The sequence below is a fragment of the Clostridium sp. MT-14 genome (assembly GCF_042436595.1).
GTDB classification, from domain to species: Bacteria; Bacillota; Clostridia; order Clostridiales; family Clostridiaceae; genus Clostridium_B; species Clostridium_B aromativorans.
The window spans coordinates 1-57671 of sequence record NZ_JBHMIY010000008.1 but is presented as its reverse complement, the minus strand read 5'-3'; the positions used below and the strand labels follow the sequence as shown (position 1 = coordinate 57671).

Sequence of the window (57671 nt, the reverse complement as noted above, 5' to 3'; positions counted from 1 at the left end):
AATTCAGCTTGCTAAAAAAATCAAAAAGATAACGGAACCTCAAAATGTACCTCTTATAATAAACGGCAATATGGAAGCTGCTCTAGAAGTAAATTCTGATGGATTTCACACAAATTATGCAGATTATATGAATGAACATTTTAAATTCAAGGGTATTTTAGGAGTATCTGTTCACAGCACTTTAGAGGCGGCAAATGTGCAAAAAAAGGGTGCAGATTACCTTCTGGCAGGACACATTTTCAAAACAAATTGTAAAAAGGGATTAGAACCCAGAGGAATTGCTTTTTTGGAAGATATGCTGAAAAATGTTTCAATTCCAATTATAGCAATAGGCGGTATAAATGAAAGCAACATAGATAAATTATTGAAAACTGATATTTATGGTGCTGCTGTAATGTCCCTTGTAATGTGTTCAGATGATCCATATCTTACGACACGAAATTTAAAAGAACATTTTTGAAAAATCAACAATTAAATTTTCCTCACCTACCATAATATGATGATTGGTTATCATAGAAACAGCTTAGCAATATTGAACTGCTAGGCCGTTTCTATACACAATATATGCATTATATTAAATGGATTATTTTTTAGTATAATCAGTTATGCCCAACCTATTTCCGAATGGATCTTCAAATTCTACAGCGCTGCTTTCCACAGTATTAGAATTTATACTGCTGAAAGAGATTCCAAATGCAGGCACTTTCATCGAAGGCAAATGATTATATATATAGGTCCCAACGTTCTTCTTTAATTAGATGGTCTGTCCACGTAGTATTATCAGCTGATTCAGTTAGCTTAAATCCATAATTTCCATAAAGATAACGGGCTGTTTTGAGTACATCAGCAGTCCATAAAAAAATATGCTTATAATTCTTCTCTCTACAAAAATTAATTGCCGTGTCTAAAAGCATGTGACCTAATCCATTATTTCTTTCACTTGGATCAATTAAAAACCATCTAAGCTGCGCTAAAGAAGAATCTGTTTTATCTGCAGCTATAGCTATTACGCCAACGGATTTATTACTTTCTTCTGCAATCCATATATTTTCTAAATCCGGATTATGTTTTTTATGAAATTCAATTAAATATTTCTCAACATAATCTCCAAATATATTACCAAACCCAAACTCCTTTTTATATAATTCTCTATGTTTTTCAATAATGTATTTTATATCACTTTCTCTATATGATCTAATATTGAAAGCTCTTTTACCATAAGACAGTAATTTCATAATACATTCCATTGAATTAACTAAACTTTCCTTTTCACTTTCATCTAAGTGATCTATTAGATTAGAAATTTGTTTATCAGATCTTTTTGAAAGATTTGATAGGACATTCCTACCGTTTTCTGTCAATTCAAGGAAATTCAAACGTCCATCCCCAGAACATTTTTCTTTAGTAATCAATTCATCCGATTTAAAGCGATTTAAGATCCTACTTAAGTATCCCTTATCAATATTTAGTTTATCAATCAAAATATTAGCGGTACATTCTTTAGTTTTATTAATCTCAAAAAGTATACGAGCTTCCGTTAATGAATATGCACTATCCAGTATACCTTGATTTAAAAGTCCCAAGACATTTGTATAAAATCGACTAAAAATTCTTACCTCTGATATTGTGTTTAAGTTTCTATTTTTCATAAAATCACTCCAAACTAGTTTATTTATTCTCATAAAAATAATTATAAGCAAACTAGTTGACTTAGTCAAATAGTTTTAACACTCTATCTGTATATTTTTAATATCAATTATTTATTTGCATTTCTTATCTATCATACAAACCTTTCTTAAAAGGAATTCCATTATAAAAACAGAAGTTTTTTAAGCTTATAAAGTTTTATCAATTTATCACAATAAATTCTCAACTGCTTGTACTCTTCGTAACCTGATTTATGTATTTATCTAGTTTTTGACTTGCCTCTAATATTTCACTATAATCCGCCTCTTCCTCAATTAATTTATGTAATCTCTCTCTCAAATCGTTTACTTTATCATTTATCACGTAAATTTCAACCTGCCTTTCTTATAAATAACAATTAAAGTTTAACATTTATACAAATTATTGCAAAACACTTTTAAATTATATCACAAAAATCGCTTGTTGTAGATTATAGTATGAAGACAATTTGTAACATTTTTTTTAAAATTAAATCCGAGAGGTGGTTTACATGACATTAGAAAATGCACTTGCTATAACTTTAAGAAACCGCAGAATAAAATGTGGATTATCTCAGGAGGATCTTGCACATGAATGTAATGTTGACAGAACCTATATCAGCATGATTGAACGCCAGAAGCGAAATCCAACTTTAAACATCATTTTTAGAATCTGCAAAAGTTTAGATATAAAAGCTAGTGACTTTATTTCAAGTATCGAAAAAGCAATGGAAAGCAATTAAAAAGCAATATTATTTTCGCGTTAACTTGATTCATATTTATAGATAATTTGAATAGAGTTAAAAGACCTCACCTTTTACAGATGAGGCCTTTGTCATAGAATACAGATAGGCTCTTTTGTAGGACTCTAGAACGTATCACAGCTTCTCTGTATAAATCATCCGCTCTACTTGAGTTGAAGCCAGTTTCCTACCAGTAGGTACAACATATTTCTCAGCCATTTCATCATAACCTATATCCTCAATCACCCGCCATCCATATTCTTTTAGAAAATTAGGCCATTCTACCGGCTCCATTCCAAAAATCCAGATCTTATTTATCACATATTTTTCATATATCTTGTCCCATCTATACTTAGATTGACCTTGAATAAAATCCTTACGAACATACGTGAAAACAAGACGACTTCCCGGTGCAGCTTTTGAAAGAAAGTCAAATGTTGATCTAATACCTTCTTCAGTTAAATATTGTGTAACACCCTCCCATATGAAAAATGTTCGTTTATCTGCCAAATACCCATGAGATTTCAATTTAGTGTTTATATCTTGATGGTCAAAGTCTATTGGAACAAGCTTTACATGTGATGGAATAGTTTCGAACACTTTGCCAAGTTGAATCTTCTTAGCTTCAATGTTTTTGGGTTGATCTAGCTCCCAAACGGGAATATCAGAAAGCTCTTTCAATCTATATGCACGAGTATCAAATCCAGCTCCTAAATTCACTACTGCTCCGATCTTATTGACTGAATCTATTAGCTCTTCATCTATATACCGTTTTCTGCACATCATACAGCTCCAGAGACCAGGAAAGTTTTTCTCAGTAATTCGCACCATCCAATTTCTAACTGAGTTAAGATGCATCATCCATAAAAAACCTCTTCCAGAGGGTAGTATTTGATCTGCCAAGTTATCGTCGATAATACGCTCTGTTTCAGGAAAATATTGTTCAATAGCTACAAGTGCTGTCGGATCTGTTCCTGTTTTAGTTGCTGCTTTTGTCATTATATATTTCTCCTTTTAGTTTACATTTTATTTTAATTTACATAATATTTATACTGTTTACTACAAAGCTTTTTGTTTTTTCTCTATCAATTGGCTGCTGTAAAGTGCACAGCATTTAAATTCCCTCTCTATATTATTGTAAAATAGTATACTTATGGAATTATATTTTTTATCGACTATCTTTCCTTCTCCGTATAATTTGTGAACTACAGCATCTCCTATTTTTAAATGCAACTTTTCAGCATAATCATATGTACTAAATATACCGCACTCCTTTATAAATCTGGACACCTGAACTGTTTTTCCCCTTATGGTACTGCTGCAGCACAAACTCAAATTATCTATGGCCCTTGTAATTCCCACATAAAATAAGCGCCTTTCTTCCTCGAGATTATTCTCAATGCTGTTCTCATGGGGCAAAAGTCCTTCACTGCAGTTTACTATATATACATTTTTAAATTCCATTCCCTTCACACCATGAATTGTACTTAATATGACCCTGTCTTTTTCTTTAGCACTCTGCTCTATAGTGTTTTTCACCTTAGTTACATGATCTAAAAACTCATCTATTGTGTCAAAATCCTCACAAGAAGCTTTGAATTCGCGTAAGATATGCTGAAATTCTTCCAAATCTCTGTTTGATTTACTACAGTAAACTTTTAAGTAATCCAGGTAATTCACCTTATTTAATATGAATTCCACAGCATCCTTTAATTTTATTTTGTTCAGTTTTTTCATCTTTTTCTGAAGATCATCCAGAACTTTAAGCTGAAAAATGGGAATATCATCTATTTTTCTTAAAATTTCAAAGCAGTTTTCACTTACTTTGTTTCTTCTCACCTTTTCTATGTTTACCCTTCCTATATATCTAAAAGGTTTATTTATAATAGACATAAAACTTTCTTTATCACACATATCTACAGAAAATTTAAAATACGCTATTAGATCCCTGCATATAAAATGATCAAAAAAATTATACTGTACATCCAACAATTTAAATTTTATATTGTATTTCAAAAAGGCATCTATTAGAATTCTTGATTCTATGTTGGTTCTATAAAGTACGGCAATATCTTTGTGTCCATATCTACCTTTATCTACAAGCTTCTCTATGGATTTTGCCACATAGTAAGCCTGTTCTTTTTCTCTTGGAAATATCTTAAAACCAATTTCCCCATTTTCCTGTCTACTACTGCAAATAGATTTCAAATTTCTATTTTTATTATTATATATAACACTTTTGGACATTTCAACTATATTCTTTGCACTTCTATAATTTATTTTTAAAAAAAGCTTTTCTCCATCTTGAAAGTATTTTTTAAAATCCACCATGCTGTCAGGCCTGGAACCTCTAAAGGAATATATACATTGATCTTCATCTCCCACTGCGAACAGATAATTATACCTGCCGATTAATTGTAAAATTTCTATCTGCACTTTGTCACAATCCTGAAATTCATCCACCAGTATATATTTGAATTTTTTTCTGTAATAGTCCAAAATGTTTTTATCTTTTCGAAAAATTTTTTTAACTTTCAATTGAAGATCGTCAAAATCCATTAAACCATTTACTGCCTTATATTCTTCATATTTATTAAAACATTCCACAAATACAGTCTTGTCTGATTTACTCTTGAAGTCTTTTATATTATATCCTGTATTTTTTAAAAGAGATATATCATTTAAAATTTCTTTTACTTTTTCATCACCTATGGAATTCAAATATGATACGAGTACATTTTTGACTAATTGACATGCTTTTGGCAATGATATCATTTCTATTTTACCTCTGTATTTTTTCAGTATATTATAGTACAGAGAATGAAAAGTTCCAAAGAAAGGTATATTTTCTGTATTTGAAATTGATAAATACCTGTTTCTCATGTCAAAAGCAGAGGATCTTGTAAAAGTTATCACCAATATGTCTTCTGGATCAACCTTTTTAGTGTTTATTAAATAATTCACCCTATTTATAATAACCGTCGTCTTGCCTGAACCCGGTGGCGCACAGATCATTACATTTTTTAGCTCACTATGTACCGCCCTTATTTGATTTATATCTAAATTATATTCCATTGCATCTACTCCTCACATTTGTAATCAACCTATTGAATCCCATAATCCTTGTAATATTTTATGTTAAGTATTACAATATGTATATACATAATTTTGTTCACAATTACCCAAATTAAAACATAAATAGAGGAGATTTTTATTATGAAAAGCTCGAAAAATTTTGACATTACAAATGGAAGGAATCTTACTATGCTGGTAGATTTCTATGAATTCACCATGGGTAATGGGTATTTTGAAAACAATATGGGAAATAAAATAGCTTATTTTGACATGTTCTTCAGGCGTATCCCGGACAATGGAGGATATTGCATTATGGCTGGAGTTCAGCAGATTATAGAATACTTATCAAATTTAAAATTTTCCCAGGAAGACATAGAATATCTAAAGACCAAAAAACAATTTTCAGAAGAATTTTTAAATTATCTTAAAAATTTTAAATTTTCCTGTGATGTGTGGGCTGTACCAGAAGGAAATCCAGTATTTCCCGGTGAACCTCTTGTAACTGTAAGAGGTCCTGCCATTCAAGCCCAGTTCCTTGAAACCATGATACTTTTGACTATAAACCACCAGACCTTGATTGCCACAAAGGCAAATAGAATTTGTAAAGCTGCAGGCAAAAGACCTGTAATGGAATTTGGCTCTAGAAGAGCCCAGGGTCCCGATGCAGCAATGTATGGTGCCAGAGCTGCAGTTATAGGCGGCTGTAGTTCCACAGCCTGTACTATAGCTGACCAAATGTTTGGAATACCAGCTGTTGGAACTATGGCCCACAGTTGGATACAACTATTTCCTTCTGAATACGAGTCTTTTAAAGCCTGGGCAAAAGTATATCCAAATAATTGTATACTTTTAATAGATACTTACAATGTACTGAAATCAGGTTTACCCAATGCAATAAAGGTTTTCAAAGAATTTTTGATCCCCAACGGTTACAAACCAAAGGGCATAAGAATTGACAGCGGCGACATAACCTATTTGACCAAAAAATGCAGAAAGATATTGGATGAAGCTGGTCTTTCAGAGGTAAAAATAGTTATTTCAAACTCTCTGGATGAATTCATCATAAGAGATGTACTTAGCCAGGGTGCCTGTATAGATTCTTTTGGCGTTGGTGAAAGGTTGATAACTGCAAAATCGGAGCCTGTATTTGGAGGAGTATATAAATTATCCGCTATAGAGGATGAAAATGAAAATATAATACCTAAAATAAAGATAAGTGAAAACGAAGAAAAGATAACCAATCCTGGATTTAAAAAAATATATAGAATTTACAATAAAGAGGAGAATAAAGCCATTGCAGATTTGGTGGCTTTACATGATGAAAAAATAGATACAGATAAGCCTCTGGAAATATTTGATCCTGTGTTTACCTGGAAAAGGAAAAAAATAAAAAATTATTATGTTAAAGAATTGATGGTAAAAATATTTGACAAGGGACACCTTATATATGAAAGTCCAGATGTAAGAGATATTAAAGCTCTAGTACAAGAGGAAACTTCTAAACTTTGGCCTGAAACACTGAGGTTTGAAAATCCCCATCATTATTATGTAGATCTATCCAAAAAGCTTTGGGATTTAAAACATCACTTACTTGGAAAATATTCTGATACCTACGATGAATAGGTTCAGCTCAATTTATTATTTGGAAGATTTTCGGCAAAAGTCGAAAATCTTCATTTTTCATATCCTCATAGTCCTTTAAAAATTGCTTTTTATCATATCTGCAAATTTTTTTACTATATAGGCTGTAAATCCCCAAATTACATATTCCCTATACTGGTAAAAGTATTCTGTTATTTTTCCACTTCTAAATTTATAGTTTTTCCCGTTTACCACAAGCTTGTATGGAAATTTCTTTCCAGGTTTTGAAACCACAGGCATTTCATAGACAAGAGGAGTATTTTCCATAAAGAATTCTAAAGGCACCTTGAAGATATGATCCACTTCACTTTTGCTTGGAATTATATTCTTCTTACTCACCTTGCATACAAAGGGATACATTATAAAATTATAGGGCGTTACAACATAATCCATTTCACCTATAACCTCTACATCTTCTCTTTTTAAATTTAATTCTTCCATGGTCTCCCTCACAGCCGTATCCTGAGGAGTTTCACCTTTTTCCATTTTTCCTCCCGGGAAACATATATCCCCCGGCTGATGCTTTAAATTTAAGGCCCTTACTTCAAAAATTATATCTAATCTTTTTTCTTCTTCACAAAGGGGAATTGCCACTGCGCTTTTACTAAAATCCCCCATAATTTTTCCTTTTCTACCTCTAAATATATGCTCAATTCTTTCTATCAAATCAATACCTCCTAGAATACAATAGTTCTCAATTGTAAAATACACTTCTTAATGATATACTTTAAAATGTCATAATTAATTATATAATATGTTTTAGATAAAATATACATATCAAGTGATTCTTAAGTTCAGATAGAGTTTGCTTATAAAGAATACTTACTCCATCTGAACTTTAGAAGAACTTATCCCGGCGCATAGCAGTGCTTATCGTGAGCTTTAAGAAGTTGAAGTATTAACACTGGTAGCGTTCGGATAAATTTTGGACAAGTGGAGTGATGCACTTTGAAGCATAGAATAAACATACTATTATATCTCTTCATATTTATATTTTCTTTAAATTACAAAGTATCTGCTGCTGACTTAACTAAAAATCCAAAACCCGACATTTACGGAAAAGCGGCTATAACAATAGACATGCAAACAAATGAAATAATATATGAAAAAAACCCTGATACAAGAGTGTATCCAGCCAGTACTACAAAACTTCTCACAGCTATTCTGCTTGAAAAAAACAAAAAGCCAAAGGATATGCTGGCTTATACTGAGGATGCCAAAAATCAACCCACTTCTTCTTTAAATAAAGACATCCATCCTATTAAGGTAGGAGATTCAATGACTGCAAAGGATGTAATGAGCGGGCTTTTGATGCACTCAGCCAACGATCTGGCCTATGTAATTGCAGAAAATATATCCAAAAATGCAAGTGATTTTTCCAAAAAAATGAATGAATATATAAAAAAACTTGATTTGAAAAACACCCATTTTGTTACTCCAAATGGCCTGCATAATCCAGATCATTATTCTACGCCCTATGACATGAGCATAATTGCAAGAGAGGCCTTTAAAAGCTCCTGGATAAAAAATACCATGGGAACTTACCAGACTACAGTAAAAACTTCCAGTGGACTTACTTTCCCCATTAAAAATACAAACAAGCTATTGGGAAAAGACGGCTGTATTGCAGGCAAGACTGGGTACACAGTACCTGCTGGGAGGTGTCTTGTGGCTATATACAGCCGAAACGGAAGACAGATATTAGGAGTAGTAATGAACTCAATATACGATCCTAAAGATACCTATGTATTCAATGATATGGAAAAAATAATAAACTGGAGTTATAATGAGCCAAGAAGTATTTTATATAAAAAGAATTCCATAATTGAAAAAGAGATTGTAAAATACAGACCTCTGTATTTTACAGGTCCCTATATAAATATAAAAGTTCCTATAAAAATTAAAGAAAATGTAACCTATTATGCTAATGACCTCAATAAAAAGGAGCTAAAGAGGAACATAAATCTTTCAAATACCACTTCAAAAGCTTTAAAGGGTGAGGTCCCATTAGGTGATTTGACTATAAAAGAAAGAAATTTCTCTAAAAGTTATAAAATCTATTCTGATTTATCAAAACAGGAACTTTTCAAGAAAAGTATTCCCATTTACTTGAAAGCTTTACTGTTATTTTTCATATGCTGTCTGGTAATAAAAATTATTCAAAAAAGAAATTCTATCACCAGATAGAATTCAGCAAACAAATTTTACGGCAAAGGGCAGCGGCTAAATATATATCCGCTGCTCTAAAACTGAATATTAAAAATCTACTTTTTTCCCATCATATATATATTGGAAAAGTTTTTTCATTTCATCTTCGGTTACCTTTGCAGGATTAGCCCCAGTACAGGCATCTTCCATTGCATTGTGAGATATAAAATCAAGATTTTCCTTGAAATCACTCTCACTAATTCCGTAATCCTTCAATGTGAGAGGAATATTCATATTCCTGTTCATATTTCGAATCATTGCCGTTAATGAATCTATCAGTTCATTGTCATTTTCTCCTTTAAGTTTAAGAACTCTAGCTATATCTGCATATCTCTCTGGACAAGCACCCTTATTAAAATCTATTACATAGGGTAAAAATATAGCATTGGCACACCCATGTGGTATATGAAAAACTGCACCGGTTTTATGCGCCATACTGTGTGTTATTCCCAGAAGTGCATTTGAAAATGCCATTCCTGCCAGACATTGAGCTATGTGCATATGCCCTCTTGCTTCCATATTTCCTTTATAGGATTTCAATAAGTATTTGTTAATCATCTCTATAGCATGAAGTGCAAGCGGATCTGAAAAATCAGAATGCAAGCTTGCTACATAAGCTTCTATTGCATGGGTCAATGCATCCATTCCAGTATATGCCGTAAGTTTTTTAGGCATGGTCTCCGCAAGTTCGGGATCAATTATTGCCACATCCGGGGTTAAATTGAAATCAGCCATAGGGTATTTTATTTTGGTCTTATAATCTGTTATAACTGAAAATGAAGTTACTTCAGTTGCTGTTCCGCTGGTAGATGGTATGGCTACAAATTTTGCTTTTTGCCTTAATTTAGGAATCCCGAAAGGAACCACTGCTTCTTCAAAGGTAAAATCAGGGTATTCATAAAATATCCACATGGCTTTAGCAGCATCAATAGGTGATCCTCCACCTACTGCTATTATGCAATCCGGTTTATATTCACTCATGATCCTGGCACCCTTCATGACAGTATCAACGGATGGATCCGGTTCTACTCCTTCAATAAGCTTAACCTGTATATTTGCTTCCTTTAAATAAGATTCTATCCTGCCTAAAAAACCAAATCTTTTCATAGATCCCCCGCCTACAACCACTACAGCTTTTTTAGCATCTAAATCCTTTAAATGCTCTAATGAATTTTTGCCAAAATAAATATCCCTTGGCAGCGTAAATCTTTCCATAATTTTAATTCCTCCAATTTATTAATACTATATGTTTTAAAAAACAATACATACAGTATATCATACAGCAATATATATGCCAAAAATTAACACCCGGTTTTTCTGTACATTCCTACCCCTTTAAATTTTGTGTTCATTTTTCTATCATATTACGTCTTAAACGGCGTCTTTTTTTTGAACAGTGTTCGATTTTATATCACTTTTACATCATTTTCCAATCTACTTCCCCTATAAATAGCCGTAAGTCCTGTACGTACAATTTCCTTAATTCCATATGACTTCATAATATCAATAAAAGCAGATATCTTTTTTTCATCACCAGTTGTTTCAATTGTAAGGCTTTTTTCATCCATATCCACTACGTTACTTCGAAAAGCATTTACAATTTCCATAACAATTAATTTACTGTTTGAATCCACAGATACCTTCACCAGACACAATTCCCTGTAAACAGCTTGGGTATCCGTCAGATCTATTACTTTTATAACTTCAATCAATTTGTTTAATTGCTTGCTTATCTGTTCAAATATATGATCATTCCCCAATGAGACAATAGTCATCCTTGATATTTTAGGGTCTCCTGTAACCCCTACAGTAAGGCTGTGTATGTTGTACCCTCTTCTGCTGAAGAGTCCAGCTATTTTACTCAAGACCCCAGAATGATTTTCCACTAATACTGACAGTACATATCTTTTTATGCTGCTCAACTCCCTTCTAAAATGTACTTTCACCTGGATCCACCATACATTCTATTAAAAAAGCCCTGTCTGAATGCAATGCTTCCTGAAAAGCTTCTTTAAATTCATCATCATTTCTTACTCTTTTCGCTGGCAATCCATAGGATTCCACCAGTTTAATAAAATCCGGGTTGTATTTAAAATTAACTTCAAACTCTTTAAGGCAGTTATTCCTTTGAATTTCCCTAACCAATCCAAGTCCTGAATTATTGAAAAGCACTATAATTATATTTATCTTTCTTTCCAAAATAGTACCAAGCTCAAACATACTCATCTGGAAACCACCATCACCAACAAAGGCTACCACTTCTTTATTAGGGCATCCTATTTTTGCCCCAATAGCCGACGGGATAGAGTAGCCCATGGTGCCAAGGCCTCCAGAAGTGAGAAATTTTCTTTTGCCTATAATTTTAAAATTACGTGCACACCAAATTTGATTCTGTCCTACATCTGCAGTTAAAATTGCATCCTTTTCCAATACTTGAGATACATTGTCAAGAACATATCTGGGATTTACCTTCTCCGTGCCCCTCCTTTGGGACTGCATACTTTTTTCCCATCCTCTTATTTTGCACATCCACTGTGTTGTATCTAAAGGGCATATTCTTTCAGATAATTTCTCTAAAATATTTTTTATATCTCCTACTACTGGAATGTTTACATTTAAATTTTTACCTATTTCAGCAGGATCAATATCTATATGAATTATATCTGCTTTTTTTGCAAATTGACTTATGCCGCAAGTCGTTCTATCTGAGGCTCTAGTTCCAATGAGTATTAAAACATCTGCATTATCTACGGCCCTATTGGCATAATCAAAACCATGGGTTCCTATCATACCTATATAGTAATCACTTTCCTCATTCATCGCGCCCTTTCCCATTAGTGTATGAACAACAGGTATATGGGATTTTTCTATAAATTCTCTCAATTGCCTTTCACCTTCAGAAAGAATAACACCTCCACCCACACATATGAGAGGGCTTTTACTGATTTTAATTCTACTCACTATTTTTTTTATCTGTCCAGGATGTCCTTCTATAGTTGGTTTGTACCCCCTTATATTCACGGTTTTTGGATATTGAAAATCATCAATATCTTCATCCATTATGTCTACAGGTATGTCTATAAGTACCGGACCATTTCTTCCGGTTTGAGCTATATAAAATGACTCTTTTATAATTTTAGGTATATACTCCGACTTTTTCACAAGAAAATTATATTTTGTAAAGGACTCAGTAGCCCCTGTAATATCCAATTCCTGAAAAACATCCCTCCCAATCAATGTAGATTTTACCTGTCCTGTAATAATAACCATTGGAATCGAATCCATGTAAGCAGCAGCAATGCCTGTAATAATATTTGAAGCACCTGGCCCTGACGTTACAATACAAACTCCGATTTTTCCGGTAGCCCTGGCATATCCACTGGCTGCATGACCTGCCGCCTGCTCCTGCCTTACAAGTACATGTTCAATATCTGATTTTCTCAAAGCCTCATACATGGGAATAACCGTAGCACCTGGATACCCAAATACCACCTTCACATTTTCTTTTTTTAAACATTGGATGATTGCTTCAGCAACTTTCATATCTATATCTCCTCGTATATTTTCTGTTTTCTTCCCTTTATAAGAAAGTTCAATATATTTTTTATGCACAATAAGTAAAAATATTTGCCTATTGTGCATAACCAAAATTGCAGAACCTATTTATCCACTTTTTTGAATTTACTGGCCCAGTAACTCGCCAGAGTGGGACCTGAAATATTGTGCCATACACTGAATATTGCCGCCGGTATGGCTGACACAGGAGAAAAAAAGTTCATGGCAAGTGAAACACCTAAAGCCGAATTCTGCATTCCAACCTCGAATGAAACTGCCTTTCTTTTTGCATAATCCATTTTCATTGCCTTGGCAGCCAGATATCCAAACAAGAAACCAAACAAGTTGTGAAGTACAACAGCTCCTATGGCAATTGCAGCAGTAGTAATAAGCTTTTTGGAATTTGCTCCTACAACTCCGCCAACTATTAAAACTATGGCTATCACCGAGACAATAGGTAATACATTTACCACTCTGGAAGCCGTTTTGCCTGCAACCTTATTGAAGACAACTCCAAGAACAATAGGCAGTATCACTATTTTGGAAATATCAACAAACAGTGCCGCAGCAGGTATGTCAACCCATTTTCCTGCCAATAACAATATAAGAGCCGGTGTAAAAATAGGAGCTAAAATTGTGGATATGGAACTTATACACACCGAAAGTGCCAAATCACCTTTTGCTATAAAACACATTACATTGGATGCAGTACCGCTTGGGCAGCACCCTACAAGTATTACACCAATTGCAATATCCTTTGGTAATTTTAAAAATACACACAATGCATAAGCTACAGCCGGCATTATAATGTAGTGTGCTATGATACCCACCAGTACATCCTTGGGTCTTGTGAAAACTTCTTTAAAATCTTCTTTCTTTAGAGTCATTCCCATTCCAAACATTATGATTCCAAGCAAGAGTGACACTCTGGGGACCACCCATAAAAATGTATTAGGCCTCATCAAAGCTATTATGGCAATTATTATAACTAAAAGTGCAAAATATTTATTGCAAATGGTACTTATTTTTTTAATCAACTAATTTTCTCCTTCCACGTCTATTTGAGTATCGCCCCGGTATTAGCAGAAGTTACTAACTTTGCATATCTGGACAAATATCCTGTTTTTATTTTGGGCTCAGGTTTTACATACTTCTTCTTTCTCTTCTCAATTTCTGCAGAATTCACTTTCAATTCTATCTTTTTGTTTGTGATATCTATAAATATGGTGTCCCCTTCTTCTACAAGACCTATCAGTCCGCCTTCCATGGCCTCTGGAGATATATGTCCGATAGATGCTCCTCTTGTGGCTCCTGAAAATCTTCCATCTGTGATAAGGGCCACATCCTTGTCAAGTCCCATGCCTGCTATTGCAGAAGTAGGTGAAAGCATTTCCCTCATTCCAGGCCCTCCTTTAGGTCCCTCATACCTTATTACAATTACATCCCCTCTGTTTATTTCATTTCCGAAAATGGCCTTTACCGCCTCCTCTTCTGAATTGTATACTCTTGCAGGTCCTTCATGTACCAGCATCTCCGGTGCTACTGCAGATTTTTTAACTACTGCCCCATCAGGTGCAAGATTTCCCCTTAATATTGCTATTCCACCTTCACTGCTGTAAGGCTCATTTATATGTTTTATGACCTCATAATCAAGTACCCTATAATTTCTTATATTTTCACCTACGGTTTTTCCCGTGATAGTCAATGCATCTTCATTTATCAGATCTTTTTTTGAAAGTTCATTCATAATGGCTTCTATTCCGCCTGCCATATGCAGATCCTCCATATGATGCTTCCCGCTTGGACTTAATTTTGTGAGACAGGGAGTTTTTTTACTTATTTCATGGAACAAATCCAAATCAAGTGTAATACCTGCTTCATGTGCAATTGCCGGAAGATGAAGAACCGTATTGGTTGAACCTGCCATAGCCATATCCACAGTTATGGCATTCTTAAATGCGCTTAAAGTCATTATGTCTCTTGGCTTTCTGTCATTCTTCACGCAATCCATAACGTACATACCTGCATATTTTGCCAGCTGATTTCTCTCCCCGGTCTGGGCAAGTGCAGTTCCATTCATAGGAAGCCCCATTCCAAGAACTTCGGTAAGACAATTCATGCTGTTTGCCGTAAATAGTCCGGAACAGCATCCGCACCCTGGACATGATCTTTTAACCTCTTCCTCCAGCTGCTCTTCTGTTATTTTACCGTCACTGCAGGCCCCTACCTGCTCTATACATGTACTGAAATCCAGTGTTCTGTCATTCAATCTGCCTGCTCTCATAGGTCCTCCGCTTACCACAACAGCCGGTATATTGAGTCTTGCAGCTGCCATCAGCATTCCAGGGACTATCTTGTCACAATTTGGTATTAAAACAAGTCCGTCAAATTCGTGAGCCAGTGCCATTGCTTCAATTGAATCCGCTATAAGTTCTCTTGACGGAAGTGAATACTTCATACCTATATGTCCCATGGCTATTCCATCGCAAACTGCAATTGCAGGAAATTCCATAGATGTTCCACCGGCCATGGCCACCCCCAGCTTAGCTGCTCTCGCTATTTCATCCAGGTGCATATGTCCTGCAACAACTTCGTTTTGTGAATTTACTATTCCAATTAAAGGCTTTTCAATTTCCTCCTTTGTAAATCCCATTCCATACATAAGTGCCCTAGCCGGTGCACCTTTGATTCCCTTTTTTGCTAAATCGCTTCTCATTTTGAAAATTCCTCCTCAAACTCATATTACCGAACTATCTCCTATATTAAAATCCACTATATTATATAAACAGTTTAGGCCTGCAGGTTCTCACCTCTGTCCCGCTCTCTGTAAAGCCTTATACTGCTTATTTCTTACCTCACGTACCTATATTATTTAAAAGCCCCTTTTTATTTATACGAAAGCTACCATTGCTAACAGCCTCCAGCTTTTTCAAATCTTGGAGTCAGTAAGCACTGCTACGCTCCTGTATTGGTTCTTCTATGGTTTGGTATGTAAAATCATTCTATATAAAAAACTTTACCAAACCTAAGAATCACCTTATACGAAAGCTGACATCTGTCAAAGCTCCCCAGCTTCTCCAAAATAGAGAATAGACAGTGACAGCCCCCAAATACCATATTTACATCAAATTATTCATTATCCGGATTTTCATTTATCCAAGGCATCATAGATCTGAGTTGTTTGCCAACTTTTTCGATGGTGGAATTTTGCTCCAGCCTTCTTCTTGCAGTAAACTTTGGTCTTCCTGTTTGATTTTCAAGCAGCCAGTCTCTCGCAAATGTTCCATCCTGGATTTCTCCAAGAACTTTTTTCATCTCAGCCCTTGTATTTTCATTTATTATTCTCTTTCCAATTTTATAATCTCCATATTCTGCAGTATCACTGATGGAATACCTCATTTTATTTATTCCACCTTCGTACATCAGATCAACTATCATCTTCATCTCATGCATGCATTCAAAATATGCATTTTCCGGAGCATATCCTGCCTCTGTAAGGGTATCAAAACCTGCCTTTATAAGTTCAACAATTCCTCCACAAAGTACTACTTGTTCTCCAAATAAGTCTGTCTCTGTCTCTACTCTAAATGTAGTGGTCATGACACCTGCCCTTGTTCCTCCAATTCCTTTGCCATAAGCCAGTGCAATATCTTTTCCTTTTCCTGTAAAATCCTGATATACTGCATAGAGACATGGAACTCCAGCACCCAGTGTATATTCTCTTCTAACTATATGTCCTGGTCCCTTAGGTGCAATCATAAGTACGTCCACATTCTTAGGTGGAACTATCTGGTTAAAGTGGATGTTGAATCCATGAGCAAAGAAAAGTGCATTTCCTTCCGACAAATTATCTTTTATGCTTTCCTCATAGACCTGTTTTTGTTTTTCATCCGGAATAAGGACTGCTACAATGTCAGCCTGTTTAACAGCTTCAGCTGTTTCATATACCTTGAATCCATAATTCTCAGCTTTTTTCCAGGATTTACTGCCCTTATACAATCCAACTATCACATTAAGACCGCTGTCCTTTAAATTTAAAGCCTGTGCATGTCCCTGACTTCCAAAACCTAAAACAGCTATCTTTTTTCCTTTTAAAAGATCAAGATTAGCATCCTCATCATAATAAACTTTTAATTTTTCCATAATATTTTTCCTCCCAGATAATTTTATTTTTGCCGTTTCCCCTTATTTAATTAAGCAAAAATTATGACTATTGCAAATTTTATGACTATTAATTTTGGCATACCTCTACTCTTTGCTTTAATTCAAACATATAGCTAAATCAAAAACAGAAACCCTAAAATTTTGTATAAAAAAATGACCAACATTCTCTCCTTGGGGCGAGAAGTTTGGTCACGCGGTACCACCCAAAATTTTTACTCAGAATAATAACGGTATTACCGGTAAAGCCTACTCAAAGTTCAGCTCACAACTTAAAGGCTACCTTCAATAGTTGTATTTATGAGTTCCCACCAAAATCTCACTCTCTAAAAAATATTCCCTATTTACTCTTCCTCATCATTGTCTTTATACTCTATATTATACAAAATACAAATCTTTTTAACAATTTACTTAATCAAAATTTAGTGTATGTGACGATAATAATCCTTCATTCTCAGAATGTCAAGAGTTTTTTTACAAAAATTTTATTTTTTTTCAGCATTATTTTTTCCTACATTATATACAAAAAATAAATTTTCTATTTTAGAACTAGCTGTTGACATGCCTATTTTTTTATAGTATAGTATATGCAATAAATATAAAAAACCTTGACGGAGAAGAGTAGGCAAAAATATGCTTTAAGAGAATGGGGATTTGGTGAGAACCCAGAAGCTAAAGTTGCTGAAAATCACTCCTGAGTTGCATGCTGAAATTTGTATAAAGTAAGCTATGCCGGCACAGCCGTTAGACGTATGAGTAATAATTTGGGTGGTACCGCGGTAGACTTTCGCTCCATAAGGAAGATTGTCTGCTTTTTTTATACCATATTTTTATACTAATCATCTATTTAATCAATTATTTTATTCAAAATTATCAGTGTATATAATTAAAACCAATTGAATATTTATATATTCCTGTATTTTTCATTTTACCTGCAGGCTATCATTGTCTATTCAATGTACAATTTGCAATTGGCAGTAAACAGATAATGGTGATTTTCGCTGACAGTTGAAAATTTGCTATATCTAAAATCATGCTATCTTTTAACATATACTTTTTTATTTAGTGTTGTATTATTTTTGTAAATTTACTAAAATAAGTTTTTTATTTATCACTTAAAAAGTCTGAGTTATCCAGAACTTTTTAAGTGATTTTTGTTGCATTTATTTTAATCTTTTAAATATACAATTATTAGATTTATATCCGTCATTATCCCCTTAAAGATGTCTCATTCATAAGGTAACGATCAACCTGCCGTGCTACCTTTCTTCCATCTTTTAAGGCCCAAACTACCAGTGACTGACCGCGTCTCATATCTCCGGCAGCAAATATTCCTTTTTTGCTGGTCATATAATTTTCATCTGTCTTCACGTTTCCTCTTGCATCAAATTCTACACCAATATCATCTAGCAATCCTTCATGTTGGGGATGGATAAAACCCATGGCCAGAAGAACCAAGTCAACTTTTTGATTAAACTGCGTACCGGATATACTTGTCATCTTCATCCTGCCATTTTCTTTCTTCCATTTAACTTTTATCCCCTGAAGAGATTTCACCCACCCATCTTTGCCTTCAAATCTCTCTGTGCTTATGCACCATTTTCTTATACAGCCTTCCTCGTGGGATGTTGTGACTTTGAGAGTTTTGGGAAAAGTAGGCCAGGGCATGGTTTCATCTCTTACCAATGGCTGCCTTGGCATCAGCTCATACTGGTAAACAGCTTTGGCACCCTGTCTTATGGAAGTGCCTATGCAGTCGGAACCTGTATCTCCTCCGCCTATGACAACTACAATTTTTCCCTTTGCATTTATCTCATCTTCAATTAATTTCTTGCCTGCAACTCTTTTATTCTGCTGTTTCAGAAAATCCACTGCAAAATGTATTCCCTTGAGTTCTCTTCCTTGAATTTTAAGATCCCTTGGAACAGTAGAGCCTCCCGTTAGAACTACTGCATCAAAATTCTCAATCAATTTATCAGCAGAATACTTTCCTCTGCCTGCATAAACACTTGTTCTAAAATCTATGCCCTCCTCTTTCATTATATTTATTCTTCTATCCAATATGTGTTTTTCAAGTTTAAAATCAGGAATTCCGTATCTTAAGAGCCCTCCTATCTCATCTTCTCTCTCAAATACAGTAACTGAGTGTCCCACTGAATTGAGTTCTGACGCTGCTGAAAGTCCTGAAGGGCCCGAGCCTATTATAGCCACCTTTTTTCCAGTTCTTACTTTTGGAAGATTGGGTTTTATCCACCCCTCTTCAAAAGCTTTCTCTATTATATTCAATTCTATTTCCTTTATGGACACCGGTTCCCTATTGACCCCAAGAGTGCAGGCACCCTCACAGATAGCTGGACATACCCTCCCTGTAAATTCAGGAAAGCTATTGGTAAGAATGAGCCTTTCAAAAGCTTTTTTCCAGTTATTTCTATACACGAAATCGTTCCAATCCGGGATTATATTTTCAGTAGGACAGCCCCAGTTACAAAAAGGAGTCCCACAGTTCATACACCTGGCCGCTTGAATCTTGAGCTTATCTTCAGACAATCTGTAGTATACTTCCGTATAATCTTTAATTCTTTCCTCTATAGCACGTTCTTCAGGATTTTCTCTCTTATATTCTTTAAAACCAGTTATTTTTCCCATAATGCTGCCCCCTCTACATATTAGAAGCAGCAACTGCTTCTGTTTTTGTCTGTTGCAATATGGACCTGTATGCTTCAGGTATTATTCTTTTGAATTTCTTTTTATAGGCATCCCATTCATTCAATATATTTTTTGCCTTCAAACTGTCTGTATATTCATAATGCTCCTGTACTAATTTATATATCGTATCCATATCCTGTTTATCTGAAATCTTTTCTACTTCAACCATCTGTAAATTACATCTGTCATAAAAGGAGTCATGCTCATCCAAAACATAAGCCACACCACCGCTCATGCCAGCCGCAAAATTCTTGCCAGTTTTACCTATGATAACTACTGTTCCGCCAGTCATATATTCACAGCAGTGATCTCCTACACCTTCAACTACTGCCGTAGCTCCACTGTTTCTCACTGCAAATCTTTCCCCTACGCTGCCATTTATAAAAGCTTTTCCAGAAGTAGCTCCATATAAAATAGTATTTCCGGCTATTATATTTTTCTCTGCTGCAAAAGTGCACTTTTTAGGTGTTTTAATGATTATTTTACCTCCTGATAACCCTTTGGCCACGTAATCATTGGCATCACCTTCAAGTATCAGAGTAAGTCCATTTACTCCAAAGGCACCAAAGCTCTGTCCTGCGGATCCTTTAAAATTGAGTACAATTGTATCTTCAGGCAGACCGCGGCTTCCATATTTTTTAGCAATTATACCACTCAGCATAGATCCCACAGCACGATTTACATTCTTTATTTCCATGGTTGCGGAAACTTTTATTTTATCATTTATGGCCCCTTCAGCCATCTGAATAATTTTATAATCCAATGCATCGTCCAATCCATGATCCTGAGGTATCACACAATAGGATTTAATTCTCTTCGGCATATATGGCTTATACAAGATAGCCGACAGATCCAGTCCCTTGGCTTTCCAGTGATTGACCGCTTCCTTTGTCTCCAGCATATCTACCCTTCCTATCATTTCGTTCATGGTTTTAAATCCAAGTTCAGCCATATATTCTCTTACTTCCCGTGCAATAAAAGTCAAAAAGTTTATTATATACTCAGGCTTACCCCTAAAGTGCTTTCTGAGCTCTGGATCCTGCGTGGCTATACCCATATCACAGGTATTTAAATGACATTTCCTGAGCATAGCACACCCCATGGTCACAAGAACTGTAGTTGCAAATCCAAATTCTTCAGCTCCAAGCAGTGCTGCAACTATTACATCCCTACCAGTTTTTAACTGTCCGTCAGTTTGAAGCCTAACTCTACTTCTCAAATTATTCAGCAAAAGTACCTGCTGAGTCTCAGATAGGCCAAGTTCCCAGGGAATTCCAACATGTTTTACAGATGAAAGCGGCGCTGCTCCCGTTCCACCATCATAACCGCTAATTAGTATTAAGTCGGCATGAGCTTTTGCAACTCCGGCCGCAATTGTTCCCACTCCAACTTCAGAAACCAATTTTACGCTTATATTCGCCTCAGGATTTACATTTTTCAAATCATATATGAGCTGTGATAGATCTTCTATAGAATAAATATCATGATGGGGCGGCGGTGAAATGAGATCTATTCCCGGAGTAGAATGTCTAGTTCGTGCAATATACTTATCAACTTTCTTTCCTGGAAGTTGACCGCCCTCACCAGGTTTCGCCCCTTGTGCTATCTTTATTTGGAGCTCGTCTGCATTTACCAGATATTCTGTAGTAACTCCAAAACGTGCTGAAGCCACTTGCTTTATAGCACTTCTTCTAGAATCTCCATTAGGATCCAGTTTATACCTTTGTGGATCCTCACCTCCCTCTCCAGTATTACTTCTCCCACCTATTCTGTTCATAGCTATAGCTATGGTCTCATGGGCCTCTTTACTTATGGATCCAAAGGACATTGCTCCTGTACAAAATCTTTTAAGTATTTCACTTACAGGCTCCACCTCTTCCAGGGGAATACTATTTCCTTTTTTAAATTTTAACAGTCCACGTATGGTACACAGATTTTTGTCCTGCTCATTTATAATTTTTGCATACTCTTTATATACATCATAACTGTTGGTCCTGGCTGCAACTTGAAGTTTATATATGGTTTCAGGATTGAAAAGATGAAATTCTCCCCCTTTTCTCCATGAATAATTTCCTCCTACATCAAGCTGCGAAATAGGTTTTCTTATCTTATTAAAAGCATTTTTATGTCTTGACAGTACCTCACTGGCTATTACATCAATTCCAACTCCGCCTATTCTTGAAGGTGTGCCTTCAAAATATTTGTCCACAAACTCCGAGTTCAAGCCTATGGCTTCAAATATCTGTGCTCCATGATAACTCTGAAGAGAGGATATTCCCATTTTTGAAAGTATCTTCAATATGCCCTGATTTACAGCTTGTATATAATTTTTTCTTGCCGTATTCATATCTATCCCAGTTACATCTCCATCTCTCACCATCTGATCTATAGTTTGATATGCAAGGTATGGATTTACTGCTGAAGCCCCGTAACTTACAAGAAGGGCAAAATGCATGGTTTCTCTTGCTTCTCCCGTTTCCACAATAATTGAAACTTTTGTACGGGTCTTTTCCCTGATCAGGTAATGCTGTACTGCAGAAACCGCTAAAAGACTAGGAATTGCCGCTTCATATGAATCTACATTTTTATCACTCAATACCAATATATTATATCCTTCCTTTATCCTCTTGGAGGCTCTTTCACATATTTTATCAAGAGCTGCTTTAAAACCCTCTATTCCCGTATCACACTTAAAAGTAATTGGAACTGTAGTGGTTTTAAAATCTTCATTTCTCAAGCTTTTTATCTTTGATATCTCCTCATCCGTCAGAACCGGACTTTTAATCTCTATAAATGGATCTTTTGCAATCTCGCCATTTAGTATGTTGGCTTGAGGGGATCCTATATAGTTCAGAAGAGACATTACCGGTCTCTCTCTTATAGGATCTATAGGAGGATTCGTCACCTGGGCAAAAAGCTGCTTAAAATAAGAGAAAAGAAGCTGGTTTTTATTTGAAAGCACAGCCAGAGGCGTGTCATTTCCCATAGAGCCTACCGGTTCCCTGCCTTCAACTGACATGGGCATAAGTATTCTCCTTAGATCCTCAAGAGTATATCCAAAAGCCTGTTGCTTCTCTTTTAATACTTCCGGGGTTATCTGTTCTTTTTCCACAACAGTATCAAACATATCCAGATTAAATCTCAATTTGTTCAATATTTTCTCATAAGGCTCTGCTTTACATATATTTTCCTTTAACTCTTCATCCTTTATAATTTTACCTTTGGCTGTATCCACCAAAAACATCTCACCAGGCTTTAATTTTCCCTTTTCCAGAATATCTTCATTTTTAAATTCCAGCACTCCAGCCTCTGAAGCAAGTACCACAAATCCCGTTTTGGTTATTACATATCTGGCAGGCCTCAACCCATTTCTATCAAGAGTAGCACCTACCTGAATACCATCGGAAAATGAAACAGCTGCAGGTCCATCCCAGGGTTCTATTAGAGAACCATGGTATTCATAAAAAGATCTTTTATACTGTTTACTGCTGCAATTTTGTTCCCAAGCTTCAGGTATTAGAAGCATAAGCGCATGTGGAAGAGATCTTCCATCCTGGTACAAAAGCTCCAGCACATTGTCAAGAGAAGCAGAATCACTTCCGCCTGCATCTATTATTGGAAAAAGATTTTTGATATTTTTACCAAAGGTCCTGGATCTAAGCACACCTTCTCTGGCTCTCATCCAGTTTCTATTTCCTCTTATGGTATTTATTTCTCCATTATGACCAAGATACCTAAAAGGCTGGGCCAAATCCCAGGTTGGAAAGGTATTTGTACTGTATCTCTGGTGCACCAGTGCAATGGCACTTTTAAAATTTATATCATTGAGATCAATATAAAATTTTTTTATCTGATCCGCCAAAAGCAGCCCTTTATATACTACCGTCCTACTGGAAAGACTGCATACATAAAAAACTCTTGCAGCTTCCTTTAATACCTCTTTTACTTTATTTTCTACCTCTTTTCTTATTACATACAGCTTTCTTTCAAACTCAATTTGATTTTCTGCATTTTTTCCTATGAATATCTGCCTTATGATGGGCTCGGTTCCCCTTGCAGTTTCGCCTATACTTCTATTGTCTGTAGGTACATCTCTCCATCCTAAAACCCTCTGGCCTTCTCTTTCTGCAACTCTTTCCATTATTCCCTCACACTGCAGTCTTAGAGCTGTCTCCTTAGGGAAAAATACCATTCCCACTGCATATTCTCCCGGCTGCGGTAGTTCAATACCTAAATTATCACAATTTATCCTAAAAAATTCATCTGGAATTTGGACAAGTATACCTGCTCCATCTCCAGTTTTTGTATCAGAACCAACTGCTCCTCTATGAGTCAAGTTAACTAAAATCTGAATACCACGTTTTACTATACTGTGAGTTTTTTCACCCTTTACATTTGCTATAAATCCAACTCCGCAAGAATCTTTCTCAAAATCAGGATCATACAAGCCCTGTTTTGAAGGAAATTCATTACTAGAATTCATGATGCCATGCCCCCTTTAAAATTGTTAATAAATACCATCAGCTAAGCCGATGGCTTCCTAATACGGCAAAAATACATTTTCTAAGTCCCCATAATATATCTTATGCCTTCTTCCATTTTTAACATTGTACTTTAAATTAAAATACAAGTTCTCAAAAGCATTACAATTTTTATTAATATTTAGTAAAAATATTATCACAATTTACTACAGTATGCAAGTTATATATAAATATATTTCATTTTAATGTATATTTTTTGTAATTGGTATTATGAATTTTCCAAAAAATACAAAAGCAATTCTCCCCGTTTATTTTGCACATTTTTTAAAACATCTGATGGCCAATTATAAAACCCTTTTCCACTTTTACATCCCAATTCTCCAATTTCAACTTTGTTTTTAAGCAAATGAGATGGTTCAGTTGAACTGCAGAGATCCTTAAGCAAATATGCAGATACGGAATTTATTACATCAAGCCCTGCTAGATCAGCAGTACGTATTGGACCTGTAATTGGCAATCTTCTCCCCAATCCATACTCAATAGCTTTATCAACTTCTTCAGGCCTAGCCCAACCCTGTTCCACTATAAATAAAGCTTCCCTCAATAAAGCATGTTGAAGTCTATTTCCGATAAATCCCAGACATTCTTTTTCCATAGGAATGGCCTTATTGCCTATGAACTCAACCCATTCAATAGTCCTAACAATTGTTTCCTTTGATGTTTTTTTACCAGGTACTACTTCCACAAGCGGAATCAATTGAGGGGGGTTCCAAAAATGCGCGACCACTATTCTTTCAGGATGTACTGTATATTTAGCTATATCTGTTGGTAAAAGTCCAGATGTACAAGTTGCTAAAATTACATTTGAGGGGCATATTTCATCTAAGACTTTAAAAAAATACTGTTTCAATTTTATATTTTCGGCTAAACACTCAATTATCAGATCAGCATTTTGAGCTGCTTTTTGAATTGTTTTAACTCCCCTTATGTCATTTATAATTTTTTCACACTGCATTTCTGATAATTTCCCTTCGTTTTTCCAAAAATTTAAACTTGATTCTATATTTTTGAATCCTCTGTATAAACTCATGTCAGATCTGCCATAAATGGTTACTTTAAGTCCAGCTGTGGCACAAAGCAATGCTATGCCAGGTCCCATGGTTCCAGTACCTAATACAGACACTTTTTTAATATTCATATTCATCATCATTCCTTTCAACATAGTTTTATTTGAACATGGAGAACCAAAAACATGCATATCAAAAACATTGAATTAAATATCACTTATTACCGTACCAGTGTTGCCGCATAATGCTTCCTTAAGTTTTTCAAGAGATGTTATTATAGCTCTTTTCCCCCTTTTTGACTCTGCAAACATGACAGCCGCCTTTACCTTAGGCAGCATTGAACCTGGTGCAAACTGTCCTTCTTTCATATATCTACAGGCATCTTGAACACTCATTGCCGATATATTTTTCTGGTTTTTTTTATTGAAATTTATCGCAACTTTCTCAACAGCAGTTAATATAAGCAGTATATCTGCATCAATTATTTCAGCTACCTTCTCTGATGCATAATCCTTATCAATCACTGCAGCAACCCCCTCAAGACTGGTGTCATCTTTCTCAATCACAGGAATCCCTCCACCACCTACAGTGATTACGATATGCCCTGCACTAACAAGCGTTTTAATTACTTCTTCCTCTACAATAGTTTTTGGAAGCGGAGAGGGTACAACCCTTCTCCATCCCCTTCCCGCATCCTCTTTCATCAAATAATTCATTTTGGGCATCATTATTTCAGCCTGTTTTTGTGTAAAAAATGAACCTATAGGTTTTGTCGGGTTCTTAAATGCTTCATCATCTTTATCTACAATCACCTGGGTAATTACTGTTGCTACCTGATTGCTCATTCCCCTTCTCTTTAATTCCTTTTTCAGTGCCTGCTGAAGATGGTAGCCAATATATCCCTGACTCATAGCTCCACATTCCTGAAAGGGCATTACACCTTTTGACCTATCAGCTAAAGCTGCAATTTCATAAGTTGCAATAATCTGACCTATCTGAGGACCATTTCCGTGAGTAACAACAATTTCATTGCCCTCTTCAACAAGATCTACAATGGATTTTGCCGTCTTATAACAGGCTTTAAGCTGAGATTCTGCTGAATTATCCTTAGGATCTGCCTGAAGTGCATTCCCTCCTAAAGCTACCACTATCCTTGACATACAAGATTCCTCCATTTTCATTATTTAATTCAATTCCCTAAACTTCAATATGAACATCAGAAGTCGTTATATCAGATTTTATTTCATATTTTTCATTCATTATTCCAAGCTTGCCCAATACATAGAAAATGATTGACAGTATAACTCCGACAACAGCTGCAAATGCCATTCCCTTTAACTGCACTGTTCCAATATTTACACTGGCTCCGCTTACACCAACTACAAAAGTAATTGCGCCTAAAACCATGTTGTAGTTTATGCTGAAATCAACCTTTGATTCTACAAACATTCTAATACCTTGAACTGCTATTATCCCATACAGCAGCATAGTGATTCCGCCCATAACAGGTTCTGGAATAGCCTGTATTGCAGCTGCTATTTTACCTATGCATGAAAATATTATTGCAAACATGGCAGCTCCCCTTATTACCCATACAGAATAAACCCGCGTAATTGCCATTACGCCTATATTTTCTCCATAAGTGGTATTTGGTGTTGAACCTGTAAACCCTGAAATAACATTACTAATACCATCTCCAAGAAGTGAACGGTAAAGTCCGGGATCCACCAGTAAATTTGAGCCAGTTATCTTGCCGGTGACTATCAGATGGCTTATGTGTTCTGCAAACACAACTATACAGGCGGGAGCGATTATAAAAATTGCACTCCAGTCAAATACGGGAGCCTGAAACTTAGGAAGTGAAAACCAATTTGCATCTGCAATGATCTTTGTATCCACCATTCCCATAATAAAGGCAAGAATATAGCCTGAAACTACAGCAATTAAAATCGGTATAACCTGTGCAAATCCTCTGAATATAACGGAGCCAAATATTCCTACCGCCAGAGTGAATAGAGCTACAAAAATGACTTTTGGATCAGCTACATAAGGTTGAACAACTTTTCCTACTGCCGTAGCAGCAGGAGCAAGACCTGATTGAATTGCTGCATTTGGAGCAAGCTCAAGCCCAATTACTGCAACAACTGCACCCATAACAGCAGGAGGCATGACAACGTCAATCCACTTTATTCCAAACTTTTTTACAATATAGGACATCAATATGAAAAACAGTCCAAAGAAAATGAATCCTGATTGTGCATGACTGAAACCACCAAAAGATGTGATAATTAAAATAGTAGGTGATATGAACGCAAAACTTGAGCCTAAATATGCTGGAATTCCACCTTTGGTTACGTAGGAGTAAATCAATGTACCAATACCATTCATCAAAAGACAGATTGCAGGGTTTACTCCAAGAATTAGCGGTACAAGAATGGTAGCACCAAACATAGCCGTCAGATGTTGAAAACTAAGTGGTATAGTTTCAACAATGGGTAGTTTCTCATGAATTCCTACAACACGTTTCATAAATTTTATTCTCCTCCTTAAATAATTTTATTTAACGCCTCGTATACTTTATCTGCTGAAAAAGGCGTTTCAAAAAGATCAACTCCTGTTGCATCCGCAATCGCATTTCCAATGGCAGAGGTTACTGAGATCATAGGGTGTTCTGCGCAACCTCTAGCACCATAAGGCCCATCAAGCTGCGGCGTCTCTATAAAATGTACTTTAACAAGTTCAGGCAGATCCTTCATTGTAGGTATTTTGTAATCTACAAAACTCCTGGTCAAAAGTCTGCCTTGAGAATCATATTTGAGGGTTTCGGATAAAGCTGTACCTATTCCCTGAACAATCCCGCCAACTACCTGCCCTTTTACCAGCATTTTATTTATAATGTGCCCAAGATCTATAGCGGTTATTACTTTTAAAATCTTTATATCCCCGGTATTAGAATCCACTTCTATTTCAAAGGCATGTGCACCATATGTCCAATCAAGAGCCGGCCTGCCCTGACCAGTATCTTTATCAAGAATTGTCAATCCCTGTGCTATATATTTACCCCTGCCTATAAGTGGACCACCTATGCCATTCCCATTTGGATAAGTATAGCCTACTGCTATTTCTTTATAAGACACTTTATTTTCTGGAAACTGCTTTACATACACACATTCATCACCAAGTGCAAGATCCCTTTTCGAAGCACGAAGAACAATCGCTCCTACATCAAAAATTTGCTCTTCAATATCATCACAAGCTTGAAGTACAGCATTTCCTCCCAATATGGTCATTCTGCTTGCCACAGTTTGCCAATCATAGGTTGCTGAGTCCGTATTTGTTTTAAACACTGCATGAACTTTTTCTATCGGCACATGCAATCTTTGGGCTATCATCTGACTCATAGCTGTATATGCACCCTGGCCCATATCTATTCCAGCCACATTAAACCTAACGGAACCATCTTCATTCATCTGAATCAAAGCGGAAGTAGCTGCATTACTTGGCATGGCAGGTGCCTTATGAAGTACTGCTATGCCTTTGCCCCTATATATACCAGTTTTCTTCTCAAATGCTTTTTCGGCTTCCGTCTTACTCCTTCCCCATTCTATATCCTCAGCAACAGTTTTTAAACATTTGATAACGTTTCCAGATTGTTCATAAATAGGTTCTCCTGTTATGGTTTTAGAGCCAGGTCTTAACAGATTTTTCAATCTAAATTCCAATGAGTCCATTTTCAATTTTTTTGCTACAAGCTCCATCTGACGTTCTATTGCCCAAAAAATTTCAGCATGCCCAAATCCCCTATAAGCTGTACCAAAAATATGATTTGTATAAACAGTATAAGAATCAAGTTTAACATTTTCTATTTCATAAGGACCTGCACCCGAATACCCAGTTGCCCTTGTTATATTTACTCCATAATCTGCATATGCTCCTGCATCCCATAAATATTCAATTTCTTCAGCTACAATTTTGCCATTTTTCTTAACACCTGTTCTGAGCTTTGCAGTAAGACCCTGCCTGCAGGGAAGAGTCGATATTTCTTCTTCTCTCGTTGCAACAAATTTCACCGGTTTCCCTTTAGCAGCCTTTGAAAGAAGTGCAACCAGTGGTTCCAGATGAATACCTGCTTTGCCTCCAAAACCTCCTCCTACATAAGGTACGGTAACATCGATATTTTGAATTGGAATTCCCAGTGCCACACTGAACAGATTGCGAAGCGTATATGGGGATTGAGCACTACTCCAAATCTTTATTTTATCTCCAGTTCCCCATCTTGCTATAACCGCATGTGTTTCAAGGGGAACATGCAAAATCTGCGGAACTTTAAATTTATTTTCAACTATCAGATCTGATTCATCAAACCCCTTTTCAATATTTCCCTTTCTGAGCTTAAAATGATTTGCTATATTTGTATCAGCTTCCGGGAAAAACACATCCGGAATTGTCCTATAATTTTTTAGATCCGGGTGAATCAATATGGAACCGGGCTTTACGGCTTCTTCTACATCAAGCATTACTGGCAAAGACTCATATTCAACTTCAATGAGATTCACAGCTTTTTCAGCAATATCCAAACTCACAGCTGCAACGGCCGCAACAGCTTCTCCAAAGTATCTCACTTTATCTACTGCCAAAATAGATTTATCTACAATATAGATTCCAAGCTTTTGATAAGCTTGTTTGCCAGTCAACACTGCTTTTACCCCCGGTAAACTTCTTGCCATGCTCACATCAATGTTTTTAATCAATGCATGGGCATAGGGGCTGGTTTTGAGCTTAGCATACAACATGCCTTTGGAGCTCATATCCTGTACATACTGCGCTTCCCCTGTAACTTTTTCGATACCATCTACTCTGGGTATACTATTCCCCACATAATTGAAATTCATAATTATTCACCTTCCCCTGCAGCAGCTTCGACAGACTCTATGATGTCCTCATATCCGGTGCACCTGCACAGATTTCCCTGTAACGCTTCTTTTATCTCATCTCTGCTGGGATGTGGGTTTTTCATAAGCAGTGCTTTGGCCGACATAATCATCCCAGGAGTACAGAATCCGCACTGAAGACCATTATGCTTTATAAAAGATTTTTGTAATTTTGATAACTCTCCAGATTTTGCTTCACCTTCAATGGTTTGGACTTCTCCTTCCGCAGCTTCCAGTGCCATAACACAACAGGAATTTACGGCTTTACCATTCAAAATAACCGTACATGCACCACATTCACCTGCACCACAACCTTCCTTAGTACCTGTAAGCCCTAATTTTTCACGCAAAAACCAAAGCAGAGTACTATTTGACGGCACTTCTTCAAAAACCTCATCTTCATTTACATACAAATGCAATTTCTCCATATAATTATCTTCCCCCCTTCAGTTCATCAACTATTTTACAGGTTAAGTATCGAGCCATTGCAATTCTGTACTCCTTAGTAGCTCTTACATCACCAATGGGCTTAATTCTGTTTATGACAGCCTCTGCTATTTTATTTCTGTATTCTGTAAAATTTGATACTTTAAAATTTTCTGTATATTCTATCAAAACTGGTGTAATTGCCACTGCACCAAGAGACAATTTTAAATTTCCATCTTTCCTCAAATAACCTGCTGCACTTATCTGTGAAAGATCGTGACCTTTTATTCTTGACCTTTTAATAAATCTGCCCTTTCCCTGAATTGGTGGATAAATTACTTTGACAACCATCTCATTTTCTTTTAAAACATTTTTCTTTACTCCTGTAAAAAAGTCTTTTAGCAATACCTCTCTATGTCCATTTACTGATGATATACAGGCTCTTCCTTCAAGTACAAGTGAGGCTGGAAGCATATCCCCTCCTGGTGATGAATTGCATATATTTCCAACTAATGTCGCTCTATTCCTAATCAGTGTATTCGCAAGAACTTTAGCTGCATCAATTAATATTTGATAATCTGAACTCATGTCATGACAATCTATAATTTCATTTAGCGTCACCGCAGAACCTATGGTAAGTCCGATTCCACCATTGTAGGAGATACTATGAAGTTCTTCAATCCCCTTAATATCAACAAGATACTTGCAATGGATAGAATTATTTCTCAATACGATTATTACATCCGTTCCTCCAGCTAGAATTTTTGCCTCACTTCCATACATATTCATCAATTTTAAAACCTGTTGTAAAGTCTCAGGTCTAATGTATTGAAAATCCTGCAATTAAATCCCCCCAATCAATATGAATGTATATTTAATGCCCCTAAAGCATTTTATAATTACAATCAATCATACAACCTGCATCTTTAGGGGCATTTCACAAATCCTACATAACTCTTATCAACATTTTATTTAGCTTCTTTAAAAATAAATCCACAACAATTTTTATTGACACTCTCTTTAACAACTCCCACAGTTGAAATAAGTTTCATGCCAATTACAGGATTTCCAACCTCCAATTGGCCTGTCACCTTAAGTCCATTTTTAAATTCAGCAACTCCAAAATACAAATAGGGCTTCATATAACCTTCTGGAAGGTTGTATACTTTTGTATAGGTCAAAAGTTTTGCATCTCCCTCAAGGGGTATCTTCTCAAATGTTCTGTTACCACACTTTTTGCATACATAATGCTTAGGATGGTGGAGTTTTCCACATGCTGTGCATCTGTAGGCATACATTTTTTCACCCATAATTACTCCCCCTCCTTTGTCACTATAGTAGCCACAACATTATTTCCAAAACCGCCAAAATTTACTGCAAGTCCTGTCTTCGCACCTTTTACCTGACGTCCATCCGCTTCACCCCTCAGTTGTTTAACCAATTCCACAACTTGAGAAACACCTGTAGCTCCAAGTGGGTGTCCTTTAGCCTTTAATCCTCCGGAAGTATTAATTGGAATTTTACCATTTATCTTGGTTTCGCCATTTCTGGCCGCAATATGTCCTTCTCCCCTCTTAAAAAATCCAACTTCTTCAGATTCAACAATTTCTAATATCTGAAATGCATCGTGAAGTTCAGCCACATCAATATCCTCAGGCCCTAAATCCGCCATTTCATAAGCCTTCTGTGCAGCTAGTCTCACTGCCAGCAGATCTGTAGGCACTTCCCTTTCGGCCATGGCATGTGTATCAGTGGCTTGACCAATTCCAGCAATTTTTACCGGTTTTTTTGCAAACCTATCTGACTTATCCATAGCACACAGAAGAACTGCTGCTGCACCATCAGATACTGGACACACTGAATACAATCTGAGTGGAGAGGCCACATATGGATTTACTATCCCCGCATCTTCATCCTCTGTAATCGCATATAGATTTGGCACCGTATGAATATGGGCTACTGGATTGTGCAGTGCATTTTCGTGATTTTTTACAGAGACAATGGCCAAATCCTTTTCTGTTATCCCATATTCTTCCATGTATAACCTTGTAAACATCCCTGCAAGCGACGGTAAAGTTATGCCATAATCATATTCTGCTTCCGGATGAAGCATTGTAGCAACAAAATCAGTGCTCTCCCATCCACTGACAACTCTCATCATCTCTCCACCCACAACTAAAACCGCATCGCACATACCGCTGGCAATTGCCATATATCCCAATTTTATTGCTGAAGCACCTGATGCCGGACCATTCTCAACAGTTTCTGCCATAGCTGGCCTTAAATTCAATGTGTCTACAAGCGCAGATGCAACACCACATTGCTTGTTTAAAATACCAGCTCCCATTGTAGCTACAAAAACCTGATCTATCCCATGTTCTCCCTCTACAGTTCTTACCCCGGCATCATCAAGAGCCTGTACTGCTGCCATACACAGCATATCCATAAAGGTTCCCTCAGACATTTTCCCAAACTTTGTATGGCCTACTCCTACAATTCCTACTTCTCGCATCTTTTATACCCCGGAATCTGCGCATAGGTAATTGGGAGAATGGGATTTTCAGCAGTCTTAAGAAGTTCTTCTTTCACAGGCCTGCGTCCTGCTAATTTATCAGCTCTGTGTCTTTCCCAAAGAGCTCTTGTCAGCACGTACGTTGGCACACCTCCTAGTTCATGCCATATTTCAGGCCTTGACTCCAATTCGTATTCAATCATCCATCTTTTAAATCCGTTTGGACTTTCAGCTACTATCCAAACTTCTTCTTGATTTAAAATATCCAGATGATATTCCATTTTTGCTGCAAACAGCTGTGCGCCGATTCTAAGCCCCTGTTTTAAAGCCATGGTATGATATGACATCCCTACCTTCTCATCTACCATACGCCCATTTACAATTCCAACTATTATTCCATCTATCGTACCAATTAAACAGTACTCATTTTTAACTCTGTAGCGATAATATCCCAAAAGTTCTGCATACAATCTAGAAGCAACAATATCATAAAAATCTTTTTCCACTGTCATGAGAGGTTTAACTGCTTCTAAAATATGAGGCACCTCTTCTCTACTTATTTGACGAATTACCAGTTTATCTCCATTAGCCATGGAAATCACTTTAGGAGGATATGGTTTCATGGGTAATTCAACAGGTCTTAAGCTCTGTTCCATTTTGTCTACTATCATTTTCTATCATCCTTTCATATCATAATTTTATTTTGACAATTTACTCTGCATCAAAAGCCACTATTCGGCATATACATGATTCTCCGCCTTCAAATCTCCAAGGGAAACATCCAATTATCAACCTCTTTCCAAGCACCTTGTCTATATCTCCACCAAGATTTTCAGCATGTACAATATTATATGGGAAGAGATTATAGTGCATCAATTGATAGTCTTCATCCGGCCAAAAATCTTCAAGTCCCTTTCCATATTTAGATCTCAAGAATTTATCAGCCTTTTTTGCTTCCTTTGGAGCCCATTCGCGAATTTTGGTATTCATAGGATGATCTGCAGAGCCGCAGTCAACACCTATCCATTTAAATTTCATTTTTTTACACCAGTTTGCAAATTCCTTGGTTGGTCCTGGATGCCTCATCATAACTCTTTCTTCGTCAGCTTCAGGCTCATCCCATGCATATCTATGATATCCCGTATGAATGATAAGTATATCTCCCTTTCTTACATCTGCTCTATCCATAATATCTTTTGAAGTATAGATCCCATAATCTTCAGCTATATCGGATATATCAACAACTACTCCTGGTGCTACCAGTTCTTCCAGCGGAATTGCAGAAATATCTCTACCATGAGTGCAAAAATGCAATGAACCATCAAGATGAGTACCTACATGGTTTGAATGAGTCAGTACCTGCCCATTGGCACCATTTGAAGAAAGTCTTTTGAAAAATTTGATCTGCAGCGGCTCATAGGTTGGCCACGGTGGCGTCAAATGGCTTAACTTTTGAGTTAAATCATACATCTTTACTGATTTAAAGGAATCAATAATATTCATAATATAACCTCCATTTATAATAAATTGTATTTATTGATAAAAAATTTTAAAGCGTCTTCAAAACATTTCATAGGCGGATTTACCACGCCTGCTCCAATTTGACCAACACCTGCTTTATTGCTGGCAATGCCTGTATTTATTACCGGCAGTATTCCTGTTTCTATAACCTTCCTCATATCTATTCCAGTAGGAGTTCCCCTGAAATTGATGCCGGGTATTTTATAGGCATTATTCTCTGCATATGTTATTTCATACATGGTATTTGTATAATTAACGGCATCCTTTGGAGTACCGCCAACAAATTGTACAATTGCAGGCGCTGCTGCCATAGCAAAACCACCTATACCTGCTGTCTCAGTTATACAGCTGTCCCCAAGATCCGGGTTGGCATCTTTTTCGTCAAATCCTGGAAAGTACAATCCCTGTACCATTTCACAGGGGGCTGTAAACCACTCTTTACCCGTACCAACCATTCTGATTCCAAAATCTGTTCCATTTCTTGACATTGTATACAATATGGTGCAGTATTCAATACCTTCCAGTGGATCAAGGCTGCATTTGCAAGCAGGCATTGAAATATTCAAGAAAAAATGATCATTTTTATCTATAAAAGTCAATACCTCTTCTTTTTGCTTGTCTGAAAAATCCGTCCTCACAACAGCTGGTGCAATCTCTCTAAACAAAAGCGATGTGGCAGCTTTATTTCTATTGTGACCTTCATCCCCCATTTGAAGAAATTGGGCAAATATTGTCTTTAAATCTATGCTCCCCTTTATCTCAAGAGCTTGTTTAAGAACAGGTGCAAGATAATTCTGCATCCAATACAGTCTATCAAGTACTTCCTTTCCATAAGCTCCAAATCTCAATACTTTTCCCAATCCTTCATTGAATGTACAATAGGCATAGTTTCCAAATGTTTTATTCTGCACAATCCAAACCGGCATGGAGTAAGTAACTACACCTGCCATAGGCCCTACTGCCGAATGATGATGGCATGGTTCAAAATTTAATTCACCAGACAATACCATTTTTATGGCTTCATCTTTATTGCTGGCCAATTTTTCATAAATCAGCCCGCCAATTATGGCTCCTTTAAGTGGTTCACTCATTCTATCCCAGGTTATAGGTGGTCCTGCATGAAGTATGGTTTTCTTAGTCATTCCAGGTATAACCTCTCCAGCCATACCTACACCTACAAGAACTGGTTGGGCGGACAATAATCTATCCACGGCTTCACCATTGGCTTTTTCTATTTTATCAACCACTTTTTCATCCTCCAGCATGGAAAGCCACCTACTTGCCTTGCTTGGTGGTTTCCAATCGACCTGGATACATGGTACATGTTGACTTTTCAAATCATTATAGAAAGATTCCAGTCCCAAATTAATTGCCTTAATATCTTGTTTAAATAATTTATTAACTGCAGTCAAATCAATCACTTCCATTCATAATATTATTTAATTCAACTTCTTCATCAATTTTGCACAGAATCTGACAGCTTGAGCATTTGAAGGCATAACTATAACACCAGCCTTTTCTAATTTTTCCTTCTGTTCTTTAAAATTCTGCGGATCAGCTTCCGTACCACAGACATATCCAACTACACAAAGGTATTTGCCTCTGCTTCGTGCATTTTTCTTTGCCTCAATAATTTGTGGAAGCATTTCTCCCGCTGGATCAACATGGCATCCATAACCTATAACAAAATCCATCAATATAATTGCCACTTCCCCGTCATGGGCTTCTTCTGGCAATCTTTCCACTCTTCCCATAGGATCAATCATAGGATGAGGCCTTCCTACAGTAAAATCGTCATCTCCTAAATCAATACAGGTGTTTTTTTCACTTTTCGATATGTCCTTAAGCCTGTAATCCTGGGAGAGAGGTATATTTGAATACATCGCATACCCTTCTTTATCAAGAAGCTTCATGGCCTCATCTGCTAAAGTGCCTCCTGTATACAATGCCCTTATATATTTTTGCTCACTGTCAAATTTCAAGGATTCTCTTTCTACCAATGCATCTATTTCATTTTTCGTCTGTGTAAATCCTGTATAGTCAAGGACAGGATTTCCCTTAGACAGCGCCACAGCTTTATGAGCTGCATCCTCCAGGCTAACACAACTGTAAGCCCCATGAGATTCAATTTCTTCTCTGTCCCCGCCTATAAAATCAACTACCACAGATTTATTTGCACTGCCTATCATATTTAATATTTTTTCATAAACTTCCAAATCAGGCGGTTTTGAAATCAACACTATTACCTTTGTATCCGGATCATCTATCAATGCTTTAAATCCCTCTATCATCATAATCCCGCCTACAGCACTTTTTAAATCTCTTCCGCCCGTTCCAATGACCTGAGATACACCTCCTCCCAGTCTGTCAATAAGTACAGTGACCTCCTGAGTACCTGTTCCAGAGGCTCCTACAATTCCTATATCCCCTTTTCTAACCACATTTGCAAAACACAGTGGAACATGGTCTATTATTGCAGTACCACAATCAGGTCCCATTACGAGCAGCCCTTTATCTCTGGCAAATTTTTTCAATTCTATCTCGTCTTCCATTGAAACATTATCACTAAATAGCATTACATTTAGTCCATTTTTTAAAGCCCTTCTCGCTTCATCTGCGGCATATTCCCCTGGGAGAGAAATAATTGCCAAATTTGCATCTTTCATATGCTTGATAGCGCTTTTCAAAGTCTTAGGCTTATATTCATCTTCACTCCCTGGTTCTTCCTTCTTGAAATTCAAAAGTTCATCTACCTTATTTATGATGTTTTCATAAGCATTATCCTCTTCTTCGTCTACCAATGCGGCAATAAAAAAATCATTGGGAGTTAAATTCTTTACATCCGCATTACTTAATTTTAAATTGTCTGCCAGATCCTTATTGAGATCTGTTCCCATACCCACAATTATTTCATTTACATAGGGTAGTTTTTTTATTTCTTTGGTGATAACCATTAGGGCTACAGAATCATAATAAGTATTTTTTCTAATATCTACACAAAGTTTCATTCAAGCAAACCCTCCTATATTTTTTCTATACACTATATCTGTCAACATTTTGCTTCCTACATAAATTCCAAGAGCAGTATCTGTTCCTGAAGTTTCTCCGTAATCAATTGTATTTATAAGTGATGAAACAATCGCTTTCTTATCGTTGCAAGTTATAAGTGACGTCAAAAGCTTTCTGACCGCCTCATTTGTTTCTCCTACAGCAGAATGTTTCAACATTTCCCTGCTTACTCTTGTAGTCTTATTTAGCCCCTGGCTGATGATTTTTTTATTCAAATTACATATTCTTGAAAAATTTAAATTATAATAATTTCCAAAATATATAAGAGAAATCATAAGTCCGCTGATAAAATCATCCATTGCCGGAGTCAATCCGGGGCCGTATCCAATAACATTCTCTCCTCTTTGCATTAGCTGCTGCCCATCACCTTCTAATAAACTTTTAATAAATTCTATAAACTTGAATCTAATAAATTCAAAAGCCTTGTTATAAGAATATATACAAAAATGTTTAAGCTGCAGTTCAGGTAATTCATCACTTAATACAGTCATCAGCCATCCAATTCCATAAAATTTGCCATACACACTGAGTCCATCTTCCAGCACTTTTATATTTGCTAAAATTTCCTTTTCTGTGCATTTTGAAGATTTTATTAAAACCCCTGGGAACCATCTCCTTGCAGTATTCAACTCAATAAATATATTTTTCTCATTATTATAGATAACGTTTTCACCAAAGACAAATTTGAATCCTTTCTTCACTCCAAGTTCCATGAAATTAACTTTCCCTTGATTTTCCACCAGGATGCTCATAGGCGCCATATTTTTGCTGCCCCTAAGCAGTGTAACAAGTCCCTTTGGGGTTTCAATATTACATGCACTTTTAAATACAGAATGAACTTTACCTTCCACTATTTCTTCATTCATCAATGCATTCAGTAAATTTTCGCATATCAGAAGTGCCTTCATGTCATCAATCCTTTTTTACATTATACATGTATAATTCTAAATCTTTATCTTTCTAATAATATATTAACATGTTTAATTCTGTATAGCTTTATGTAATATATCTAAATATTCTATCAATTTATTGTTAATTATTAATAACATAAAAAAGCTGTCTCCTCTTTTGAGACAACTTTTTTATAGTAGAATAACTTATATACTGACAAATTCAATATGAGTTAAGGCTCATTTGATTAAATTCAAAGCCTTGATTGCAATTTCAAGATTTAACCTGTTATCTGCGTTTTCCAGATCTATATCTATAATATCTTTAATTTTTTGCAATCTATATATTATAGTATTATAGTGCATAAACATCTTCTTTGACATTTTTTTCATATTACCATTACATTCAAAATAGATTTTAAGAGTATTGAGCAGTTCAGTCCTATTCATCTTGTCATATTCTATCAGAGGCTTTATAGTATCATTACAAAACTTAACAAGTTCACTTTGAATACCATCGAAACCCAGTATCCTATATAGGCCTAAATCATCGTAATGTATGATATTTCCTGAAATTGACCTATTTAACTTTTCTACGATAAATTTCGCCTGGCCATAGCTTTTATTCAGTTTATGAGCATCGCTGTAAGAACGTCCAATTCCTATTTTAAATTGTTCTTTTTTAAATTCCCTTAAAGCTTCCATTAGTACATCATTACAAAAACATTTTATTTTTTCCCTCACCAATTGTGGTTCCTCAGACAAATCATTTTCATATAAAATGATAATCCTGTCACTTTTATCCACATATAATATTTTTTCTCTGCTTATTCTAGATATTCTTCCAATAATAAATAGCAAAGTACTAATAGCATCGCTGTTGAAATTTGAATTCTTTAAACTCGTATTTTTATTCTGAAAAGATTCATTTAAATATATAATAGCTACACCATGCTTTTTATCCATATGAAAATCAAATGTCTTTGCTCTTTCAATAGCCTTATTTTGTCTATTTTCATCCTCACTGAATAAATTATCAAAAAATTCCATTTTATAGCGACTCTCCATTTTTGATATGGAGAGTTTTTTAACAAAGTCCAATGCAATTATATGGACATAGGATTCTATAAGCATTTTATCCAAAGGTGTCAGTTCTTTCCTGTCGAGCCATATAAGAATACATCCATATTCAACTTTTTCAATAACTATTGGAATTGTCACCCTTTTAATGCTCTTTCCGTGAATTACATCTATGCTTTCATTGTAAATTCCATCGGATTCATCTTCTATTCTTTTATAACTTAAATTTACATGCTGGTTAATAAGCTTGTCAATTAAATTTTTATTTATATTCTCAGTACAAAAAATTTCACAACTGCCATCCAGATTTTCATATATCACCAGTGAATTCCCAATATTTTCATATAATTTTCTTCCGATTTCCCTCAGGCTTCCGCCTTTCATCATTATATTCATCACTTCTCTGTTGAATTTATCTATTTTCAATAATTGCCGCATCTGCTCCTCAATTACCTCATCTAGAACAATGGATATTACATCTCTATGAGATACATCCATTGGTATTTCAATAATGGGAAAATCTATTTCATCTGCCAGTTCAATGATATCATGTGGTATCTCTTTTACATACCTTCCAATTTTAATTCCAAGACCTGCTACACCTTTTTCATTCAATTCTGGAATAAGCTCCATCAATACATTTATATTGTCCCTAATAGAGTATGCTGTAGTAATCAAAAGTTCTCCCTCACCAACCCATTCTATGATATCAGGAACTTCCATCACATCCACCTTAGTTATTCTTTTGTTCATTCCCCCTTTTCCCGCCAAAACCCTGGCTTTATTTAATTTATCAATTTGCAAGAGTTTTTCCAAAGGAATACCTAGATAACTATACAAAATACCTACATCTCCTGAAAGTTTAGTAGTCAGATATGCTCTATGTCCTTATATTATACTTTTTAATTTTACTATATAAGGTGTTTCTCCTTATTCCAAGAGCATCCGCTGAATGAGTAATATTACCCTTAAATCTCCTCAATACCTTTGTCAGATGCAACTTCTCCATATAATCCAATTTCAAACATTCATCCCCAGGATCCAGTATTATTTTACCATCATATTCTTCTTCTCCAAAATAATTTGAAGGTATAGCTCCTGAATTCACAATAAGTTCTACAACATTCTTCAATTCTCTTATATTCCCAGGCCAATCGTATTTTATCATATTTCTCAAATATTTTTCAGGTATAGTAAAACTCTTTTTACCTAATTTTTTTGAAATACTACCCATAAAATATTTTAAAAATAATATTATATCAGACTTTCTCTCTCTCAAAGGAGGTAAGTATACAGGCAGCACATTGAGCCTATAATATAGATCTTTTCTGAATTTTCCCAATTCCACTTCTTTTTTCAAATCTTTATTAGTAACAGCTATAATCCTCACATCTATGGGAATGGATTTGGTACTTCCTATTTTTGCTATTACACCTTCTTGAACTACCCTTAAAAGTTTCGTCTGCATGTCAAGTGGCATCTCTCCAATTTCATCCAGCATTATGGTTCCACCATCCGCCAATTCAAATTTACCGATATTTCCACCCTTTTTTGCGCCTGTAAATGACCCCTCTTCATATCCAAAAAGCTCGGATTCCATAAGTTGCTCGGGAATGGCTCCGCAGTTCAGAGCTATGAAAGGTCCATCCGATCTGCTGCTGTAATTGTGAATGGACTGAGCAAACAATTCTTTTCCCGTACCACTTTCACCTATTATAAGTATGGTGGATTTACTGTTTGAAATCTTCTTTGAATATTCTACAATTTTTATGAAATTTTCATCTTCTCCAATTATATTGTCGAAAGTGTAATAGGCCTGATTTTTATTCTGTTTTTTTATATTTTTTATATCTTCAAATACATATATTATCTCAATTGCATTTTTTTCAGAATTGTAAACAGGGTTAGCTATCAAATGGCATCGGGCTTTACTTCCTGATATATATAAATTTACTTCCTGGGAAACACTTTTCCCCAAATATAAATTCTCTTTTACCTTCTCCCAATTCCCTATAATATCCTCCATTTTAGCCATTTTAATCTTATTGTCACCCATAATACTCAAAGCTTTTTCATTGCAGACTTCTATTTTCCCATCCAAATCGGAAGTCACTATTGGCATTGGAATAAAATTAAATATATTTTTTTTATATTTATTATTTATGTTATATATTATCTCATATTCCCTTACCTTTAACATTTCTTCTACAGCATTGGATGCTGCAATAACCATTCCCAATGTATGCGGATGTACATATTCAATATACCCTGTGAGATCAAGAACAGCTATAAGGTTGCCGTATCTATCTTTTATAGGTGCTGCAGAACAGGTCCATTTATGATATTCATGAATAAAATGCTCATTCCCCGAAACCTGAATGGGTTTATTGGTCTTAATTACCATGCTCATTGCATTAGTCCCTATATTTTCCTCATTCATAAAAGCTCCGGGAATCATCTTCATAGAAAATGATTCCGAAAGTATTTTTTCATCACCCATGGCATTTAATATACAACCTTCTTTATCCGTAAGCAATATAAAAAAATTAGAACCTCTTACAAAATTCATTAAATTCTCTATATAGGGTTCTGCAGTTAATATGAGGTTTCTATTGAAAGTAAACCTTCTCTGTAATTCTGTATCACAGACAATTCTTTTACTAAAGACTTGATTTTTTTGAATTCCAAGCCTCTTACATCTTTCATGAGAACGATTTAACTCCACATTGTAGTTATGATGAGTTTTTCTTATAACCTCCATAATATACCCTCCTTGATATAATGGTAAAATTTTTAGCGCTTAATTTTCACATATTCAAATTAAATTTCTCTTTTACCCAATTTTTTTCCTCATCATTCCAACACAATTCATTTATGCATCCGTAATTCTGCTTTATTTTAAATATATGGTATAAGGGTATTGATAAAATATGGCACAATATAACTCTATTTACCCCTGCATGAGTTATAATCATTATGTCACCTGTACTATTCTCTATAATATTCATCATTTTTGGTATAACCCTTTTTTGAAGTTGCTCAAAACTTTCTCCACCTTGAGGTACAAAAGTTTCTATACTTTCCCCTCTTTTTTTAAATTCATCGGGGAAAAACTTTTTCACATATGTGAAAGTTTTTCCCTCCCATTTACCCATATTTATTTCCTTAAACTCCTCTATCATTATCCTGTCTATATTTTTATATTTCAAGATTATATCTGCTGTCTGCACACATCTCTTTAATGGACTTAAATATGCTCTCTCTATATCTATAGTGGAGAAAAATCTCTGCAATTTTTTACATTGTAATATTCCTTCCCTGCAAAGTGGCAAATCCGTATTTCCTACATAACGCTTTTCATTTCCATTCCCCACGCTACCATGTCTTACTAAATAAATTTTCCTATAGTAATTCAATCTTCTCTCCCACTACCTTTTCCACTTTATTCATTATTTTCTCTGCATCACGCAATCTCTTTTCTATTTTTATCTTAACCTCTGCATTGTCAATATATTTCAAAAGTGCCTTGTCAAACCTATGTCTAAGAGAAACACATCTATCTTCTTCCACGAGCTTATCTGCCAAATACAATATTTCATTCTCACTTATTTCGTCGTTTTCTCCTACCTCTATATTCATATGAGTACCTATCAAATCGCCAATATGTCCATATCCAAGTTTCCTCAATATATTCGCCCCTGCCAGTGCATGACTTCTTGACTTCCTGGATATATCATGCAGGAGAGCTGCAGCTTCCAAAACATCCGCATCAAAATTGTACCCCTTTTTATTTAGCTTTTTCAGAATACAGGCACATACCTGTGACACCTTTTCACAGTGCTTTATTATATTATCAGGCACACTGTAATCAGCTAGAATACAATAACATTCTTCTTTACTAGGAGCCTTGGAATTAAAATATTTCAAAAGTCCAAGATAATCTTCCCTGGTATCCATATCCATTATGATGCCGTTATCACATACGGGTACATTTACAGAATCAGAATTAAACTCATTCAAAAAATTTTTTAATCCTCCGGGCTTTTCCCAGTTTTCTATCATACTTTTATACTTGCAGTCTATTAAAGGTGGATGTCCTTTTTTGCCCCTGAACACGGGATATAAAATTCCACTGCCACATGATGCATATTTACTGCCTAAAGATTTTACGGTATCGACTTTGACAAGAGGAATGTCCACAGGGAGCATAAAAAATGCCTTTACCTTGCTGTCCAAAACCCTTAAAGCTTCTACTATAGAGGAATACATACCCTGGGGATAATTCTTATTTTCTATACACCTAATCCCAAAATCTCCCAGTACTTCTCTCACTTCATTCCCCCTGTATCCAGTTACAACTACAACATCATCAATTCCCGAAGCTATAAATGTATTTACAGCCATTTCAACTGCCGTATATTTTCCAAATTTTAAAAGAGGTTTAAAATCGCCCATCCTAGAAGAATATCCCGCCGATAAAACTATTCCGGCAAAGTCACTGCATCCCATTTTAACTTTCTCTTCTGACCTTAATCATTTCTGCTGTAATACTTACAGCTATTTCCTCAGGTGTCTGGGCTCCTATTGAAATTCCTATTGGACAATGTACCCTTTTCAAATCTTCGGCAGTATAACCTTCATCCATGAGTCTCTTATATACAAAATCTCTTTTAGTTTTACTTCCTATCATCCCTATATATTTAGCATCAGTTTTTAGAACCTGTGCCAGCACTTCCTTGTCATAGCCATGTCCTCTTGTGACTATTATGATATAACTTCTATTATCTATTTTTACACAATGAGATATATCTTCAAAAGATTGAATAACCTTTACCTCGTCTGCTGTCTTAAAATTCTCCCTATTTGCAAATTCTTCTCTATCATCTAAAACTATAGTTTTGAAATTAAGCATTTTAGCAACAACTGCAATCTTCTGGGATACATGTCCCGCTCCCATTATATAAACACTTTCACTGTTCAATACAGGTTCTACAAGATACAATCTGTCATCTTCTCTAACATTATGAAAATGTATATTCTTAAAATTCTTTCTAACTTTTCTAAGTATTTTTTGGGTCATATCGTTTTCTTGTCCATAAAAACCGGTTTCAGTGCAGATCCACTTATCAATTCCTGTCACATAATTTTCTTTTTCATCCAATCTGGTTATAAATACGAAATTATCACCTTTATTTTTTAATTCAAAGGACTTTTTATATATGAAATTCATAGCTTCATCATCAGGATTTATATATTCCAGAAGAAGTTTCAACGACCCTCCGCAGGCAGCTCCGATAGCAGAGGCCCCTTCATTTGAGAGCGTAAATTCCCTAATTACAAACCTCTTATTTTTAAATATATCAGCTGACATCTTTATGGCCATAGCTTCAAGTATGCCTCCGCCTATAGTACCTTCAATAGAAAGATCTCTTTTAATAATCATCTTAGTGCCCTGTTCCCTTGGTGCTGAACCGGATTTCTCCAAAATAGTTGCAAGTACAAAATCTTCCCTGCTGCATAATAGATCATTCATTACCTCATAGATGTCCTTCATTTTAAAACCTTCTTTCTACAATCATATATTTTTCTCTTCACAATGCTGTTTTTTGCTTCAATTTTATCTTCCAAATAATAGATCGTAATCTCTGCAATATATGATGGAATTATACTTTGAAGCATTTCAAACACTCTGTCTCGTAATTCATAAAAATCCTCCTTGGTAAAAGTATTTATACCTATAGATATTCTATTTTCATCTATACTTATATTATAATCCATAACTTTTCTAAAAGATAAAACAATTTCATCCAAATCTCCCATATAAATAAAGCTACTGTCCTTAAATCTTATTATATTGTCTTTTCTTCCAATAACTCTATTCATAGTTTGCAAAAAAGTACCACAGCTGCAATTTCCATTTTTAAAAGAAGCTATATCACCTGTGACATATCTTACAAAAGGCATACCCTCCCTAGTTAAAGTTGTAAAAACCACTTCTCCCCTATTTCCGGGTTCCAATACTTTTTTAGACACAGGATCTATTATTTCAAAGTACAGATCCGCTTCTCTCAGATGATATCCATCTAGATTTTCACATTCCACACCGCCTCCATAACCCATTTCAGTCATTCCATAATGAGTAAAAACATGACAGCCAAATCTATATGATAACTCTCTTATCAAAATTTCCGGCACATAATCCGTACTTAAAAGGACATTATCTATGTTTTGTAAAAATATTTTTGGATAAATCCTACTCAGTTTCAAAACTTGTATTGGCATTCCAACAATACAGCTTATATCATGATCCTCTATGAATTTTTCTACAATTTCATAATTTTTTATAACCCCATTTATAAAGCATTTTACCCCCAGCTTATCCAAAGCTATTTTGAGCAGTTGGCCTATACTTCCATAAGTACTGCCTGGCAGAAGTATAAGAACTCTGTCATCACCATCTACAATGGCTTTCATCCCATAATAAAAAAATTGAACAGTTGACTTCAAGTCATTTTTTGTAAAATAAATCCTCTTTTTGTCAGCAGTTGTACCCGAAGTCTCAAGTGTAACCACCCTTGAAATGCATTTTTGAGGTACACATAAAAAATCAAGTGGATTATTCTCTATGTGTTTTGGGAAAGTAAATGGAATATTTTCAAAATCATGAAAAGACTTTATTTTATTTTCATCTACATTCTTTAAATATTTTCTATAAAATCTACTGTATTTTTTTCCATAACATATACTCTGCTTTATCTTATATAACTGATATTTTCTAAGTTCTTCCCTACTTCTATGTTCTATCCCAGTTTTATCCATTACCCACTTCTCCACAGGCGTACAATGCATTTTTTCGACTTCACCTCCAAAAAAGTCACTTATTTCTGTATATATAATTCCCATTTATATCTGTGATATTGTAAATACAAAACGGAATAAGCTTACCCTCAGGATTTACCACATGAATACAACAGTCTTTGAGCCTTTCAAGATCCAAATTCCATATATCCTGAAAAGCCATTGCAGATATACTGAAAGAATAATTTTTTATAGTATACAATATATTCTTCCAGGTATCCGATCCTTTTAAAAATAATCTTTTTTTGGAAATATCCATCTTTCTTGACGACCAGTTCCTGGAAACAAATTTCATTGATTTCTTGGCGCCTTCCTCGGCCTTTTCAACGCCGCAGCATTTGCTGGAATTATCCGTGACACTCATAATCTCATCTTTATTTTTTAAAATGTAGTTCCCATGAAAAGAACACAGTGAATTTTCACAGCCAGGAGGTCTCATACTGCTTATTTTTATTTTGCCACCTGTCTGTGTATCTATGGCATCCATAACTTCAGCCAGGGTAATTCTGTCTTCATCATCCGGATTATATGGTATTCTTCCAAAATAGCTTACAGGTTGAAAATGCACTCCCCTTACAACAGGCAATTTTTTAAGTGCAAATTTTATTATTTCACCTATATTTTCCACATTTACACCAGGCACCAAAGTTGGAACAAGCACTACTCCTATTCCATGTCTGCCACAATTTTCTATAGCCTTAATTTTTAATGCAAGGAGTTCTTTCCCTCGAAGTTTTTTGTATATGTCATCCTGGGTTCCATCAAATTGCAAAAATATAGAACTAAGTCCTGATTTTTTAAGATGCTTAACATATTCTTCATCTTCTGCAATCCTTATGCCATTTGTATTTACCTGTATAAAATCAAAACCGATTTTTCTTCCCAAAGATATTATACAAGGTAGATCATCTCTTATTGTAGGTTCTCCTCCTGAAAGCTGTATATTGCACTTTCCCGAGTATTTCAGCAGTGATTTATATAAAAATTCAATCTTTTTCAAAGAAGGATCCTCTGAAATGACTTTTTGTGAGGAGCCTGCAAAACAAAATTTACAATTGAGATTGCATCTTTCCGTAACTTCAATCAAAGCTGTACATGTACGCTGTCTGTGGTTTTTACACAGCCCGCAGTCAAAAGGACATCCATTTTCAACGGGTACAGCTGTATTTTCAATATACATTCTCTTCTTGTCCCTAACCCATCCGTCAATGGGAGTACTCCCTCTCCACAAAACAGTTCTAAATTTTCCATGTTTGTCACAATATTTTTCCATATAAACTTCATTGCCATGCAGCACTCTATCCGCCTTTATCTTTTTCAGGCATACGGGACATAAACTCTCCGTATGTGACAGAACTCTCATTTTATCCATGTCAATTCCTGCCTCCAAGCTCATAACCATGCTGGTCAAGTATATCCTGAAGTTTTGTATAGCTTTTTTGAATTATCTCGCCGCATTTTACTGGATAACTTATTTTTTCCCCAAAATCTGAAATATTTTGAATGCCAACAAGATCCCTGCAGTCCATGCTCTTAAATTCATTTTCAAACCAGTCCATATATTCGTCCATCATCTCTCTAAAATCATCTCTGCAGGCCTCTCCTACATTTCCATTAGCTGAATAAAGCCCTATTATTCCTATTCCTGCCGTAAGTACGCCACAGGTTTTTCCCCTGTGATTTATACCCCCGCACATTCCTCTGAAAGCTCTCAACAAATCTGTATTTTCTCCGTCATCCTCTTCAAGTGCCATTTTAAACATTATCTGTGTACAACAAAGCCCTGATGAAGAAAGCTTGAAAACTTCAAATGCCATATCGCCATTCATGCATCATTCCCCCTTTTTTGCAACAAGCATAAAATATCCAGGTCTGCATTTTCTGATTGCCTCTCCAAATTCGCAGCCATCTATAGAGCATTTTGCTGTCTTGTTCCAAAATACACTCATAGAGCCATAGGAAAATACTATATTTACCATAAGAGTCTTGAGCATATCGCTGCAATCTTCAAGATGAATGATTTCAAATCCATTTTCCACAAGGGACTCCTGCAAAAGTTTCAGATCATGAAGTCCTCTCATACAGCTGTTAATTGAAAATTTACACATTTCTTTTAGAAATTCAGGCTTTTTTGCATATACATCATTTATAACAAGCCATCCATCTCTTTCAACAACCCTGGAAGCTTCCTTTATAGCCACATTCAAATCACCCATAAGTGACAAAGTACACTCTGCAAATGCCCCATTAAAGCTACTATCTTCAAAAGGTATTTTTTCACCTCTTCCACAAACAAGCTCCATGTTTCTATATTTGCTTTTCCCAATTTTTATTAATTTCTCAGAAGGATCGAGTCCAACTGCCTTTATATTATACTTTTCAAATAAATGATTTACCGTAGATCCCATTCCACATCCAATATCAAGCAGTACATCCCTCCCTGAAAACTTGCAGAACTTCACTGCCCTGTCCGTGAGTTCAAATCCACCAGGCCTTAGGGTCTCCCCCATAATATTCATCATATGTTCACTTTCATAGGCATTACAGCATCTCATCATTTGTCCTCCAAATTCTTTTCCACCTCAAGCATTTGTCCCTGGGCAAGTTTTTCATCTATAATCACCATTTTACACTTTGGGCACTGCAGAAGTTCCACTTCAAAATTTCCTCCAAGGTAGCGCACTGTCACTTTTCTGGGCTCCAGTTCCTTACTGCATCTATTACAAATCCATGGCGTTTTTTCTCCTTTTGAGATGTCCATACTCACTCCTCCACTACTTCCATTCTGTGTATATAAACTTTATCTACAAGCACTCCCTCATCCGTCTTTTCATATTCCACCCAATGTGTTACATTTTCTATTCTAAGTCTTGCCAAGTAGTGAGAATTTTCAGGGTTAAAGAAATTCTCATTTTTCTTTTCCCCATTGGCAATAACTTTTTTCACATCCTCCAGAAGAATAAGTCGCTCTTCCATTTTATTTCTGACATTTTTTGTTAAAATGAGTTTGAAATCATATTTATCATCTGTATTCACCATATCTTCTCCCCATACCTGTTTCATCAGATTCATTTTGACTTTTTGCCTATTTTCATGTCTTTCAGAAAGTGTAGGCATCCTTTTTAGTGCAATATCCTCCAGATTATCTCCATATATAAGGTCTAAAATATGATAAGTTCTCTTGCCAAATGACACAAACAAATCCTTGCACATGGCACAATACACCAAGAAATCCCTGTCTCCTTCTTTTATCCTGTCTTTTATAAAATCCTCTGACTGATCTCTGTTTGAAAAGTACACAAGACCTCCATAGCCGCAGCATTTTGTATTTTTTTTCGAGTACTTAAGTTCTTCTATAATATACCCGAGTTTTTCTGCTATATTTCTTATGCTGTCCTGTATTTTCCCATTATATCTTGCAGTACAGGCATCATGTACATTTAGCACATGTTTTTTACCTGCAATTTTATTTCCAAGCGGTACGCCTTTTATGCTCATAACTTCCCAAAGTGAAATCGTCTTTATAAAAGGCATATGTTTATCAAACATGCTCAGACAAGTTGGGCATGCCAAGATAAAAATTGGCTTTCCCATGTCAGTCCATACATTTTTTATTTTTTCTACAATTTCCTTCATGAGATCCTCTCTGCCCGACCAATCTGCCGGAGCACCACAGCATCCTAAAAAAATTCCAACCCCTTCTACAATATTTTTCATAAGATAGCTGTAGATCTTTTCAATATAACCTGGATTGGAAGCCGGAAGTTGACACCCAGGATAAAATACATATTTTACGCTTTCATATCCAGGCTGTTTTTTTGCCATAAAAAACCTAGATCCATTACTGAACTTCATATCTTTCAGTGCAAAATCATGGTCAGACAGAGGCATTTTACTATTCTCCACCATGCTTCTTCTGGTTTTCCCTATTATAGTTTTCATATCAATGGATACGGGGCAGATTTCCCTGCACAGTCCGCAGAGTGCACAGGAATTTATCATTCTGTCAGCAAAACGCACTCCCCACACTACAGTCTCATTGTGATTTATTTGTCTTATGTAATCTTTTGAATTCAGTTTATATCTTTGAAGATGGCTGCAGCTTTCCACACATTTCCTGCACTGACATTTTAAACACCTTTTAGCCTCTTTCACTATTTCTCGTGAATTATAGATATCCCCGGATTTTTTAACAACATTCTGTGCTTTAACATTATTTACATCAACATAAAGAGACGTTAAATAAGATCCTTCCCTTTTCCTGGAAGCCGTAATAGAAAGATTGTTAAGATACCTGTCAATGGACAATGCTGCAGTTTTCGCAGAACCAACAGAATATATTACAGACTTATTTACAGTAACCAGCCTTCCTCCTGCAAATACAGACGTATTACCTATTTGAAGTGTTTTCTGATTTACATTTAACTTTTCACTCCACTCACCTGTCCCAAGGTAGACTGCATCATAATCCTCAATTATATTTTTCAGGCCATCTCCACCTACAGGGGTGTTTAACTTCACATGCACACAGTTTTCAAAAACGTCTTTCATTTCCATTTTTATAATATCTTCTGGAAGTCTTTTTCCAGCATATTCCCAAATGCTGCCTCCAATTTTGCCGCTTTTTTCATACACGCTGACCTGATATCCTTTTTTATAAAGATACTGTGCAACAACAATACCGCTTAGCCCTCCCCCCACAACAGCTGCGCTTTTATCTTTTTGTGGTATATGAATTCCCGCCCTTTTAGACGATGATCCAAATTCAACTACATATCTCTCCATGTCAGATATGCTTATAGAGCCGCCCAGTGTTTTTCTCACACATGCATCTTCGCAGGGATGATCACATATTCTACTTATTATTTTTGGAATAGGCATCTTTTTTGAAATGATCTTATAGGCCTTTTTAAAATCTTCATTTTCAATTTCCCCTATAAAGCTTTTAATATCCACATGAATAGGGCAAATTGCCGTGCAGGCCGGAAGTTCTCCGGCAATGCACCTGTCACCTTCATTTAACAGCTTAACTAAATCCATATATATTTCCCCCTGCAAATTGAAAGATATATATTAAAATCAATCTTTTATGGCCTTAAGCCCTGATAATACTTTTTCAGGTCTTGCAGGCAATTTAGTTACCCTAACTCCGCAGGCATTATAAATGGCATTTACAATAGCAGCATGCGGCCCTGCAAGAGGAAGTTCCCCTGCACCAGATGCCCCATATGGTCCCTGCGGTCTTGGAGTTTCTACGTATTCAAGTTCAATATCATCCGGTACATCTTTTATCTGAGGTATCCCGCACGCAGTCAGGGTAACATGTTTTTTTATATCCTCGAAATCCTCGCTCAAAGCCAGCCCGATCCCCTGAGCAAGCCCTCCATACATCTGCCCATCAACTACCAATCTATTTATTATAGTTCCCACGTCCGATACCAAATCCAATTTTTCAACTTTAACTTTTCCCGAAACAGTATCCACCTCAACCTCTGCCACTAACGTACCATACATATAACAGGGGAATGGATTAGCCTGATTTGTCTCCACATCGCCGTCTGCACAAGGTGCCGTCCATTTTCCATCATATCTCAAAGGCAATTTCTCGGCTACCATTTCCTCATAAGTTCTATAAGTTCCATCTGACTTTCTAAGAGCCTTTAATAACTTCCCGCAGGCCAGCCTTATGGCATTTCCAGTATACACATTGGAACGGCTTCCACCTGCTGCACCGCTATTCGGTGTCTTTTGCATGTCATTCATCACAAGTTTTATTTGATCTGGTCTTATCCCAAGAGGTCTCAGCGCTTCATAGCCTATAGTGAGAGTACCTATATCCGCACCTTGTCCGTGATCTTCCCAGGAATCCCCAATAGTTACTCCTGTAGGATTTATTTCAGCCCATGCCTCGGACGAATCAGCTCCTGAAAGTCCCGAACTATAGTGAAGTATTGCTATTCCCATCCCATACTTTTTATTTCCGCCGTTTTTATTTTTCTCTTCCACATCTTTTTTGGCCTTTTCATAATAAGGACGCAGTTTGTCAAACATTTGCGGAAGACATATTACATCTGGTTTACATCCAGTAGGAGTTGTAGAGCCCTCCCTGTATATATTTTTATATCTGAGTTCAAAGGGATCCATTCCAATCTTTTCCGCAAGTTCATCCATGAGAACTTCCGAAGCAAACATGCTTTGAGGAGATCCGTATCCTCTAAAAGCTGAGCCCCAGGCATGATTTGTAGCTACTTCCCTGCCTTTTCCCCTTATATTTGGTATATTGTAACAAGCTCCTATGAACTGTGCTCCCCTTAATGTAAGTATATCTCCAAATTCACAATATGGTCCATGATCCACTGTCCAATCTGATTCCATGGCCAACAACTTGCCATTCTTGTCAGCACCCATTTTAAGGTGTATGAAAAATGGGGATCTCTTGCCTGTATAAGTTATCTGCTGGTACATGTTAAACCCAAGATAAACCGGTTTTTTTGTAACAAGAGCTGCAACTCCTAAAAGTGCTTCTATAGTAGGGCTGAATTTATAACCAAAAGTACCTCCCGTAGGATTTTGAACTATTTTCAAATCATCTAGAGGAACACCAACACCTTCTGCTATCATAGCCGCATGAGCGTGAAGCCCAACACTCTTTGAATGAATAACCAACTGATCTTTTTCATTAATATATGCAAACCCCACATCTGGTTCCAGTGGAAGATGAGGCTGCCTGCCCACATAAAAATCATCTTCCACCACATAGGCCGCACTGTCCATTATAGGTTTAGTATCTTTTCCTTTTACCACTCCAGTTTCAAAGAATACATTTGGCGTACCCGGATGTATTTCAATGGCATCTTCATCCATGGCTTCTGGAGCGCTCATATAAGCTGGAAGTTCTTCTATTTCAACTTTGACCTTATCCACAGCTGCTTCTGCCTGAGAAGGGGTGTCTGCAAGAACCATAGCTATAGCATCTCCAAATTGAAAGATCTTTTTATCCGCAAGTATCGGCCTTTCTTTACCATCACCTTTATTGCTTGGAAGGGCCAATCCATTTATTCTATTGCTTCCAGGTACATCCCTATAAGTTAAAACCTTATACACACCTGGCATTTTTTCAGCTTCAGAAGTGTCAATAGACAGTATATTGGCATGGGAAACTTTAGCCTGAACAAGTTTTATATGGAGAGTATTTTCAGGAAGTTCAAGACCAAGATCAGCTCCAAATCTCCAGTTTCCAGTTACTTTGTCCAAGGCAGTAGGACGAATAGCTCTAGTGCCTATAAGACTTTGTCCTTCCTTAAATTTGAATATCAAATCCTCTTTTTTAACTTCTCCCCTCATAAGCCTTGCTGCATCCATAACTGCATCTACTAATGGCTTATATCCGGTACATCTACATATATTTCTGTGTCTTTGGAACCAGTCTCTCACTTCCTCTCTGGTAGGATTTATGTTCTCATCCAAAAGTGCCTTTGCAGATACTATAAACCCAGGTGTACAAAATCCACACTGTGCTGCACCATGAATCATCCATGCCACTTGAATCGGGTGAGGTTTCTGCTCGGTTCCTATGCCTTCGATAGTTGTAATTTTAGCTTCATCCGGTACCCTTTTCATCCTTACAATACAGGATCTTACAACCTTTCCATCCATTATTACAGAACAGGCACCACATTCACCCTTGCCGCATCCAACTTTAGTTCCAAGTAAATGCAATTGATTCCTAAGTACATCTGCTAAAGTTGCCTTTGGAGTGGATATAACTGTCCTAGCAATACCATTAACAAATAAAATTTTATTAAACATTCTAAATTCCCCCTGGTCGTTATTTGTTATATAAATAAATTCTTTTATATAAACCCTCTAGTTACATATCGGGCTGTATTTATTATATAAGCAATATACATACCAAAACCCAAGCATTGATTTTTACTGCATTTGTCTTTAAAAATTCTATCTCCGTTCAATTTTTGAGCAAATACATTAAAAACTTCTGTAACTTTTTCGAACACTGTTCTGTTTTGAAGCAGCAAAAAGCCACAGGATACTCTTGTATATCAATATCCTGCGGTCTTTTTACTATATAGAAATAAATTTAAAATATTTTATTAACTTTACCAAAAACCCAGTTTAAATCAGAAAAAGCTTTTTGCTGCTTATACACATGTTCCAGGGCTGCTCCAGATTTTTAATTTTCTCCCACATCTCTTTGCTTATTTCCCATCGCAATGCCTTGATTTTCGAATAGGGCTTTTTCTCTACACTATTCAAATAGACTGCTACAGTAAATGGGCTTTCATTTACATAATCCACGCAACACTTAAAAGTATTCTCCTTCTGACAGCTTCTGTCCATAGTAATATAATGGGATCTAATACCTACATAGGATGGAGATCCTTCAACTTTTTTGTTGGTCTTAAGTGTACAGCCCCAGTCCAGGGCTTCTACAGTATTTTCATCCAGTACCTTAATTCTGGATATGTTTTTACATCCAGTAAGCTGTGCAGTGGCAAGAGTAGTAGGGTTTTCAAATATATAATCTCTATCGCCGCAATTTTCAACCATTCCCTTATTGATTATTGCAATATTTCTGCAGATTCGGTACACTTCATCTCTGTTATGGGACACAAAAACTGCGGAACCACTGTAATCATCCAATATATATACAAGCCGTTCCTCCATTTTGCTTCTCAAATGGCTGTCAAGTGCTGAAAATGGTTCATCCAAAAGCAATATTTCAGGTTCTATTGCCAAAGCCCTGGCAATAGCAACTCTCTGCTGCTGTCCTCCTGAAAGCTGGTTGGGAAATCTATTTTCCAGTCCATTGAGATTCATCATATCTATCTTTTCACAAACTATTCTTTCTTTTTCATCTCGGGACATATTTTCTAAAGCAAAACTTATATTTTGACTTACAGTCATATTGGGGAACAATGCATAATTTTGAAATAAAAAGCCTACTTTTCTCTTACGAACAGGAACATTTATTTTTTTTTCAGAATCATACAATGTTTTTCCGTTTAATAGAATTTTACCACTGTCAGGAGTTTCAAGACCTGCAATACACTTTAATGTCATACTCTTACCTGAACCTGATGCTCCAAGCAGCCCTATAATATTGTTCCTTGTATTAAATTTAATATTAAGGCTAAATCCATGTAAATTTTTTTTGACATCAACATAAAGTCCCATTTTATTTTCTCCCAACACCATATATATTTTTTTGCTGGTATTCATTCCAGTAATTCATTAAAAAAATCATAATTGTTGAAATTATAACAATTAGTATGACCCAAATAAGAGCGTTTCTCATCTCACCATTTTCAGCTGTAAAATAAATAGCTATGGGAATAGTCTGAGTCTTACCAGGTATATTTCCGGCTACCATAAGCGTAGCCCCAAATTCTCCAAGACATCTGGCAAAAGAGAGAACTGTAGCTGCACCTATTCCAGGCCGCGCCAGCGGCAATATAACTCTCCAAAACACTTTCCATTCGGATACCCCTAAAGTTCTAGCAGCATTCACAATATTGTGGTCTATCTGTTCAAACGCTCCCTTGGTTGTCCTGTACATCAGTGGAAATGCCACAATAGCTGCAGCCACAACTGTAGCCGGCCATGAAAAAATCAAAGTCGTTCCAAACTTCAACAGCAGTTTACCTATAGGTCCGTTTCTACCAAAAATCAGCAGCAAGAAAAAGCCAACTACAGTTGGTGGGAGCACAAGAGGAAGTGTAAATATGGTATCTACAGTGCTTTTTAATTTTCCATTATAATTAGCCATCCAATAGGCTGCAATAATTCCAACAAAAAATGTTATAGTCGTTGCTACGAAAACTGTTTTTATAGAAATCCACGCTGGTGAAATATCAAAATCCATAACAAATCCCCTTCTCCCTGATCAAGTGGTTCTAAGGTTCTTGAAAAAGATTTTTCTCATAAGTAAATCACTGCGAACCTAAGAATCACCTTATCCAGATGCATAGCAGTGCTTATTTCCCACTTTAAAAAGTTGGGAGTATTAGCAACAGCAGCGTTCGGATAAAAACGACCGCTAATTATTTTCCTACTTTAAAACCATATTTTTCAAATACAGTTTTAGCTTTGTCTCCTGATAAAAATGCAAGGAACTCTTTAGCTGCATCTGCATTTTTGCTATTCTTTATTACGGCTGCAGGATAGATTACAGTCTTATGAGAATCTTTTGGTGCCGTTGCTACAATATTTACCTTTTTTGATACAAGAGCATCTGTTTTATAAACAATACCTGCATCTACATTCTTTGTTTCAACCCAAGTTAAAACCTCTTTTACATCTTTTCCATAAACAGCTTTTGGCTGGACCTTGTCCATCAATTTTAAATTCGTAAGTACTTCCTGGGAGTACTGCCCCACCGGAACGCTCTTGACTTCACCCAGTGCTATTTTCTGAACTTTATCACTTGCCAGATCATCAAAACTTTTAACATTTGATGAATCCTTTGGTACTACAAGTACTACATCATTTTGCAATAAATTCTTTACAGTATCATTTATAAGAAGATTCTTGCTCTTAAGTTCATCCATTTGTTTTGTAGCCGCTGACATAAACACATCAACTGGTGCCCCCTGCTCAATTTGTTTTTGAAGACTGCCTGAAGCTCCAAAATTGTATTTAATGGTAACATTTGGATGGTCTTTAGTGTACAATTTTTGAATTTCATTCATTGAGTCCTTGAGACTTGCAGCTGCTGACACAGTCAAAGTAACTGCCTTATCTTTACTTGTAGATGAATCCTTTTGTTCATTAGAGCTTGTACTAGAGCTTCCACATCCCACTGCCAAAAATACAACACATAATGACATAATGAGAAATAACATTCTTTTAGACTTTTTCATATTATATAACTCCCCCTTATTTTAATTATAATTATATAACGTATCATAACATTACATATAAATCATTTATATTATGTTATATTATGTTATATTATACAATAAAATTATATATTTCAAAGACTGATTAGTCAAGCTAGTGATTCAATTTTCTGTATTATTTTTAACAAAAAGGGCGTAATTCTCCTATCTTCTATAAGTGGGAG

Annotated in this window: 45 protein-coding genes and 2 other annotated features (1 of these 47 running past the window's edge); of the genes, 4 read left to right on the top strand and 41 right to left on the bottom strand. The window is 35.9% G+C overall.

The window, feature by feature from the left end:
* A protein-coding gene (locus ACFHWD_RS07960) for a thiamine phosphate synthase (RefSeq protein WP_150355666.1) crosses the window boundary here: on the top strand, window positions 1-460 show its 3' portion. 137 nt of this gene lie to the left of the window's left edge; the window shows 460 of its 597 coding nt (coding positions 138-597); its start codon lies beyond the left edge, outside the window; it ends in the stop codon at window positions 458-460.
* Window positions 461-722: 262 nt separating this feature from the next.
* On the opposite strand, the gene ACFHWD_RS07955 is transcribed toward ACFHWD_RS07960, so the two are convergent.
* Window positions 723-1649, bottom strand: a complete 927-nt coding sequence (locus ACFHWD_RS07955; protein WP_150355667.1) for a helix-turn-helix domain-containing GNAT family N-acetyltransferase — start codon at window positions 1647-1649, stop codon at window positions 723-725.
* Between the two features lie 220 nt (window positions 1650-1869).
* A complete protein-coding gene (locus ACFHWD_RS07950; protein WP_150355668.1) occupies window positions 1870-2010 on the bottom strand; it encodes an aspartyl-phosphate phosphatase Spo0E family protein in 141 nt (46 codons plus the stop codon).
* Window positions 2011-2176: 166 nt separating this feature from the next.
* On the opposite strand from ACFHWD_RS07950, the gene ACFHWD_RS07945 reads away from it, so the two are divergent.
* On the top strand, window positions 2177-2407 hold the full coding sequence (locus ACFHWD_RS07945; RefSeq protein ID WP_150355669.1) for a helix-turn-helix domain-containing protein: 231 nt from the start codon (window positions 2177-2179) through the stop codon (window positions 2405-2407).
* Window positions 2408-2542: 135 nt separating this feature from the next.
* Here ACFHWD_RS07945 and ACFHWD_RS07940 read toward each other — a convergent pair whose 3' ends face one another.
* Window positions 2543-3406, bottom strand: coding sequence for an SAM-dependent methyltransferase (locus ACFHWD_RS07940; RefSeq protein WP_150355670.1), 864 nt, complete (start codon window positions 3404-3406; stop codon window positions 2543-2545).
* Window positions 3407-3466: 60 nt separating this feature from the next.
* A complete protein-coding gene (locus ACFHWD_RS07935) occupies window positions 3467-5482 on the bottom strand; it encodes an ATP-dependent helicase (protein ID WP_378061306.1) in 2016 nt (671 codons plus the stop codon).
* Between the two features lie 141 nt (window positions 5483-5623).
* Between ACFHWD_RS07935 and ACFHWD_RS07930 the strand changes: the two genes are divergently transcribed.
* Window positions 5624-7105 carry a nicotinate phosphoribosyltransferase gene (locus tag ACFHWD_RS07930; protein ID WP_150355672.1) on the top strand — a complete coding sequence of 494 codons (1482 nt, stop codon included), beginning with the start codon at window positions 5624-5626 and terminating at the stop codon, window positions 7103-7105.
* A 75-nt stretch (window positions 7106-7180) separates the two neighbouring features.
* Here the strand turns inward: ACFHWD_RS07930 and ACFHWD_RS07925 are convergent, their stop codons facing one another.
* A complete protein-coding gene (locus tag ACFHWD_RS07925) occupies window positions 7181-7789 on the bottom strand; it encodes a CoA pyrophosphatase (RefSeq protein WP_150355673.1) in 609 nt (202 codons plus the stop codon).
* Between the two features lie 282 nt (window positions 7790-8071).
* Here ACFHWD_RS07925 and ACFHWD_RS07920 point away from each other — a divergent pair, with 282 nt between their 5' ends.
* Window positions 8072-9310 (top strand): D-alanyl-D-alanine carboxypeptidase family protein, encoded by a 1239-nt coding sequence (locus ACFHWD_RS07920; RefSeq protein ID WP_150355674.1) that lies wholly within the window; start codon window positions 8072-8074, stop codon window positions 9308-9310.
* 69 nt (window positions 9311-9379) lie between these two features.
* On the opposite strand, the gene ACFHWD_RS07915 is transcribed toward ACFHWD_RS07920, so the two are convergent.
* From ACFHWD_RS07915 to modA, 36 genes are all read right to left on the bottom strand, one after another.
* Window positions 9380-10546, bottom strand: coding sequence for an iron-containing alcohol dehydrogenase (locus tag ACFHWD_RS07915; RefSeq protein WP_150355675.1), 1167 nt, complete (start codon window positions 10544-10546; stop codon window positions 9380-9382).
* 191 nt (window positions 10547-10737) lie between these two features.
* Complete coding sequence (ilvN, locus tag ACFHWD_RS07910) at window positions 10738-11244, bottom strand: acetolactate synthase small subunit (RefSeq protein WP_207707987.1); 507 nt, start codon at window positions 11242-11244, stop codon at window positions 10738-10740.
* A gap of 16 nt (window positions 11245-11260) precedes the next feature.
* Window positions 11261-12874, bottom strand: coding sequence for a biosynthetic-type acetolactate synthase large subunit (gene ilvB / locus ACFHWD_RS07905; RefSeq protein WP_150355676.1), 1614 nt, complete (start codon window positions 12872-12874; stop codon window positions 11261-11263).
* Window positions 12875-12990: 116 nt separating this feature from the next.
* Window positions 12991-13923 (bottom strand): bile acid:sodium symporter family protein, encoded by a 933-nt coding sequence (locus ACFHWD_RS07900; RefSeq protein ID WP_229981607.1) that lies wholly within the window; start codon window positions 13921-13923, stop codon window positions 12991-12993.
* 20 nt (window positions 13924-13943) lie between these two features.
* Window positions 13944-15602 carry a dihydroxy-acid dehydratase gene (gene ilvD, locus ACFHWD_RS07895; protein ID WP_150355677.1) on the bottom strand — a complete coding sequence of 553 codons (1659 nt, stop codon included), beginning with the start codon at window positions 15600-15602 and terminating at the stop codon, window positions 13944-13946.
* 413 nt (window positions 15603-16015) lie between these two features.
* Window positions 16016-17029 carry a ketol-acid reductoisomerase gene (gene ilvC, locus ACFHWD_RS07890; RefSeq protein ID WP_150355678.1) on the bottom strand — a complete coding sequence of 338 codons (1014 nt, stop codon included), beginning with the start codon at window positions 17027-17029 and terminating at the stop codon, window positions 16016-16018.
* Window positions 17030-17219: 190 nt separating this feature from the next.
* Window positions 17220-17417, bottom strand: a binding site (T-box leader).
* A 229-nt stretch (window positions 17418-17646) separates the two neighbouring features.
* Window positions 17647-17845: a binding site (T-box leader), on the top strand.
* A gap of 411 nt (window positions 17846-18256) precedes the next feature.
* The gene (locus ACFHWD_RS07885; protein WP_378061300.1) at window positions 18257-19693 is read right to left on the bottom strand and encodes a glutamate synthase subunit beta; all 1437 of its coding nucleotides are present in this window, start codon (window positions 19691-19693) and stop codon (window positions 18257-18259) included.
* A 13-nt stretch (window positions 19694-19706) separates the two neighbouring features.
* Window positions 19707-24236 carry a glutamate synthase large subunit gene (gene gltB, locus ACFHWD_RS07880; RefSeq protein ID WP_179977436.1) on the bottom strand — a complete coding sequence of 1510 codons (4530 nt, stop codon included), beginning with the start codon at window positions 24234-24236 and terminating at the stop codon, window positions 19707-19709.
* 266 nt (window positions 24237-24502) lie between these two features.
* Complete coding sequence (locus ACFHWD_RS07875; protein ID WP_378061298.1) at window positions 24503-25432, bottom strand: 3-hydroxyacyl-CoA dehydrogenase family protein; 930 nt, start codon at window positions 25430-25432, stop codon at window positions 24503-24505.
* Between the two features lie 75 nt (window positions 25433-25507).
* The gene (gene arcC / locus ACFHWD_RS07870; protein ID WP_150355682.1) at window positions 25508-26461 is read right to left on the bottom strand and encodes a carbamate kinase; all 954 of its coding nucleotides are present in this window, start codon (window positions 26459-26461) and stop codon (window positions 25508-25510) included.
* A gap of 37 nt (window positions 26462-26498) precedes the next feature.
* Window positions 26499-27830 (bottom strand): uracil permease, encoded by a 1332-nt coding sequence (gene uraA, locus ACFHWD_RS07865; RefSeq protein WP_179977438.1) that lies wholly within the window; start codon window positions 27828-27830, stop codon window positions 26499-26501.
* 17 nt (window positions 27831-27847) lie between these two features.
* The gene (locus ACFHWD_RS07860) at window positions 27848-30193 is read right to left on the bottom strand and encodes a xanthine dehydrogenase family protein molybdopterin-binding subunit (protein ID WP_378061295.1); all 2346 of its coding nucleotides are present in this window, start codon (window positions 30191-30193) and stop codon (window positions 27848-27850) included.
* Between the two features lie 2 nt (window positions 30194-30195).
* The gene (locus tag ACFHWD_RS07855) at window positions 30196-30660 is read right to left on the bottom strand and encodes a (2Fe-2S)-binding protein (RefSeq protein ID WP_150355685.1); all 465 of its coding nucleotides are present in this window, start codon (window positions 30658-30660) and stop codon (window positions 30196-30198) included.
* Window positions 30661-30664: 4 nt separating this feature from the next.
* Window positions 30665-31501: a xanthine dehydrogenase family protein subunit M gene (locus tag ACFHWD_RS07850; RefSeq protein ID WP_179977440.1), complete on the bottom strand. Its 837-nt coding sequence runs from the start codon at window positions 31499-31501 to the stop codon at window positions 30665-30667.
* A 125-nt stretch (window positions 31502-31626) separates the two neighbouring features.
* Window positions 31627-31968, bottom strand: coding sequence for a Zn-ribbon domain-containing OB-fold protein (locus ACFHWD_RS07845; RefSeq protein ID WP_150355687.1), 342 nt, complete (start codon window positions 31966-31968; stop codon window positions 31627-31629).
* 2 nt (window positions 31969-31970) lie between these two features.
* Complete coding sequence (locus tag ACFHWD_RS07840) at window positions 31971-33170, bottom strand: acetyl-CoA acetyltransferase (protein ID WP_179977441.1); 1200 nt, start codon at window positions 33168-33170, stop codon at window positions 31971-31973.
* Window positions 33158-33841: a hypothetical protein gene (locus ACFHWD_RS07835; RefSeq protein WP_378061292.1), complete on the bottom strand. Its 684-nt coding sequence runs from the start codon at window positions 33839-33841 to the stop codon at window positions 33158-33160. Before ACFHWD_RS07835 ends, ACFHWD_RS07840 begins: the two co-directional genes overlap by 13 nt.
* A 40-nt stretch (window positions 33842-33881) precedes the next feature.
* The gene (locus ACFHWD_RS07830) at window positions 33882-34673 is read right to left on the bottom strand and encodes a cyclase family protein (protein WP_378061290.1); all 792 of its coding nucleotides are present in this window, start codon (window positions 34671-34673) and stop codon (window positions 33882-33884) included.
* Between the two features lie 14 nt (window positions 34674-34687).
* Window positions 34688-36103, bottom strand: a complete 1416-nt coding sequence (locus ACFHWD_RS07825; protein WP_150355691.1) for a DUF1116 domain-containing protein — start codon at window positions 36101-36103, stop codon at window positions 34688-34690.
* Window positions 36104-36130: 27 nt separating this feature from the next.
* Window positions 36131-37699 carry an acyl-CoA synthetase FdrA gene (gene fdrA / locus ACFHWD_RS07820; RefSeq protein WP_150355692.1) on the bottom strand — a complete coding sequence of 523 codons (1569 nt, stop codon included), beginning with the start codon at window positions 37697-37699 and terminating at the stop codon, window positions 36131-36133.
* Window positions 37700-38668, bottom strand: a complete 969-nt coding sequence (locus ACFHWD_RS07815; RefSeq protein WP_150355693.1) for a DUF2877 domain-containing protein — start codon at window positions 38666-38668, stop codon at window positions 37700-37702. It lies immediately after the preceding gene.
* Window positions 38669-38890: 222 nt separating this feature from the next.
* The gene (locus ACFHWD_RS07810) at window positions 38891-40570 is read right to left on the bottom strand and encodes a PucR family transcriptional regulator (protein ID WP_229981593.1); all 1680 of its coding nucleotides are present in this window, start codon (window positions 40568-40570) and stop codon (window positions 38891-38893) included.
* 40 nt (window positions 40571-40610) lie between these two features.
* Window positions 40611-42491 (bottom strand): sigma-54-dependent Fis family transcriptional regulator, encoded by a 1881-nt coding sequence (locus ACFHWD_RS07805; protein ID WP_378061286.1) that lies wholly within the window; start codon window positions 42489-42491, stop codon window positions 40611-40613.
* 46 nt (window positions 42492-42537) lie between these two features.
* Window positions 42538-43146, bottom strand: coding sequence for a histidine phosphatase family protein (locus ACFHWD_RS07800; protein ID WP_179977446.1), 609 nt, complete (start codon window positions 43144-43146; stop codon window positions 42538-42540).
* A complete protein-coding gene (locus ACFHWD_RS07795) occupies window positions 43133-44239 on the bottom strand; it encodes a DVU_1551 family NTP transferase (protein ID WP_150355697.1) in 1107 nt (368 codons plus the stop codon). The genes ACFHWD_RS07800 and ACFHWD_RS07795 overlap by 14 nt, the downstream gene beginning before the upstream one ends.
* 1 nt (window position 44240) lies before the next feature.
* A complete protein-coding gene (locus tag ACFHWD_RS07790) occupies window positions 44241-45284 on the bottom strand; it encodes an XdhC family aldehyde oxidoreductase maturation factor (protein WP_150355698.1) in 1044 nt (347 codons plus the stop codon).
* Complete coding sequence (locus ACFHWD_RS07785) at window positions 45281-46579, bottom strand: DVU_1553 family AMP-dependent CoA ligase (protein ID WP_378061283.1); 1299 nt, start codon at window positions 46577-46579, stop codon at window positions 45281-45283. The genes ACFHWD_RS07790 and ACFHWD_RS07785 overlap by 4 nt, the downstream gene beginning before the upstream one ends.
* Window positions 46580-46604: 25 nt before the next feature.
* Window positions 46605-47960, bottom strand: a complete 1356-nt coding sequence (gene trsS, locus ACFHWD_RS07780) for a radical SAM (seleno)protein TrsS (protein ID WP_378061281.1) — start codon at window positions 47958-47960, stop codon at window positions 46605-46607.
* 1 nt (window position 47961) lies between these two features.
* Window positions 47962-48417: a DVU_1555 family C-GCAxxG-C-C protein gene (locus ACFHWD_RS07775; protein ID WP_150355701.1), complete on the bottom strand. Its 456-nt coding sequence runs from the start codon at window positions 48415-48417 to the stop codon at window positions 47962-47964.
* A gap of 3 nt (window positions 48418-48420) precedes the next feature.
* On the bottom strand, window positions 48421-49143 hold the full coding sequence (gene trsM / locus ACFHWD_RS07770) for a DVU_1556 family methyltransferase (protein ID WP_378061278.1): 723 nt from the start codon (window positions 49141-49143) through the stop codon (window positions 48421-48423).
* The gene (locus ACFHWD_RS07765) at window positions 49143-49349 is read right to left on the bottom strand and encodes a DVU_1557 family redox protein (protein WP_150355702.1); all 207 of its coding nucleotides are present in this window, start codon (window positions 49347-49349) and stop codon (window positions 49143-49145) included. The genes trsM and ACFHWD_RS07765 overlap by 1 nt, the downstream gene beginning before the upstream one ends.
* Before the next feature lie 2 nt (window positions 49350-49351).
* A complete protein-coding gene (locus ACFHWD_RS07760; RefSeq protein ID WP_378061276.1) occupies window positions 49352-51628 on the bottom strand; it encodes a pyridine nucleotide-disulfide oxidoreductase/dicluster-binding protein in 2277 nt (758 codons plus the stop codon).
* Between the two features lie 39 nt (window positions 51629-51667).
* Window positions 51668-54397, bottom strand: a complete 2730-nt coding sequence (locus tag ACFHWD_RS07755) for a molybdopterin-dependent aldehyde oxidoreductase (protein ID WP_150355704.1) — start codon at window positions 54395-54397, stop codon at window positions 51668-51670.
* A gap of 324 nt (window positions 54398-54721) precedes the next feature.
* Window positions 54722-55783 carry a sulfate/molybdate ABC transporter ATP-binding protein gene (locus tag ACFHWD_RS07750; protein WP_378061274.1) on the bottom strand — a complete coding sequence of 354 codons (1062 nt, stop codon included), beginning with the start codon at window positions 55781-55783 and terminating at the stop codon, window positions 54722-54724.
* Window position 55784: 1 nt separating this feature from the next.
* Entirely contained in the window at window positions 55785-56471 is a 687-nt protein-coding gene (gene modB, locus ACFHWD_RS07745) for a molybdate ABC transporter permease subunit (protein ID WP_179977452.1), read from the bottom strand.
* A gap of 178 nt (window positions 56472-56649) precedes the next feature.
* Window positions 56650-57468 carry a molybdate ABC transporter substrate-binding protein gene (gene modA, locus ACFHWD_RS07740; RefSeq protein WP_179977453.1) on the bottom strand — a complete coding sequence of 273 codons (819 nt, stop codon included), beginning with the start codon at window positions 57466-57468 and terminating at the stop codon, window positions 56650-56652.
* Between the last annotated feature and the right edge of the window lie 203 nt (window positions 57469-57671).

Excerpts from the sequence above, each read along its gene's own strand:
- ACFHWD_RS07955 (WP_150355667.1), bottom strand. The coding sequence starts at position 1,649 with ATGAAAAATAGAAACTTAAACACAATATCAGAGGTAAGAATTTTTAGT.
- ACFHWD_RS07945 (WP_150355669.1), top strand. The coding sequence starts at position 2,177 with ATGACATTAGAAAATGCACTTGCTATAACTTTAAGAAACCGCAGAATA.
- ACFHWD_RS07940 (WP_150355670.1), bottom strand. The coding sequence starts at position 3,406 with ATGACAAAAGCAGCAACTAAAACAGGAACAGATCCGACAGCACTTGTA.
- ACFHWD_RS07935 (WP_378061306.1), bottom strand. The coding sequence starts at position 5,482 with ATGGAATATAATTTAGATATAAATCAAATAAGGGCGGTACATAGTGAG.
- ACFHWD_RS07930 (WP_150355672.1), top strand. The coding sequence starts at position 5,624 with ATGAAAAGCTCGAAAAATTTTGACATTACAAATGGAAGGAATCTTACT.
- ACFHWD_RS07915 (WP_150355675.1), bottom strand. The coding sequence starts at position 10,546 with ATGGAAAGATTTACGCTGCCAAGGGATATTTATTTTGGCAAAAATTCA.
- ilvB (WP_150355676.1), bottom strand. The coding sequence starts at position 12,874 with ATGAAAGTTGCTGAAGCAATCATCCAATGTTTAAAAAAAGAAAATGTG.
- ilvD (WP_150355677.1), bottom strand. The coding sequence starts at position 15,602 with ATGAGAAGCGATTTAGCAAAAAAGGGAATCAAAGGTGCACCGGCTAGG.
- ilvC (WP_150355678.1), bottom strand. The coding sequence starts at position 17,029 with ATGGAAAAATTAAAAGTTTATTATGATGAGGATGCTAATCTTGATCTT.
- ACFHWD_RS07885 (WP_378061300.1), bottom strand. The coding sequence starts at position 19,693 with ATGGGAAAAATAACTGGTTTTAAAGAATATAAGAGAGAAAATCCTGAA.
- gltB (WP_179977436.1), bottom strand. The coding sequence starts at position 24,236 with ATGAATTCTAGTAATGAATTTCCTTCAAAACAGGGCTTGTATGATCCT.
- ACFHWD_RS07875 (WP_378061298.1), bottom strand. The coding sequence starts at position 25,432 with ATGAATATTAAAAAAGTGTCTGTATTAGGTACTGGAACCATGGGACCT.
- arcC (WP_150355682.1), bottom strand. The coding sequence starts at position 26,461 with ATGTCAAGGATAGTGGTAGCTTTAGGAGGGAATGCACTTCAGGCAGAT.
- uraA (WP_179977438.1), bottom strand. The coding sequence starts at position 27,830 with ATGAAACGTGTTGTAGGAATTCATGAGAAACTACCCATTGTTGAAACT.
- ACFHWD_RS07860 (WP_378061295.1), bottom strand. The coding sequence starts at position 30,193 with ATGAATTTCAATTATGTGGGGAATAGTATACCCAGAGTAGATGGTATC.
- ACFHWD_RS07855 (WP_150355685.1), bottom strand. The coding sequence starts at position 30,660 with ATGGAGAAATTGCATTTGTATGTAAATGAAGATGAGGTTTTTGAAGAA.
- ACFHWD_RS07845 (WP_150355687.1), bottom strand. The coding sequence starts at position 31,968 with ATGGGTGAAAAAATGTATGCCTACAGATGCACAGCATGTGGAAAACTC.
- ACFHWD_RS07840 (WP_179977441.1), bottom strand. The coding sequence starts at position 33,170 with ATGCGAGAAGTAGGAATTGTAGGAGTAGGCCATACAAAGTTTGGGAAA.
- ACFHWD_RS07835 (WP_378061292.1), bottom strand. The coding sequence starts at position 33,841 with ATGATAGTAGACAAAATGGAACAGAGCTTAAGACCTGTTGAATTACCC.
- ACFHWD_RS07830 (WP_378061290.1), bottom strand. The coding sequence starts at position 34,673 with ATGAATATTATTGATTCCTTTAAATCAGTAAAGATGTATGATTTAACT.
- fdrA (WP_150355692.1), bottom strand. The coding sequence starts at position 37,699 with ATGAAACTTTGTGTAGATATTAGAAAAAATACTTATTATGATTCTGTA.
- ACFHWD_RS07815 (WP_150355693.1), bottom strand. The coding sequence starts at position 38,668 with ATGAAGGCACTTCTGATATGCGAAAATTTACTGAATGCATTGATGAAT.
- ACFHWD_RS07805 (WP_378061286.1), bottom strand. The coding sequence starts at position 42,491 with ATGGAGGTTATAAGAAAAACTCATCATAACTACAATGTGGAGTTAAAT.
- ACFHWD_RS07795 (WP_150355697.1), bottom strand. The coding sequence starts at position 44,239 with ATGGGATGCAGTGACTTTGCCGGAATAGTTTTATCGGCGGGATATTCT.
- ACFHWD_RS07790 (WP_150355698.1), bottom strand. The coding sequence starts at position 45,284 with ATGAAGGACATCTATGAGGTAATGAATGATCTATTATGCAGCAGGGAA.
- ACFHWD_RS07785 (WP_378061283.1), bottom strand. The coding sequence starts at position 46,579 with ATGCATTGTACGCCTGTGGAGAAGTGGGTAATGGATAAAACTGGGATA.
- trsS (WP_378061281.1), bottom strand. The coding sequence starts at position 47,960 with ATGGATAAAATGAGAGTTCTGTCACATACGGAGAGTTTATGTCCCGTA.
- ACFHWD_RS07775 (WP_150355701.1), bottom strand. The coding sequence starts at position 48,417 with ATGAATGGCGATATGGCATTTGAAGTTTTCAAGCTTTCTTCATCAGGG.
- trsM (WP_378061278.1), bottom strand. The coding sequence starts at position 49,143 with ATGAGATGCTGTAATGCCTATGAAAGTGAACATATGATGAATATTATG.
- ACFHWD_RS07765 (WP_150355702.1), bottom strand. The coding sequence starts at position 49,349 with ATGGACATCTCAAAAGGAGAAAAAACGCCATGGATTTGTAATAGATGC.
- ACFHWD_RS07760 (WP_378061276.1), bottom strand. The coding sequence starts at position 51,628 with ATGGATTTAGTTAAGCTGTTAAATGAAGGTGACAGGTGCATTGCCGGA.
- ACFHWD_RS07755 (WP_150355704.1), bottom strand. The coding sequence starts at position 54,397 with ATGTTTAATAAAATTTTATTTGTTAATGGTATTGCTAGGACAGTTATA.
- ACFHWD_RS07750 (WP_378061274.1), bottom strand. The coding sequence starts at position 55,783 with ATGGGACTTTATGTTGATGTCAAAAAAAATTTACATGGATTTAGCCTT.
- modB (WP_179977452.1), bottom strand. The coding sequence starts at position 56,471 with ATGGATTTTGATATTTCACCAGCGTGGATTTCTATAAAAACAGTTTTC.
- modA (WP_179977453.1), bottom strand. The coding sequence starts at position 57,468 with ATGAAAAAGTCTAAAAGAATGTTATTTCTCATTATGTCATTATGTGTT.